This window comes from Algoriphagus sp. (assembly GCF_029254265.1).
In the GTDB taxonomy this organism is placed as follows: domain Bacteria; phylum Bacteroidota; class Bacteroidia; order Cytophagales; family Cyclobacteriaceae; genus Algoriphagus.
Window position 1 is genome coordinate 1 of the sequence record NZ_JAQWXX010000109.1, and the last position, 57,671, is coordinate 57,671.

The 57,671-nt window shown below is 40.2% G+C and carries 45 protein-coding genes and 1 pseudogene (1 of these 46 running past the window's edge); 29 read left to right on the forward strand and 17 right to left on the reverse strand.

Annotated elements, in window-relative coordinates:
* From P8O16_RS16425 to P8O16_RS16505, 17 genes and pseudogenes are all read left to right on the forward strand, one after another.
* A pseudogene (locus tag P8O16_RS16425) lies at window positions 1-97 on the forward strand (IS1595 family transposase); the annotation flags it as partial.
* A 99-nt stretch (window positions 98-196) separates the two neighbouring features.
* Window positions 197-1,567 (forward strand): ATP-binding protein, encoded by a 1,371-nt coding sequence (locus P8O16_RS16430; RefSeq protein WP_300316522.1) that lies wholly within the window; start codon window positions 197-199, stop codon window positions 1,565-1,567.
* Window positions 1,568-1,584: 17 nt separating this feature from the next.
* On the forward strand, window positions 1,585-5,283 hold the full coding sequence (locus tag P8O16_RS16435) for an ATP-binding protein (protein ID WP_300316523.1): 3,699 nt from the start codon (window positions 1,585-1,587) through the stop codon (window positions 5,281-5,283).
* Between the two features lie 6 nt (window positions 5,284-5,289).
* The gene (locus P8O16_RS16440; protein WP_300316524.1) at window positions 5,290-5,673 is read left to right on the forward strand and encodes a response regulator; all 384 of its coding nucleotides are present in this window, start codon (window positions 5,290-5,292) and stop codon (window positions 5,671-5,673) included.
* An 11-nt stretch (window positions 5,674-5,684) separates the two neighbouring features.
* Window positions 5,685-6,719: an adenylate/guanylate cyclase domain-containing protein gene (locus P8O16_RS16445; RefSeq protein WP_300316525.1), complete on the forward strand. Its 1,035-nt coding sequence runs from the start codon at window positions 5,685-5,687 to the stop codon at window positions 6,717-6,719.
* Window positions 6,720-6,810: 91 nt separating this feature from the next.
* Complete coding sequence (locus P8O16_RS16450; RefSeq protein ID WP_300316526.1) at window positions 6,811-10,440, forward strand: amidohydrolase family protein; 3,630 nt, start codon at window positions 6,811-6,813, stop codon at window positions 10,438-10,440.
* A 130-nt stretch (window positions 10,441-10,570) separates the two neighbouring features.
* Window positions 10,571-11,575: a radical SAM/SPASM domain-containing protein gene (locus tag P8O16_RS16455; protein WP_300316527.1), complete on the forward strand. Its 1,005-nt coding sequence runs from the start codon at window positions 10,571-10,573 to the stop codon at window positions 11,573-11,575.
* A gap of 127 nt (window positions 11,576-11,702) precedes the next feature.
* Window positions 11,703-14,276, forward strand: coding sequence for an SLBB domain-containing protein (locus P8O16_RS16460; protein ID WP_367182828.1), 2,574 nt, complete (start codon window positions 11,703-11,705; stop codon window positions 14,274-14,276).
* Window positions 14,276-15,334, forward strand: a complete 1,059-nt coding sequence (locus tag P8O16_RS16465; RefSeq protein WP_300316529.1) for an exopolysaccharide biosynthesis protein — start codon at window positions 14,276-14,278, stop codon at window positions 15,332-15,334. The genes P8O16_RS16460 and P8O16_RS16465 overlap by 1 nt, the downstream gene beginning before the upstream one ends.
* A gap of 14 nt (window positions 15,335-15,348) precedes the next feature.
* Window positions 15,349-16,638 carry an oligosaccharide flippase family protein gene (locus P8O16_RS16470; protein WP_300316530.1) on the forward strand — a complete coding sequence of 430 codons (1,290 nt, stop codon included), beginning with the start codon at window positions 15,349-15,351 and terminating at the stop codon, window positions 16,636-16,638.
* Window positions 16,622-17,557, forward strand: coding sequence for a glycosyltransferase family 2 protein (locus P8O16_RS16475; protein WP_300316531.1), 936 nt, complete (start codon window positions 16,622-16,624; stop codon window positions 17,555-17,557). The genes P8O16_RS16470 and P8O16_RS16475 overlap by 17 nt, the downstream gene beginning before the upstream one ends.
* Window positions 17,548-18,939 carry an O-antigen ligase domain-containing protein gene (locus tag P8O16_RS16480; RefSeq protein ID WP_300316532.1) on the forward strand — a complete coding sequence of 464 codons (1,392 nt, stop codon included), beginning with the start codon at window positions 17,548-17,550 and terminating at the stop codon, window positions 18,937-18,939. Before P8O16_RS16475 ends, P8O16_RS16480 begins: the two co-directional genes overlap by 10 nt.
* A 37-nt stretch (window positions 18,940-18,976) precedes the next feature.
* Window positions 18,977-20,101 carry a glycosyltransferase family 1 protein gene (locus P8O16_RS16485; RefSeq protein ID WP_300316533.1) on the forward strand — a complete coding sequence of 375 codons (1,125 nt, stop codon included), beginning with the start codon at window positions 18,977-18,979 and terminating at the stop codon, window positions 20,099-20,101.
* A 3-nt stretch (window positions 20,102-20,104) separates the two neighbouring features.
* Window positions 20,105-21,001: a class I SAM-dependent methyltransferase gene (locus P8O16_RS16490; RefSeq protein ID WP_300316534.1), complete on the forward strand. Its 897-nt coding sequence runs from the start codon at window positions 20,105-20,107 to the stop codon at window positions 20,999-21,001.
* A complete protein-coding gene (locus P8O16_RS16495; RefSeq protein ID WP_300316535.1) occupies window positions 20,994-22,154 on the forward strand; it encodes a glycosyltransferase family 4 protein in 1,161 nt (386 codons plus the stop codon). Before P8O16_RS16490 ends, P8O16_RS16495 begins: the two co-directional genes overlap by 8 nt.
* Entirely contained in the window at window positions 22,130-23,329 is a 1,200-nt protein-coding gene (locus P8O16_RS16500; RefSeq protein ID WP_300316536.1) for a glycosyltransferase, read from the forward strand. Before P8O16_RS16495 ends, P8O16_RS16500 begins: the two co-directional genes overlap by 25 nt.
* A gap of 148 nt (window positions 23,330-23,477) precedes the next feature.
* Window positions 23,478-23,891: an OsmC family protein gene (locus P8O16_RS16505; RefSeq protein WP_300316537.1), complete on the forward strand. Its 414-nt coding sequence runs from the start codon at window positions 23,478-23,480 to the stop codon at window positions 23,889-23,891.
* A 47-nt stretch (window positions 23,892-23,938) separates the two neighbouring features.
* Here P8O16_RS16505 and rlmF read toward each other — a convergent pair whose 3' ends face one another.
* The 4 genes from rlmF to P8O16_RS16525 all read right to left on the reverse strand — a co-directional run bounded on the left by rlmF (window position 23,939) and on the right by P8O16_RS16525 (window position 27,790).
* Window positions 23,939-24,889: a 23S rRNA (adenine(1618)-N(6))-methyltransferase RlmF gene (gene rlmF, locus P8O16_RS16510; protein ID WP_300316538.1), complete on the reverse strand. Its 951-nt coding sequence runs from the start codon at window positions 24,887-24,889 to the stop codon at window positions 23,939-23,941.
* Between the two features lie 16 nt (window positions 24,890-24,905).
* Complete coding sequence (locus tag P8O16_RS16515; RefSeq protein ID WP_300316539.1) at window positions 24,906-25,424, reverse strand: CIA30 family protein; 519 nt, start codon at window positions 25,422-25,424, stop codon at window positions 24,906-24,908.
* Window positions 25,425-25,589: 165 nt separating this feature from the next.
* Complete coding sequence (locus P8O16_RS16520; RefSeq protein ID WP_300316540.1) at window positions 25,590-26,321, reverse strand: SIMPL domain-containing protein; 732 nt, start codon at window positions 26,319-26,321, stop codon at window positions 25,590-25,592.
* A gap of 98 nt (window positions 26,322-26,419) precedes the next feature.
* The gene (locus tag P8O16_RS16525) at window positions 26,420-27,790 is read right to left on the reverse strand and encodes a M14 family zinc carboxypeptidase (protein WP_300316541.1); all 1,371 of its coding nucleotides are present in this window, start codon (window positions 27,788-27,790) and stop codon (window positions 26,420-26,422) included.
* 203 nt (window positions 27,791-27,993) lie between these two features.
* On the opposite strand from P8O16_RS16525, the gene P8O16_RS16530 reads away from it, so the two are divergent.
* Window positions 27,994-29,025: a dipeptide epimerase gene (locus tag P8O16_RS16530; RefSeq protein ID WP_300316565.1), complete on the forward strand. Its 1,032-nt coding sequence runs from the start codon at window positions 27,994-27,996 to the stop codon at window positions 29,023-29,025.
* Window positions 29,026-29,062: 37 nt separating this feature from the next.
* Here P8O16_RS16530 and P8O16_RS16535 read toward each other — a convergent pair whose 3' ends face one another.
* Together P8O16_RS16535 and P8O16_RS16540 are read right to left on the reverse strand one after the other, a co-directional pair.
* Window positions 29,063-29,758: a response regulator transcription factor gene (locus P8O16_RS16535; RefSeq protein ID WP_300316542.1), complete on the reverse strand. Its 696-nt coding sequence runs from the start codon at window positions 29,756-29,758 to the stop codon at window positions 29,063-29,065.
* Window positions 29,755-31,473 carry a HAMP domain-containing sensor histidine kinase gene (locus tag P8O16_RS16540; protein WP_300316543.1) on the reverse strand — a complete coding sequence of 573 codons (1,719 nt, stop codon included), beginning with the start codon at window positions 31,471-31,473 and terminating at the stop codon, window positions 29,755-29,757. Before P8O16_RS16540 ends, P8O16_RS16535 begins: the two co-directional genes overlap by 4 nt.
* Window positions 31,474-31,684: 211 nt before the next feature.
* On the opposite strand from P8O16_RS16540, the gene lysA reads away from it, so the two are divergent.
* The 3 genes from lysA (at window position 31,685) to P8O16_RS16555 (ending at window position 35,897) form a co-directional block, all read left to right on the forward strand.
* Entirely contained in the window at window positions 31,685-32,917 is a 1,233-nt protein-coding gene (gene lysA / locus P8O16_RS16545) for a diaminopimelate decarboxylase (protein ID WP_300316544.1), read from the forward strand.
* Window positions 32,918-33,137: 220 nt separating this feature from the next.
* On the forward strand, window positions 33,138-34,181 hold the full coding sequence (locus P8O16_RS16550) for a type IX secretion system membrane protein PorP/SprF (RefSeq protein WP_300316566.1): 1,044 nt from the start codon (window positions 33,138-33,140) through the stop codon (window positions 34,179-34,181).
* Window positions 34,182-34,367: 186 nt separating this feature from the next.
* Entirely contained in the window at window positions 34,368-35,897 is a 1,530-nt protein-coding gene (locus P8O16_RS16555) for a cryptochrome/photolyase family protein (protein WP_300316545.1), read from the forward strand.
* A gap of 27 nt (window positions 35,898-35,924) precedes the next feature.
* Here P8O16_RS16555 and P8O16_RS16560 read toward each other — a convergent pair whose 3' ends face one another.
* From P8O16_RS16560 to P8O16_RS16590, 7 genes are all read right to left on the reverse strand, one after another.
* Complete coding sequence (locus P8O16_RS16560; RefSeq protein WP_300316546.1) at window positions 35,925-36,575, reverse strand: hypothetical protein; 651 nt, start codon at window positions 36,573-36,575, stop codon at window positions 35,925-35,927.
* Window position 36,576: 1 nt separating this feature from the next.
* Window positions 36,577-37,092: a sigma-70 family RNA polymerase sigma factor gene (locus tag P8O16_RS16565; RefSeq protein WP_300316547.1), complete on the reverse strand. Its 516-nt coding sequence runs from the start codon at window positions 37,090-37,092 to the stop codon at window positions 36,577-36,579.
* A 92-nt stretch (window positions 37,093-37,184) separates the two neighbouring features.
* On the reverse strand, window positions 37,185-37,571 hold the full coding sequence (locus P8O16_RS16570; RefSeq protein ID WP_300316548.1) for a DUF2306 domain-containing protein: 387 nt from the start codon (window positions 37,569-37,571) through the stop codon (window positions 37,185-37,187).
* Window positions 37,572-37,606: 35 nt separating this feature from the next.
* Window positions 37,607-38,650, reverse strand: coding sequence for a porin (locus P8O16_RS16575; RefSeq protein WP_300316549.1), 1,044 nt, complete (start codon window positions 38,648-38,650; stop codon window positions 37,607-37,609).
* 105 nt (window positions 38,651-38,755) lie between these two features.
* Window positions 38,756-39,100 (reverse strand): DUF5655 domain-containing protein, encoded by a 345-nt coding sequence (locus P8O16_RS16580; RefSeq protein ID WP_300316550.1) that lies wholly within the window; start codon window positions 39,098-39,100, stop codon window positions 38,756-38,758.
* Window positions 39,101-39,208: 108 nt separating this feature from the next.
* On the reverse strand, window positions 39,209-40,240 hold the full coding sequence (locus P8O16_RS16585; protein WP_300316551.1) for a hypothetical protein: 1,032 nt from the start codon (window positions 40,238-40,240) through the stop codon (window positions 39,209-39,211).
* Window positions 40,241-40,248: 8 nt separating this feature from the next.
* Window positions 40,249-41,943, reverse strand: coding sequence for a ferritin-like domain-containing protein (locus tag P8O16_RS16590; RefSeq protein WP_300316552.1), 1,695 nt, complete (start codon window positions 41,941-41,943; stop codon window positions 40,249-40,251).
* Window positions 41,944-42,079: 136 nt separating this feature from the next.
* Here P8O16_RS16590 and P8O16_RS16595 point away from each other — a divergent pair, with 136 nt between their 5' ends.
* The 3 genes from P8O16_RS16595 to P8O16_RS16605 are packed head-to-tail and all read left to right on the forward strand — an operon-like array spanning window position 42,080 to window position 45,281.
* Complete coding sequence (locus tag P8O16_RS16595; protein ID WP_300316553.1) at window positions 42,080-42,646, forward strand: OsmC family protein; 567 nt, start codon at window positions 42,080-42,082, stop codon at window positions 42,644-42,646.
* 2 nt (window positions 42,647-42,648) lie between these two features.
* Window positions 42,649-43,884 carry an FIST N-terminal domain-containing protein gene (locus tag P8O16_RS16600; RefSeq protein WP_300316554.1) on the forward strand — a complete coding sequence of 412 codons (1,236 nt, stop codon included), beginning with the start codon at window positions 42,649-42,651 and terminating at the stop codon, window positions 43,882-43,884.
* A gap of 5 nt (window positions 43,885-43,889) precedes the next feature.
* Complete coding sequence (locus tag P8O16_RS16605; protein ID WP_300316555.1) at window positions 43,890-45,281, forward strand: adenylate/guanylate cyclase domain-containing protein; 1,392 nt, start codon at window positions 43,890-43,892, stop codon at window positions 45,279-45,281.
* A 62-nt stretch (window positions 45,282-45,343) separates the two neighbouring features.
* On the opposite strand, the gene P8O16_RS16610 is transcribed toward P8O16_RS16605, so the two are convergent.
* Entirely contained in the window at window positions 45,344-46,267 is a 924-nt protein-coding gene (locus P8O16_RS16610) for a mechanosensitive ion channel family protein (RefSeq protein WP_300316556.1), read from the reverse strand.
* Window positions 46,268-46,512: 245 nt separating this feature from the next.
* Between P8O16_RS16610 and P8O16_RS16615 the strand changes: the two genes are divergently transcribed.
* Window positions 46,513-47,880 (forward strand): transglutaminase-like domain-containing protein, encoded by a 1,368-nt coding sequence (locus P8O16_RS16615; protein WP_300316557.1) that lies wholly within the window; start codon window positions 46,513-46,515, stop codon window positions 47,878-47,880.
* Between the two features lie 36 nt (window positions 47,881-47,916).
* On the opposite strand, the gene P8O16_RS16620 is transcribed toward P8O16_RS16615, so the two are convergent.
* The gene (locus P8O16_RS16620) at window positions 47,917-48,138 is read right to left on the reverse strand and encodes a hypothetical protein (RefSeq protein ID WP_300316558.1); all 222 of its coding nucleotides are present in this window, start codon (window positions 48,136-48,138) and stop codon (window positions 47,917-47,919) included.
* Between the two features lie 86 nt (window positions 48,139-48,224).
* Window positions 48,225-49,334 (reverse strand): hypothetical protein, encoded by a 1,110-nt coding sequence (locus P8O16_RS16625; RefSeq protein ID WP_300316559.1) that lies wholly within the window; start codon window positions 49,332-49,334, stop codon window positions 48,225-48,227.
* A gap of 74 nt (window positions 49,335-49,408) precedes the next feature.
* On the opposite strand from P8O16_RS16625, the gene P8O16_RS16630 reads away from it, so the two are divergent.
* Window positions 49,409-50,653: a M28 family peptidase gene (locus P8O16_RS16630; protein WP_300316560.1), complete on the forward strand. Its 1,245-nt coding sequence runs from the start codon at window positions 49,409-49,411 to the stop codon at window positions 50,651-50,653.
* 83 nt (window positions 50,654-50,736) lie between these two features.
* On the opposite strand, the gene P8O16_RS16635 is transcribed toward P8O16_RS16630, so the two are convergent.
* A complete protein-coding gene (locus P8O16_RS16635) occupies window positions 50,737-51,960 on the reverse strand; it encodes an NADH:flavin oxidoreductase/NADH oxidase family protein (RefSeq protein WP_300316561.1) in 1,224 nt (407 codons plus the stop codon).
* Window positions 51,961-52,367: 407 nt separating this feature from the next.
* On the opposite strand from P8O16_RS16635, the gene ileS reads away from it, so the two are divergent.
* From ileS to P8O16_RS16650, 3 genes are all read left to right on the forward strand, one after another.
* Window positions 52,368-55,742 carry an isoleucine--tRNA ligase gene (gene ileS, locus P8O16_RS16640; protein ID WP_300316562.1) on the forward strand — a complete coding sequence of 1,125 codons (3,375 nt, stop codon included), beginning with the start codon at window positions 52,368-52,370 and terminating at the stop codon, window positions 55,740-55,742.
* A 16-nt stretch (window positions 55,743-55,758) separates the two neighbouring features.
* A complete protein-coding gene (locus tag P8O16_RS16645; RefSeq protein WP_300316563.1) occupies window positions 55,759-56,391 on the forward strand; it encodes a lipoprotein signal peptidase in 633 nt (210 codons plus the stop codon).
* A 217-nt stretch (window positions 56,392-56,608) separates the two neighbouring features.
* Window positions 56,609-57,671, forward strand: the beginning of a protein-coding gene (locus tag P8O16_RS16650) for a DEAD/DEAH box helicase (RefSeq protein ID WP_300316564.1). 1,877 nt of this gene lie beyond the right edge of the window; only the first 1,063 of its 2,940 coding nucleotides appear in the window; its start codon is at window positions 56,609-56,611; its stop codon lies beyond the right edge, outside the window.

Genomic DNA, 57,671 nt, shown 5'->3' on the forward strand with positions numbered 1-57,671 from the left:
CCGAATTAATCGCTCCCAGAACAAAGACACCATCTTCAATAATCTAATCATCAGAATGGTAAAAGCAGATAAAATGTATATCTCAAATATGATATGATGTTAAGCGGACACCTCTATCTTCTTTTTAATAAAGCGAATAAATAGTTTAACTTAACTTTAAACAAACTATTGCCAGCAAAAAAGTATCTTACAAAGCATGAGCGAGATAAATTTCATCACCATCATTATTGCTTTTTATTTAAGAAAGCCGCTTGGGTTAGAAAAAAGTCCTAACAGGTGGAGGTCTCTATTTACTTCTATAATGTTCGCCGCAGGTACACTCATAGTCATGAAAGCGGTAAGTGATGGTTTTACTTTAATCCTGATGGCAGGTACTTTTTCCTTAATTAGTACTTTGATTTTTATGGTATTCAAGTACCCGGAGTTTCATTTTCGGAAAAATTTAGTTTTTGCTTTGTTACCGCTAATAATTACGAATGCCCTTTCCCAAATAGCAGAACTAATCAATGAAAGCTGGTATGCGAAATGGTCCGCATATTTCGAAACGGCGGGAATTTTTGCCTTTCTGTGGGCAATTGCCATGTGGATTATCAATAGAAGGCAAGCAAAAGCTCTTGAGAAAGAGCAACAAAAAGCGATAATCCGAGAAAGAGAATATCTGATAGCCGCAAAGGTCAAGGATGAATTGGAAATTCAAGTAGCTGAACGAACCAAAGAAATAACTAAGCAAAAAGAAGAATTGGAAGCGGCTTTGGAAGTATTAAGGTCTACCCAGGATCAGTTAATTCAATCTGAAAAAATGGCTTCTTTAGGAGAACTTACTGCAGGAATTGCACATGAGATTCAAAACCCACTAAACTTCGTGAATAACTTCTCTGAAGTCAGTAATGAATTAATCCAGGAGATTAAGGAAGAGCTTTCCAAAGCTCCAGCTGAAAGAGACCAGGAATTGATAGAAGAGATCTTTAGTGATGTGGCGGATAATCTTTCTAAAATTACCTATCATGGAAAACGAGCTGATGCAATTGTGAAAGGAATGCTTCAGCACTCACGTACGAGCAGTGGGGTCAAAGAACTGACAGATATTAATGAATTGGCTGATGAATATTTAAGATTGGCTTATCATGGCTTGAGGGCTAAGGATAAAACTTTCAATGCTGATTTTCAAACTGATTTTGATGATTTACTCCCTAAAGTAGAGGTGATTTCACAAGATTTTGGTCGAGTATTGCTCAATCTTGTTAATAATGCTTTTTATGCCGTCAATGAAAAAAAGCTTAAAATCAAGGCTGATAACCTTGGAGAAGAATACAAACCTTTTGTTAAAATCACTACCAGAAGAAATCGGAATAAAATCCAAATAAAAGTGGAAGACAATGGGATGGGAATGCCTGATGCAGTAAAACAAAAAATTTTCCAACCCTTCTTTACCACTAAGCCAACTGGCCAAGGCACGGGTCTTGGAATGTCACTGAGCTATGACATCATCAAAAGTCATGGAGGTGATATCCAAGTACAGTCGGAAGATGGAAAAGGCACTCAAATCCTAATAGAACTTCCAACTTAAAATAATTACATTTATACATGGTGAAAGGCGATCAATTGTTTAATTCAAAGTTACTTTTTATACTTTTTCTAGTTTTGGCTTTCTCCTGTCAGTCAGATAAGGATATCCCCTATCCGGAAAACCCATCAGGATTTGAAATTCCAAAGGCTATTCCTTTTAAAATTACAGATGGAAAACCGATCTCTTGGAAAGAAATCCCAAAAGACAGTGTACCCATAGGCAGGGTCATGCGTTTTGATCTGGATCGTTTACCTTCCAAACCATTCATCCTTGAAGAAGAAACTCCACTCAAAAAGCCGGTTGAAAAAATTACTTTCGATTGGGACGAATTGGAGGAATTCCCCTTCAATTTAGTAATGGAGAATGATTCTTTGGAAAGTTCAATAACTAGACTTCCTGAACCTATTATTACTCCGGTCATTACCCCGCTGAAATTAGAAAATGTCAATGCCGGAATTTTAAGCCTTTCCAACGGACAGGGCTTGCCGGGAAATATCATTTACGCACAGATTATTAGTCCTGATGGAATTCATTGGATAGCCACAGAAAAGGGGTTGGTTAAATTTACCGGATCTGAGTTTCACCTCTATCCAATCGTAAAGAGTGACTTTTCCGGAGCTGTGAACACGATATCGGATTTGGATTTTGCTCCCGATGGTAAACTGATAGTGTCAAGTTTCCAAAAAGGAATAGTTATAGTTGATTTAGAAAAAGAATTAGTAGAAACTATTGAGCTGCCTTATGGATTTTCAAGGGGAAATGTAGACCTGAATGGTAATTACTGGGGTGGAAGAGTCTTGGACGAGCACAAGTTTATCGACTTGAAAAATCGTACGATATTCAATCTTGATCTTAAAAGCCTGAATTTAGGAATCAATAATTCGCTCGGATCTTTCATTGATTCAAAAAATAATCTTTGGTTAGGCCTTAGTATTGGAGTTGGAGTTATTGATGCTGATCGAAAGAAGATTAAGCTTTTAAATCAGGCGGCCGGGTTGGAAACTTTTGCTAACTATGATTTCACAGAAACTTCCTCTGGAGAAATTCTTATCTCCTCCTTCTCGCCAGGACTTTCTAGTATTTCATTGGAAAATTCCACTATCACTAGATTAGCAGCAGCCCAAGGATTTGAAGGGGCTCCCATCTCGATCACTTTGGACAAAGAAGAGAATATTTGGATCGGTTCTAATCAGTTTTTTAGTATTTACAACCCAAAAAAGGGGACCATAAAAACCATTGATACCAAATCAAATCTCACTGGTCAGGGACCTCCTGCGGTCAATATATTTGATCAGGAGGGGATGTACTGGTCCGGATCATGGCTGCAAGGCCTTGCACTCTACGATCCTTTTGGAATGGATTCAAGACATTTTACAACGGATGATGGGCTAATCAGCAATGATACTTGGGGCATCTCTGAGGATAGCAAGGGCCGTGTTTGGTTTGGGACTTATCGCGGATTGATGATTTTTGATCCAAAAGAGCATACACTTAAAGAGTTGGTTGTACCTGAAAATATAGGATCGAATGAACACCGAGGAGTTACAAAAATCGATGATGATTTGTTTTTTGTAGGGTCTTTTGGTGGATTTAGTATTCTGGATTTAAATACAAATACTATTACAGGATATCGAAGTAATTCCGAAACAGCGATGGCTATTTGGAGGGCCATAAAAAGGAGTGATGGGTCTATTTGGATTGCTACGAATAATGGTTTGATTGTTTTTGACCGTTCGAAAGGAACTATGAAAAAACTGGATGCATTTTCAGGCTTAGCCAGTAATACCATTTGGGGGCTAAAAGAAGATTCAGCGCAGAAAATATGGCTCGTCAGTGATTCTGGAATAAATGTTATAGACCCAGAAAAAAACACAATAGGCTATTTTGGCATTCTGGAGGGATTACCAACAAATGATCAATCAGCTCTTCTGCTAACCGCTGATCAGCGATTAGTGATCGGAGGGGCTAAAGGAATTTCTATTATCAATAAAAACCAGGACTCCATCACCAATATCGGTAAAGAACATGGTTTGATTCCGGAGGGATTATATGACATGGTGGAGTCAAAAGGCAGGCTCCATCTTGGGACAGAAAATGGAATCGTAGTGATTGATGAGCCTCAAAAAGGTGATTCAAATCAAGCCTGGAGGTTTTCAAATTTTGGAAGAGCGGAGGGTTTTCCGTTTACTGATTACAATCAATCTACAGCCTTTGTCACCTCAGAAGGAAAGGTTTGGTGGGGAGCATCGCCTATTTTGACGGTAAACCTTCAGGATCCAATTACAAATTCCAGCACTGATGCGAAAGTGGAAATGACAGGAATCAAGGTAATGGATGAATCTCCCTCATTTTTCAATAGGTATCAGAGAGTTGGAGACTTAGCAATTCCGGATAGTCTTGACTTGGATGAAAGTGAATTATCAGATTATCTCAATGAAAATAATATTCGCTGGGATAGCTTAGATAATAAAACTAAAATGCCGATTGGTCTGGTTTTGCCACATCATCAAAATTCCCTCACTTTTCTTTATTCCAATCCTACTATCAAAAGTAGAGATGAGATAGAATTCCGATATGTGCTTGAAGGATCCGATGAGGATTGGTCCGAAATCACCAAAAACTCTACATCTAAAACTTATTTCAACTTATTGCCGGGAGAATACACTTTTAAAGTAATCACTAAAGGATTTAATGGAGTTTGGAGTCAACCGGCTTCATTCTCATTTACCATCAAATCTCCTTGGTGGCTTACTTGGTGGGCATTTTTGATCTACGTGTTTTTACTTGGTCTGTTGATCTATACTATTGTTCAGGTCAGGTCTTTTTATCTTAAAAAAGAAAATCGATTATTGGAAGAACGGGTCCAACACCGTACCGCTCAGTTGAATAAATCTATCGAAGAATTGAAATCCACTCAGGAGCAATTGATCCAGTCAGAAAAGATGGCCTCCTTGGGCGAACTTACGGCAGGTATTGCTCATGAAATTCAAAACCCCCTCAATTTTGTGAATAATTTCTCCGAGGTGAGTAATGAATTGATCCAGGAAATTAAGGAAGAGCGGGTAAAGCCAAAGGAAGATCAGGATCAGGGATTGATTGATGAGATATTAAATGACATAGCCGATAACCTTGAAAAGATCAATACCCATGGTAAACGTGCAGATTCTATCGTGAAGGGAATGCTGCAGCACAGTAGAAATAATTCTGGACAAAAAGAATTGACTGATATCAATGCTTTGGCAGATGAATATTTACGACTAAGCTACCATGGCCTACGTGCAAAGGACAAGTCATTTAATGCTGACTTTAAGTTGGACTTGGATCCGACCCTTCCAAAAATGGAAGTTGTGCCTCAGGATATTGGTCGTGTAGTGTTAAACTTAATCAACAATGGATTCTATGCAGTAACTGAAAGGCGACAAGAACTGGCTATCCAAGGTAATAGTGAGCATGTTTCTTATAAGCCAACAGTTTGGGTAAGTACCAAAAAGCTTGATAAAGGCATAGAGATTCGCATCCGGGATAATGGAAAAGGAATACCAGAAGAGATTAAGGCAAAGATTTTCCAACCATTCTTTACTACCAAACCGGCAGGAAAAGGGACTGGTCTAGGTCTATCAATGAGCTATGAGATTATCACCAAAGGTCACAATGGGCAGCTTTCAGTTCAAAGTGTTCCTGGTGAGTTTACTGAATTTATTATTATTTTAACTTAAGAAAAGATGACAAAGATTTTAATAGTTGATGATGAGAGAGATGTTGAAACACTCTTTCGACAAAAGTTTAGAAGAGAAGTTCGATCAGGGGATTTGGAATTGGCTTTTGCTTTTTCAGGTGATGAGGCATTACGTATCTTAAGTGAGGATGAACCTCCAGAAGTAGTGTATGTATTTTCTGATATAAATATGCCGGGGATGACCGGTTTGGAATTATTGAAAAAAGTAAAGGATAAGTTTCCAACAATTAATGTCAGTATGATTTCTGCCTACGGAGATACTGAAAATTATCAAAAGGCCATGAGTTCGGGAGCGAAAGAATTTTTCACCAAACCAATTGATTTTGATTCGCTTAAGCGGGAAATTGTAGGGCTGATAACAAAGAAATAAAGAGATTAAGGATGATTAAGATATTGGTAGTCGATGACGAGGCGGATTTGGAGATCCTAATCAAGCAAAAATTCCGAAAACGAATTCGTGAAGGAGAGCTGGAGTTTTTGTTTGCGCTGAATGGCCGGATAGCACTAGAGGTTCTGGATGCAAATAAGGACGTGGACATGATACTTAGCGATATCAATATGCCCGAGATGGATGGTTTGACATTGCTTTCTAAAGTCAAGGAAAAGCATTCTCTACTGAAAACTGTAATCATTTCGGCCTATGGTGATATGGAGAATATCCGTACAGCCATGAATCTTGGTGCTTTTGATTTTATCACCAAGCCGGTTGATTTTCAGGATTTGGAAATCACTATCGAAAAGACAAGCCAGTACATCCACCAAGTCAAATCGACCCTTAAAGCCCTAAAAGAAAACAACATTCTCAAGATGTATGTGGATGAGACAGTTTTGAATTTCATGGGTAACCGTGAGATTGAATCCGGAATCTGGGAAAATGAAACGATGGAAGCAGCAGTTGCTTTTATTGATGTTTGCGGTTTTACAGCTATTTCTGAAAATGAGGAACCAAACCTCGTGGTAGGTTTGCTCAATGAGTATTTTGACCTGATGGTTCGTGAAATAATGAATGAGGGAGGAATCATTGATAAGTTTATCGGTGATGCAATCATGGCAGTATTTAAAGGTGAAGACTATCAGGCAAGAGCACTTCGAGCTTGTATCGCTATCCGGAATAAGATGAAGACGCTCCCTGTCTTTTCTGAAAAATCAGGGTTCAAACCAAATGTCTCCATCGGGTTAAACAGTGGCGAAATGGTCTCGGGAAACATTGGTTCTATTTCCCTAAAAAAGCTTGATTTTACTGTAATCGGAGATACCGTGAATGTCGCTTCCAGATTACAATCGAAGGCTAATCCTGGTCAAATCCTGATTTTGGATAAGTATGCAAACGCAGTTCCTGACTTTAAATGCAATAGTATTGGACAGATGGAGCTGAAGAATAAAGCTCTGCCAGTGAATGTTTGGGAAGTCGAATAGACTATACAAAAACTCATTTTACACATCTGAAAACCAGGTAATTGGCAATAATCTCTATTTCCCAGAATAAATAAACCACCAATCATAATTTATGAAAAAAATCATCCAACCTGCTTTGCTAGTAGCGTTAGGAGTATCTGTGAGCTTTGCGGCTTTAGTGCCAAAAAATGACTCGGTTTTGGCGCCGATGAGAGAAGGTTTCACTACTCAGCTTGATAGCACAAAAAAGGATTCTCTTGATTTTCCAAAATTTAAAAACCTTCCCCTCAAACCTGAGCGTGAAGTTAAATTCAACACCAAAGAAGGAACTTGGATTAGTGTAGATGTCAGCCCAGACGGAAACACCCTTGCTTTTGACCTTTTGGGAGATATCTATACTATTCCGATTTCTGGGGGAAAAGCCACTCCAATTACCACTGGCATAGCTTACGAAACACACCCTCGATTTTCTCCGGATGGAGAAAAAATACTTTTCACTTCCGATCGTGCGGGTTCTGACAACCTTTGGTACATCGATATGGTGAAGAAAGATACAGTCCAAATCACCAAGGATAAAAACGGAGACGTGCCGGGAGCGGCATGGACACCGGATGGAGAATACATTGTAGTCAGTAAAGGAAGAAGAATAGCTAAACTCTGGATGTACCACAAAGATGGTGGTGGAGGAATTCAGCTTAATGAAGACCCATCTTCTATGAAGACTATTGACCCAGTGGTAAGTCCTGATGGCAAAAAAGTTTATTTTTCACACCGTACAGGAGCATGGAATTACAACGCGCTTTTGCCGCAATATCAACTCGGGACTTATGATTTGGAAGAAGGAAAAATAACCAATATTTCTTCCCGCTACGGTTCAGCATTCACTCCTACACTTAGTAAGGATGGGAAATGGATGGTTTATGGAACACGCTGGGAGGATAAGACGGGATTAGTTCTTCGTAATCTTGAATCGGGCGACGAGCGCTGGCTAGCCTATCCGGTGCAGCGGGACGAGCAAGAATCAATCGCTCCTCAGGGGGTATTACCTGCAATGGCTTTCACTCCGGATTCCAAAAATGTTATTGCCTCCTATGGAGGAAAAATCTGGAGTATTCCAGTAATGGATGGAGCGCCTATAGAAATTCCTTTCGAAGTGGATGTGAAATTGGCCATGGGTCCAAGACTTTACTTCGATTATGAAATCAAGGATACCACTGCCAAACTTGCCACTCAAATTCGTGATGGTGTACCTTCTCCAGATGGCAAAAAGTTGGCTTTTACAGTTCTGAACAGATTGTACGTAATGGACTATCCAAATGGAGAGCCGAAGCGAATCACGACCAATAACTTTACCGAAGCTATGCCTTCCTGGAGTCCTGATGGAACACAGTTGGTATTTACAACTTGGTCAGAAACTGAAGGAGGACATCTCTATAAAGCGGCTTTAGCTGGTAAGGGTAATGTCACAAAGCTTACTAAAGAAGCAGCGCTTTATGTTGGTCCAGTTTGGTCTCCTGACAATAAAATTGTGGTATTCAAAGGCCCAAGAAGAGAATTGCAAGATTCAGAAGGTCCTGGTTTTTCGGGTTCTGAGGCAGAATTGGTTTGGATTCCGGCCGCTGGCGGCGAGCTCACCAAAATCATGGATGCCCCAAATTACGGAAATGCTCACTTCACCAAAGATCCAACTCGTATTTTCTTAAATGGTCCTGGAGGCTCTCTGCTTTCAGTAAATTGGGAAGGAAAAGACGAAAAGGTTTATGCGAAGATTACGGGAATTACCCCTTTTGGATCTGCCGCAGGAGATCATGACTCTCACGACCATGCCAGTTTGGAGGATATTTCCACCGTCCGATATGTCATGGGGATGCCTCGATCCAATGCAGATGCGGTGAATTATTGCATGCTGCCGGAAGGTTCGAATGCACAAGAACCAACGATGCGGCCAGCTAGCGCAAGTACGATTTTGATGGCGCCGGAAGGTAATTTGGCTTTGGCACAGGTAAATAATAACGTTTATGTAGTCACTATTCCGAAGGTAGGAAAAACCCCAACCATCAATGTGGCAGATCCTTCATCCAGCAGTTTTCCTTCGCGTCAATTAACTGAAATTGGTGGAGAATGGCCAGCTTGGGAAGCTGATGGAAAAAAGGTGCATTGGTCACTTGGAAATGGGCATTGGGTCTATGATGTAGGGCAAGCAGAAGTGTTGGAAGATTCCGTTAAGGCAGCAAAGAAAGCAAAACTGATGGCAGAGGCAGATAGCGTTTCTGCCTTGAAAGCCTTGGGTCCGGACGCTGTGAAAGTGGCTGATTCATTGGCAAAAGCTGAGAAAGATCGAATCAAGGAACTTTTCAAAACCGATAAGGAAAAAGCGAAAGCTGACAGTATCCACAAAGCAACGCAGAAAGAGAAAGAAAGCTATAAGCCAGCGGAAACGCAGGTGAAAGTTTACTTTGCAAAAGATACTCCAAAAGGAAGCATCTTACTGAAAAATGCCCGAATCGTGACAATGAAGGGAAATGAGGTCATCGAAAACGGCGACATTCTTATTGAGAATAACCGTATCAAAGCTGTTGGAAAGACTGGAACCCTGGATGCAGGCAGCGCCAAAGTGGTGGATGCCACAGGTAAAACGATCACACCGGGATTTATCGATACGCATGCACACATGTGGCCTACTTGGGGATTACATAAGAATTCGGTTTGGATCTATGCCGCTAATCTAGCCTATGGCGTAACTACCACTCGTGATCCTCAAACTGCAACAACAGACGTCTTGACCTACAGTGATATGGTGGAGGCGGGAATGGTCCCTGGTCCTCGGGTGTATTCTACCGGTCCAGGCGTTGGCTATTGGATGTATAATCTGAAGTCGCTCGAGCAGACCAAAGATGTCCTCAAGCAATACAGCAAATATTACAATACCCAGTACATAAAGATGTACTTGGTCGGAAACAGACAGCATCGCCAGTGGGTGATCATGGCTGCCAAAGAGCAGAAGTTAATGCCGACAACTGAAGGTGGTTTGGACTTTAAATTGAATATGACTCAGCTGTTTGATGGCTATCCAGGACATGAGCATGCGATTCCTATCTATCCTTTGTACAAGGATGTGACTAAGACCATTGCAGAAAGTAAAATGGCTGTCACTCCAACTTTGCTGGTAGCTTACGGCGGTCCTTGGGCTGAGAACTATTATTACACCACTGAGAGTCCTTTGCACGATCCAAAGCTCAATCGATTTACCCCATATGAGGAGTTGAATTCTAAAGCACGTCGTAGAGTAGGTGGATTGGGTGGTTGGTTTGCTCCGGAAGATCATGTATTCGAAGATCATGCAGTAGGTATCAAATCCATCGTAGATCAGGGCGGATTAGCTGGCGTGGGTTCTCACGGTCAACTGCAGGGTTTAGGTTACCATTGGGAACTTTGGTCTGTAGCAAGTGGAGGAATGTCCGGCATGGATGCTTTGAAGACTGCTACGATCTTGGGTGCGGAAGCATTAGGATTAGATAAGGAACTCGGAAGTATCGAAGCTGGCAAATTAGCCGACTTGGTCATTATGGAAGCCAATCCATTGGAAAACATTCGCAATACCAACACCATCACCCATGTGGTGAAAAATGGTCGCGTGTATGATGGAAACACTTTGGATGAAATCTTACCAACACCAAGAAAACTGGATGTGACTCCTTGGACGAAGCCAGTTCCGGCGATGAATACAAGTTTGAAAAAATAAGATAGTTTAAAAATATACTTATGAAACCGGCCACATTGAAGTGGTCGGTTTTTTTCTTTTAATTGGATTTTCCCTCAAGCTCAAAATCGTAAAGGTTGCATTCTCCCCTTGCTCTTACGTATTTGCACCTGTGAACAACCAATGGCTCTCAGCAAAGGCTTTTCTTCGATTCCTGACTTTAAGCAAAGTCTGGAATTATGCGCTTTTGTGGAGTTCATTTCATATTTCTAGAATTGCTGGAAGGCCAATTCTTTGGGGAAATCCCACGACGCTTTCAATCGAGCCGACTACCAGTTGTAATCTTCGTTGCCCTGAATGCCCCTCTGGTCTTCGGTCATTTACCCGACCAACTGGAATGCTCCAGGACCAGCTATTTGAAAAAGTCATAGATCAAGTCAAAGGTCACCTGACTTGGCTTCATCTTTATTTTCAGGGTGAGCCTTTTCTCAATCCTAGATTTCTCGACATGGTGCGGTATGCCGATCAACAGCGGATCTTTACTTCGACTTCTACCAACGCTCATTACCTTGGTGAAAAGCAGGTAGCAGAAATCCTACAAAGCGGACTTAAGCAACTCATCGTTTCTATGGATGGTATCACGCAGGAAGTCTACCAAGATTACCGAATTGGAGGTTCCTTGGAGAAAGTCCAAAATGGCTTGAGTTTACTTTTAGCGGAGCGGAAAAAAGCGAAGCAGGATTTCCCCAGAGTTATTCTCCAATTCTTGGTGACTGGAAAAAATGAACATCAACTCCCCGCTTTGAAAACTTGGGCCGAGGAAATCGGAGTAGATGAACTTCAGCTTAAAACTACTCAGATCTATGATTTTGAAAATGGATCTGATTTGATTCCCTCCGATCTAGGCTATTCTCGCTATATCCCTGTAGGAAATGGAAAATGGAAAATCAAGAAAAAAATCGAAAATAAGTGCTGGCGCATGTGGCAAGGTGCTGTCGTCACCTGGGATGGAAAAGTCGTTCCTTGTTGCTTTGACAAGGATGCAGCGCATGTGATGGGTGAGTTGAAATCGAATACCATGGAATCCATCTGGAAATCTGTTCCCTATTTTAATTTCCGAAAACAACTTTTAGCAGATCGGACCCAGATTGAGATTTGTAAAAATTGTACCGAGTAAGGGCAATCTTGAAAGACTTGAAAAGCACCTTTTTGGAACTATATTTGGTAGAAATAAGAAATTCACGGATTTTTAGTCCTTAATATGTTCTAGATTGACCCGGAACTGCCCATATAACATGATTCTAATGAAACGATTCTGGTATTTTTTCATTGTAGTTGCAGCTTTAGTATTTGTATCTCCTAGTTCTTTTGCGCAGCAAACGACCGATTTGACTCAGCTCAAAGTAGATGAATTGTCTGATCAGCAAATTGAAGAATTAATTTCCAGAGCAGCAGAAGCAGGACTTTCCCCTGAAGAATTCCTTCAGATGGCCCAGTTGAGAGGGATGCCTTCCGCTGAGGTGGCTAAACTTAAAAACCGAATTGAAGAATTGAATCGTACTGGCGCAAATCCCCGCTCAACCAATGCCTCCAAAAGACAGCCTCGGCAGCAAGTGGACTTCAATACGATTACCCAAGGATTGTATGAGCCGCAAGATTTCGTAGAATCTGAAAACAAGGGACCCCAGATCTTCGGGGAATCGCTTTTTTACAATAAAAATAGAAAACTAAGCTTTGAGCCAAGTTTGAATCAGGCTACTCCGAAAAGCTACATCTTGGGCCCGGGCGACATGATATATGTCGATATCTATGGGCAATCCGAGCAGTATTATGAAGCGACGGTCAATCCTGACGGTTTTGTACTCTTGGATAATATCGGTCCGGTTTCTGTCTCTGGAAAGTCTATTGAGGAAGCCCAAGGAATCATTAAAAATAGAGTTGCCCGCTACTATCCCGGCCTTTCCGGAGCTAATCCAAGTACATTTCTTCAAGTAACTTTGGGTAATGTCCGTACGATCAAAGTCAATATTCTTGGCGAGGTGCGATTACCAGGCACTTTCACTCTCAGTGCATTTTCTACCGTTTTCAATGCCCTTTATGCAGCAGGTGGCCCGAATGAAAATGGTTCTTTCCGTGCGATCCGGCTGATTCGGAATAATAAGTTGATCGCAGAGATTGATGTCTATGAAATGCTGACCAAAGGTATGGCTGATTTGAATTTGCAACTGAAAGACCAAGATGTAATCATGGTGCCAGCCTTTCTCGCTAGAGCTAAAGTAAACGGGGAAGTTAAGCGTCCTATTACATTTGAAATAGCTCCAGAAGATACCTTTGAAGATCTTTTAAATTATGCAGGTGGCTTTACAGATGAGGCTTTTAAAGACCGAGTAGCCATTTCTCGAATCACTGGCAATCAGCGTTCGGTTTCGGATGTCTATCAAAATCAGTTTGGGATGTTTATCCTCAAAGGGGGAGATGAGATTACTGTTCAGCGAATTCTGAACCGCTATTCCAACAGAGTTCAAATCAAAGGTGCAGTATATCGAGAAGGAGCTTTTGCATTGTCTGAAGGGCTGACGCTTTCACAGCTGGTGAAAAATGCAGAAGGTCTTCGTGGTGATGCATATACTGAGCAAGCGAGCATTTTGCGAACAAAGACTGATCTAAGCACCGAAATGATACAGGTGAATCTTAAATCAGTTTTGGATGGAACTTCTCCAGATATCCCATTGCAACGAGAAGATGTCGTTCGAATCGCAAGTATTTATGATATTCAAAATGAGCAATACGTGCAGATTTTAGGTGAGGTGAAGCGACCTGGGGTTTATCCTTTCTCCAAATCTATGAGGCTGGAAGAGTTGATTGTACTGGCAGGAGGACTTCAGGAATCTGCAAATTCCCAAGACATCGAAATCGCAAGAAGATTAGAGGATACAGACCTTGGAACTTTGTCAGATATTATTCCGGCTCAGGTTGCTGCCAATCTGTCCATCACTAGCGAATCGCCAGAACTGATGCCTTTTGATCAGGTCATTGTTAGAAAGCGTTCCACCTTCACCATGCAAAGATTAGTGGCTGTAGAAGGTCAAGTGAATTCCCCGGGGATTTTTGCAATTCAGACTAGCGGTGAGCGAATCTCCGATCTAGTTAATCGAGCTGGAGGATTAAACCAGTTTGCCTATTCCAAAGGGGCAACCTTGATTCGTCGAACTGAGTTTTTCAATACCGAATCTGAGGAAATTCGAAGAAGAAGAAATTTGGAAGCTTTGCGATTGAAACTTGAAGCCGATCCTTCCAATTCAGAGGCACAAGAAGAATTATTGCAGCGCTTATTTAGAGATTTGCCAGGAGCAGCTAATCCTGTCGACACCCAATTGGCGCAAAACAAAAAGGAATCCTTGGATCAAATCGCTGAAGGGACACCTGGATTTGAAGTAAAACTAAAGCAGACCGAGGCGGTGGCAATTAATTTGGAAACGATCATAAATAACCCTGGTTCTGAGGATGATTTGCTTTTGGAGGAGGGTGATATTTTATCTGTTCCAAAATTGCTTCAGACCGTCAGGATGCGTGGAGATCTAGTCTATCCAACTACGCTTCGACATGAGTCCGGTAAAAGTTTAAAGTACTATATCAATAACGCAGGGGGATTTGACAGAAGAGCCAATCGAAAGCAAACCTATGTAGTTTATGCAAATGGTGCAGTAAAGCGTACCAAAGGGTTTTTTGGAATCAGAAATTATCCCTCAGTGGAGCCGGGAGCGGAAGTCATCGTGCCTACCAAAGGACCTAGAGTTCCGCTTCGTTTGGGTGAAGTCGTTGGTATTACGACCGGATTGGCAACATTAGGATTAGTCATTTCTCAAATCAACTGGTAATGGCAGGATCTCAACATTTTTCGGATAATCAATTTACAATCAAAGAAGTCTTTCAAAATGTGAAGGATTGGCTAAGCTTTTTTCTTTCAAAGTGGAAAGTCCTCTTGATGGCAGGAATCATTGGTTTGGGAGTTGGAGCAATGGTTTCAATTTTCAAAAAGCCGGTTTTTCACGGAGAAACATCCTTTGTACTTGAAGAAGGAGATGCCGCAGGTATGGGACAAATGTCTGGTTTAGCTTCCTTGGTTGGAGTTAATTTAGGTTCCTTAGGTGGCACTAGCGGACTTTTTCAGGGCGATAATATTATGGAGCTTTATCGCTCGGACCGAATGCTCGGAGAGACTTTATTAAGTCCATTTGACGAGAATCACTTATTGATTGATCGGTTTATTTCCTTTGAAGAGTTGGATAAAAAATGGGCTTCCAAAGTAAATTTTGAAGGTATGGATTTTTCTATCCCAAGAGACAGCTTCACTGTTTCCCAGGATTCTGTGGTAAAAGAAGTTTCAAAGTTGATCCGGGAAAATCAACTGGCGGTTGTAAAACCTGATCGAAAACTCACGATTATCCAAGTATCTATTTCTTCCAAAGATGAGCTTTTTGCAAAAGTGTTTAATGAGCGATTGGTAGAAAAAGTGAATGCCTTCTACTTTGAAACCAAGACGAAAAAGACGGGAGAAAATCTTTCGATTCTTCAAACTCAGGCAGACAGTGTTCGAGCGATTTTGGATGAAAGCATCGGGGCTTATGCCGCAGCATCAGATCGGGTTCCAAACGCGAATCCATTGCTGAGTTCCGCTACGGTAGAAAGCCGTAAAAGACAAATTGATGTGCAGGCAACTGGAGCGGTATATCAGGAGATTGTAAAAAACTTAGAAATCGCGAAAGTAAACCACCGCAATAATTCTCCACTGATTCAAATCATCGATCAGCCTCGACTTCCTTTAAAGCGGACAGAAATCCGCTTAGTCAAAGGAATGGTCCTAGGCGCTTTTGGAATCGGGTTTTTGACTTTGTTAATGCTTTATTTCCGCCGATTGTACCAAAAGCATGCCTAGCATAGCTAACTGCCATGTTTGAAAAACTTTCATTACTTCCCCTAGGACATATCATCAGGAATAAATCTATCCAGAATTTCCTTTTTTTGGCGGTAATTCAGTCTTCAAACATCCTCATTTCAATAATTACCATGCCCCTTTTGATCCAGAGTATTGGGCTGGATCAATTTGGATTGGTGAACCTTTCCCTTTCGGTAATTATTCTACTGAATATTATGGTCGGGTTTGGCTATAATCTCAGCGCGCCAAAAGATGTAGCAGTCAACCAACAGGACAAAGTTGCACTTTCACACTTGGTTTCGAATGTCTTTTCCGGCAAGATTTTGCTTGCATTCTTAGCAACGCTTTTTATTATTATTGGGGTCTATGGACTGAATTTATTCAAAGAATACCAAGTCATCCTGCTGTTTTCTTGTTTGCTGCTTTTTTCTGAGGCGACATTACCACTTTGGTTTTTTCAGGGAATGGAAAAAATGAAGCTGATCAGTATCACTAATATTTTCAGCAAACTACTCTTTCTACTCGGGATTGTACTTTTTATTCATAGCCCTGAACAAAGCCCTTGGGTAAATTTCATGATGGGTTTTTTCGGGTTGACGATAAATATCTTTCTACTTTTTTACATTCATACTTTTCTGGAAATTCGATTTTACAGACCTGAATTTTCAGCGATATGGAAGAGTTTAAAAAATAATATTCTTTTCTTTTTCAGTAATCTGGCGAGTCATATTTCTATTAATGGAGGGCTGATCATTTTGAGTTTCTTCTCTGTTGCAGAGACACTTGGAATGTATAGTTTAGCAGAGCGTATAGTCATGGTTTTGCGACTTTTCCCTGCTTTGATCATTCAGGCAATTTACCCGAATGCAGCAAAAATTTACCAAAACGATGAATTTGCATTCTTTCGATTCTTGAAAAATGTCTATGTCAGAGTTTTATTTGTGGGATTATTGATTACTGCAGGAACCTACTTCACAGCTCCTTGGATCATTCAGACCTTGGCTAGAAAGCCATTGGATGAATCTGTGGATTACTTGAGAATCTTGGCGGCAGTGCCATTTTTGGCTTGCCTCAATGTAGGAAATGTGACGTTAATGTTAGTTGCAGATTTGAAAAACTTACTTTTCAAGGCTTCTTGGATGATGTGCGTGTATATGATTATCACCGCCTCTCTGCTTACGTCTCAATTTGGGGGAATTGGTCTTTGCTATGCGATTCTCTCCACGGAGATTATTGTATTCCTGATTTGTATGGTTTTGCTCTTTAGAAATAACCGAAAACTCTTCCTTGGATTCTACAGCTAAAAGTCGCGTCGCAATAATTTTGGTCAACTGGAATGGGTTTGACTTCACTGTGGCCTGTCTCAACTCACTTCGAAATCTGGATTATCCTGATTTTGGGATTATTTTAGTTGATAATGCTTCGGATAATCAGGAGGGAGCAATTCTTCAAAAACAATTTCCGGAAATTGAATTGGTACAAAGTCAAAGCAATTTGGGCTTTGCTGGTGGGAATAATCTAGGAATTCGAAGCGCATTGAAACAGGGATTTTCTCATGTCATGCTATTGAATAATGATACTGTGGTTGTCTCAGATTTTTTGGATGAGATGCTTCTTGTTTTTGAAAAGTATCCATCTGTCGGTGTAGTTCAACCACTTATTTATTGGATGAAGGATCGAAATCAGATCTGGAGCGCTGGAGGAAAATGGAATGCCTGGCTTGGTCGGGCGATTACTCGTTTAGAGCTAAAAAAGATAAAGTATGCAAAGATTGGTTTTCATAAACTTGACTGGGCAACTGGTTGCTGTATGCTTATTTCCAAGGAAGCCATATTGCAAGCAGGATTGTTGAATGAGCAGTACTTCGCCTATTTCGAGGATGTAGAATGGAGTTTGAGATTTATAGAAAAAGGTTTTGAAATCGCTTTGTCACCACAAGCCATTATCTACCATGAGGCAGGAGCTTCATCAAAGAAGAGCCATAGCGAAGGCACGCTCAGTCCTAGGGTGTTTTATTATCATGTTCGAAATCAGTTTTTTTTAATCCGTACAGCCGTCAGTTTAATCCATAAGCCATTTGCTTTTGGATACCATTTAATTCGGTTTGGGTTTTGGGCAGCTTATTTTGCGGTCCGAGGAAGATTTAAGAAATTAAAATCTGTGGCCAAGGGAATCTGGGATGGATTCACCTTGCCTGTTCAATCTCCTGAAAAATGGCTTTAATCTTCTTTCTTCTAATTGCGATTGGTGTTGGTGGAGGCTTTCTCTGGACTGTTCAGGAGATGGTGTTCAAGGGGAAGTGGTCCTACTTTATTTATTTTCTGGCGGCTTTTTTGCCCTTTTACATTACGAGCCTCAGTGTCATTTATCTAGCTACAACTTCCACGCTTATCATTGCTGTTTTTCAGGCTTTGAAGGAATTGATCGTGCTGATCGCGATCCTAGTTTTTATTTTTTACAATAGAAAAATTTTCGAATATCCATTTCGGCTTCAAGCTACGGATTGGATGATGCTGGGGTTTTTAGGTTTAGCATTTTTGTATTTGCTGCTTCCAATTGGGCAAGCTTCATTTGTGAATAAAGCCTTGTATTTCAAAAGTATGCTGATTCCAGGCTTTGTATATTTTTTAGGTCGGAATACGCGGTTTTCGGACTTGGAGATCAAACGTTTATTTGGAATTATTTTCATCATTGCGATTGGGGCTTTTCTGGTGAATTTGATTGAAAATTTTGTACTAAATGCCCATTTGCAGCAGTATACTGGTTATGCACTTTATAATGAGGCAATAAACGATATCGAACCTACCGGAAATTTTGGATTGACTTGGACGTTTGAAACGCAGGCCGTAACCAAGCGCTTGGCGAGTTTTTTCTCCGATCCTTTGGAGATGGCTAGTTCAGTCCTAATGGGATTTGCGACCGGATTGATTTGGTTTTTGACTACCAAAAAAGAGCAAAACTGGTTTTATATTCTGATTATGCTGGTGTCTTTAGGCAGCTTATTCTTTTCTGCTTCTCGAGCAGCATTTGGAGCATTTTTCGTGATGATCTTTTTTGTGGCTTTGGTTTTTGGGCTTTATAAATTAATAGCTGGAGGATTTCTGGCCTTAATTGGATTCGGAGTTTATGTAATATTCTTTGCTTCAGAGGACTTTTATTTTTTTGTGTTGGACACCTTGACTTTTGAAAATACTTCCAGTATTGGTCACGTTGTGGAATGGTTGCTTTCATTGGATTCTATGGTGTCCAGCCCATTGGGAATAGGCCTGGCGATGAGTGGGAATGCTGGAAGTGTTACGGATGAGCTTCGAGTCGGAGGAGAGAATCAATTTTTGATCTACGGAGTGCAATTGGGATGGATTGGTATGCTTCTTTATATTTTCGCACTTGCTTCAGGAGTAGTTTTAAGCTTGCGTGTTTTTTATCAAACAGAAGATAAGATGATTGCTAGGCTAGCTTTTGTAGCTGCCTCTGTAAAGGTTGGTTTGTTATTACCCTTATTTACGGCAAATGCAGAAATGTATACATACGTCGCTTGGATTTCTTGGTGGATGATCGGTTATAGTGTTAATAGCTATAGTAGAATAAGATTATATTTGAAGTAGAACCTTTCTACAAAGCCACTTTTTACAGATATATAACTTGAAAGTCCTACTTGATCTTCAATATCTTAATGCCGCTACCACCGGGATTAAAACCTATATGCTGGAGCTCGCCAAAGCTGCTAGAGATTATCCACATCCAGATATTGAGTGGGTTTTTACACATGATCCTGAAAAGCAATCGGAAGACAAGACTTTCAAAAATCTGAATTCTAAAATTCAGCGATTGAATTACCATCTTGATTATTTTCGTTGGAAGGAATTTCAGCTGCCGGATTTGGTCAAGAAGTATAAGCCAGATGTATTAATTTGTCTGGACTTTGTGTCGCCCGCTACTACTCTCCCCTGCCGCCGGATTACTGTTTTTCATGACGCGTTTTTTTGGCAAATGCCGAAAAACTACCCTGTCTGGTGGAGAAAGTATTTTTTGAGTTTAATCAAAAAAGGCATTAAAGAAACAACCAGTATCATCACCACTACGAATCATTCAAAAGTCGCATTGGAAAAGCACCTAGCACTTCCGAATAAAATTGAAGTGGTGTACCAAGTTCCTAAAACGCTAAATCAAAAGGTTAAAAAAGGCTTTTTAAAAGAGTCAAATTTGGAACAAGGCAAATATTTTCTTCACATAGGAACTTTCGATAAGCGAAAAAATTTAGCACTTCTGGTAGATGCTTTTGATCAATTTTTGAAGAAAACTAATTCAGAATTTAAATTGGTCCTTGCAGGAGGATCTGGTCAAAGTGTGCAAATGAATTCCTTGCCAATAGTGAAAAACTTAGTAAAAAAATTAGGTTTGGAAGATAAGGTAGTCCTCCCTGGATATGTTAGCGATTTGGAGGTCAATACGCTTTACCTCGGAGCCTTCGCCTATGTATTTCCTTCCGAAAATGAAGGGTTTGGAATCCCGATTGTAGAGGCCATGCGTGCAGGTATCCCAGTAATCCATTCGGATCAGCCTGCTTTGGTAGAAGTCAGTGGAGGAGCAGGAATAGTTTGTAAAACCGGAGATTCGGGCGATTTGGCAGAAAAAATGGTACTTTTGAGCAGAGAAAATACACTTCGTGAACTTTTGATCCAAAAAGGATTGCAGCGGGCTGAGGATTTTTCTCCAAAGAAATTTATTGAAGCTTTTCACCAGATTATTCTGGATCTGCAAAACTAGTCCATGCGGCAAATCATCTGTCCAGTTTGTAATTCGATTCCAACTGACCCTTTAGAGGACTTCGAAATCTGTACTTGTAGCAATTGTAAGGTTGATTGGACTTATCTGCCCAATTCGATAGAATCTGAAGAGTTATACCAAGACGAAGTTTATAGGGTGGTGGATAATCGGAAGTCGATTTTTGAGCGAATCATTTTTTCAGAAGCTCGAAAAATTCTCTCAAAAGCAAAACAACTTCTTCCCCAAGCTAAAACGCTTCTGGACTTTGGCTCAGGCAAAGGGCAATTCTTGTGGGTTGCTAAAGAAAGTGTATGGAAAGGAACAGGTATTGAAACTGCAGCGGAAAGAGCTGATTTTGCGAGCGAGTTTTATCAAGTTAAGGTCATTCGTGATTTTTACTCCAAAGGAAAAGTTGAAGCAGCACCATTTGATTTTATCACACTGAATCACGTATTAGAGCATCTGCCTCAGCCAATATTACTTCTAAATGAGTTGCTTGATTCGAATCTTGCGAAAGATGGTTTGGTCTACATTGAGGTGCCTCGCGCAAATTCATGGCAGGCAAAAATTGCCGCAAAAAATTGGATGCATTGGGATATCCCAAAGCATTTGACTCATTGGACAGAGCCAGTACTTTTAAACGAAATGTCAAAAATTGGATTTTCAAAAAAGGCAGATCGTCGGTTTTCGATTCATCTGGGATTGATGGGAATGGTACAATCGATTATGAGTATTTTTGGGTTTCGTGACAATCTTGTATTGCGATTGAAACGAAAAAAAACTTTTGGATTACTTTTAGGAATAGGACTGGTCTTGCCAATAGCATTCTTGATAGAATTATTGGCGGTTATTTTTAAGCGATCCGGAATAATCGGAGTATACTTCAAGTCAAATGATTGAACCTAGACATGTATTGGTATTGCAGTCTTCATCTGAACTCTATGGCTCGGGGAAGATCATCCATCAAGTTCTTCAGGTGTATCGATCAGAAGGCTTAATCCCAGTCATTTTGCTTACTGGTCCAGGTCCTCTTGCAGACCTTCTAATTCAAGAAGGGTTTATTGTCCGTGTCAAAAATTTGGGCATTCTGCGGAGAAAATATGTCAAACCAAGTGGGCTGATCAATCGGCTTAGCAAAAACATTCAAGCTTACAGCTATTTGAATCAGCTTCACCGCGAGTTTAATTTCCAGCTTGTTTATTCCAATACCCTTGCAGTTGTGGTCGGTGCATGGTGGGCAAGAAGAAGGAATCTTCCTCACATTTGGCATATTCATGAGATCTTGCTTGGCCCTTCACCTTTGGTGAGTATGTTGGCAAAAATGCTTGATGGTAGTACTACTGAACCTATCGTAGTTTCTCAAGCGGTGGGAGATCATTTGAAAAATAAACTAAAGAAAGCTAGACCTGAGGTCATTTATAACGGAATTCCTTATGAACCCTATTTGGCTGAATTTCCGGATGCGAAAAAGAATCTGGGAATCGATGAAGAAAAGCTAGTCATTACCATGGTAGGTCGAATAAACCCCGGAAAGGGACAACTTTTCTTTTTGGAAATGGCTGAAATTTTGGTTAATAGATTTCCCCAGCTTCACTTTCTGTTAGTAGGGGATCCTTTTCCTGGCTATGAGGGGATAGAACAGGAAATCATTCAAAAGATAGAAAAATCTCAATTTCAGAAATCAGTAAGCTATTTGGGTTTCAGGAAAGATATTCCAGAGATTCTAGCTGCAACAGATGTTTTTGTTTTGCCATCAATTCTTCCTGATTCATTTCCTACGGTAATTTTGGAGGCAATGGCTTCTGGGAAACCAGTAGTTGCCACACGCTCAGGAGGAGCTTCAGAAATGGTCATTCATGAGAAGACTGGCTTGTTAGTTTCGATCGGAGATGTGAAAAAGGGAGCAGAAGCTTTAGACAAACTAATTAAAAATGTAGCTTTGCGGATTGAAATGGGAAACGCAGCTCGCAACAGGGTACTTCATGAATATAGCTTGGAAGCTTTCGAAGAAAAAATCAAAAATCACTTATGGCGACAAATGAGAAAAAACTAAAAGTCGCTATTATGGGAGCCAAAGGCTATCCGTATGTGTACGGAGGCTATGATACCTTGATCCGAGAACTTGGAGAGCGGCTAGTTACACGTGGGGTTTCGGTGAGAGTATACAATCATCGGGCACTTTTTAAAGATAAACCACGCTATGTAAAAGGTATAGAATGCATCTATACGCCTGCGATTGAAAAGAAAAGCCTGACTCAATTGACTCACAGTTTTTTTTCTATGGTTCATGCCTGCTTTTCGGATGTGGATGTGATTTTCGTGGTCAATAGTGGAAATGGTCCTTTCGGACTAATTTCAAGACTTTTTGGTAAGCCTACAGTTATAAATGTAGACGGATTAGAGTGGCTTCGTCCAAAATGGAAAGGTGCTGGTTCCAAGTATTTTCTTTGGGCTTCAAGAATGGCCACTAAGCTATATGACCAAGTCATCAATGACTCAGAAGAGATGCGTCGTGTATACTTGGAATTGTTTAATGCAGATTCTAAGGTAATTGCTTACGGTGCGAATCCACGTGAAACCGCGGAGAGTAAATTTATCGAAAAGTGGGGATTGACCACGGAATCATACTTTTTGATCGTAGGGAGACTAGTTCCCGATAATAATGCCGATTTGATCATAGACGGATTTTTGAAGTCTAACTCAAGTCGTAAATTGGTAATTGTTGGAGACCAGCCCTTTGAAGATGATTGGGCTGATGAGTTGAAGAAAATTCGGGATCCGAGAATTTTATTTACCGGATATGTTAAGGATCCTGATGAGTTGGCTTCGTTCTATATCCATTCTTATGCATATTTCCATGGCCATGAATATGGGGGCACTAATCCAGCCATGCTCAAAGCGATGGGTTACGGTTGTGCAATTTTGGCATTGGATACGCCTTTTAATCAGGAGATGTTACAAAATGGTAAGCACGGCTGGTATTTTGACAAGAAAGTAAAGGCGGTTGCAGAGATTGTAGGGAAAGCTGAGAAAAATCCAATTCAAATGAATGAACTTCGAAAAGAAGCTCGCTCGGGTCTAACTCAAAAATATAATTGGGATTATGTGACTGAGCAGTATCTGGAAGTTTTTCAGGAATTGTCCGGAAAAAGAGTCCCTTCCTCATTGCCAGTCAACAATCAGGAAAGTTTAGAAGAGGTAACAGAATCACAGAGATCTGATTTTTGACTTACTGAATGCTCAGAAAGATCTGCCTTGCGAGAGGCAAGTCTTTGTAAAAATCAGTGAAGATCTATTGGGAAATATTATTTCCTGGAACTTTAAGCTCATTTTGAGACTTAAAAAAACATAACTTTTAACCCTAAATTTTAATCTTATGATCAGAAAAGCAACAGCCGTTTGGAATGGCACTGGAAAAGAAGGAAAAGGTCATCTGACCACGGCGAGCAATGTGCTCAATAAAACTCAATATTCTTTCAATACGAGATTTGAAGATGGTGTTGGTACCAATCCTGAAGAATTAATCGCTGCAGCTCATGCGGGTTGTTTTGCGATGAAATTGAGCTTTAATCTTAGTGCTGAGGGCTTAAGTCCGGAAGAATTGGATGTAACCTCTAATATTACTTTTGAAGAGGGTACATTGAAAAAGTCACACCTCGTATTAAAAGCCAAAGTAGCGGGAGTTTCTGAAGAAAAATTTGCCGAACTAGTTAAAGATGCGGAGCTTAACTGCCCAATTTCTCAAGCTTTAAATATGGAAATCAGCGTAGAATACACGCTTAATTCCTAATTGGAATTCACTTAATAAAAAAAAGCAGGCCTAATAGCCTGCTTTTTTTATGCCCATCTGAATTTTTGCCAGGCCTCTTGTTGCTTTGGGCTGAGGAAAGTCCATGCTACAATCCTACTTTTCTTATTGCCTTGAGCCATTGGGATTATTTTGAAATCCACCACTCCAACTTTACGTAGCGATACTTCAATAGCTTTAAGATTCTCAGATTTCGAAACTAATGAAGTAAACCAAAATACTTGATTCCGAAAGCTGATACTTTCCAAAATCATCTTTCGAATAAACTCCAATTCCCCACCTGGACACCAAAGTTCTGAGGCTTGTCCACCAAAGTTTAGATCCACTTTTTCAATGGGTTTTTGTCTTAGATTTTTGAGTTTCCGCATGCTTCCCTCAGACGCAGATTGGGCGGAATCATGAAAAGGAGGGTTACAAATCGTTAGATCAAAAAAGACTTCATTTTGAATGATGTTTTGGAAGATATGATTTGAATCGGATTGAGCAATTACCTCGATTTTTCCATGTAAATGAGGATTTCCTTCAATTATTTTCCTCCCGGATTCGATGGCTTTTGGATTCAATTCAGATCCGACAGCTTTCCAACCGTATATTGCATTTGCTAAAATAGGATAGATCAAATTCGCTCCACAACCAATATCCAAAATCTGTATTTTGGAGCCCCTTATGGGTTTTCCTGAATTACTTTCTGCTAATAAATCAGCAGCATAATGAATGTAGTCTGCGCGGCCCGGTATTGGGGGACAAAGAAACCCATCTGGAATATCCCAAAATTTGACTCCATAAAAATGGATTAACAGCGCCCGATTAAGTAGTCTAACCGCCGAAGAATCTGCAAAATCCAAACTCAAATTTCCATGTTCATTTTGAAAAATATGAGGAGCCAACTCTGGCGAAGATTTAGAAAGAGAATCTAGATCGTAGCGCCCTTTGTGAAGATTGTTGGGGTGGAGACTTATGGTTTGTTTGGAGCTTTTCATGGTAGAAAACCTTTCCCTAAATCAATTCTATTTTGGAGATTTCCAATCGGAAGGTTTCAGGTTTTTTGTTGCCGATCAGAAAGGCAAGTTCGCTGATTTGATCAGAATTGAAATTTGGAATCGCCAATTTCCTCCCTCGGAAAGCAGGATACATAGCTGAAAGTGGAATCACAATTTCTTGCCAATTGCCAGTTGTCTGGAATTCTGAAATGTAAGAATGTCTATCGTATGGGCTTGATTTGATTCTAAACTGATAACTTTTACCATCTCCTTTCAAGGTGATTTTTACTTTGGAATTAGTTCCCACCTTTGCATCAATGGAGTGGCGCATTGAGGAAAATCCCCCATTGTTTTCTAAGGATACCTTGCCTTGGAAGATGCCATTACCTTGCTCATTTATGTAAAAACTACCATCAGATCTTCCTCCCATCACCACATCGTCCACCACTTGCCAGTCTGATTTTGAGGAGTTTTGATTGAAATTATAAAGCATAATAGCAGTAATTAGTATGGGGAATAAGAGTAGTTCTTTCACTCTAATAAAAGCCGGATTTATATATTTTGTTCAACATCCAACGACCCACTGTAGGAGATTACTATTGCGCACGTCTACTGCATTATTAAGATCTTCGATGTAAGCTAAAGGCTTCAAAGGTTAATACTGCCTACTGCTCCCTGCTTACTGCCCACTGCAATCTGATCAGTCCACTTCAAAGATCAACTTCATAGTGATTGAAGCAGTTTTATTTTTATCAGCGGTATTGAAAGTACCTCCCCAAGAGTAATCTTCACCGGAATTTTGACCTGTGATCTGGAAGATTCCCATATTCGCTGAAATCAAATCTCCTAGACTTCCTTTGGAATTTTCGGCTATTCGCTCAGCTCGGATGGTAGCATCTTCTGTAGCTTTTGCAATCATTTCCAATTTGAGAGATTCAAGTTCGGTATAATAATAGCGAGGATTTTGAGAATAAAAGGTAATTCCCTGATTGAGAAGTTCTGTGATTTCCCTCGAGATTTTCTCGACTTTTTCAACCTCTTTGGATTCGATTTTCAGTGATTGATTAAGTTGATATCCGGTGAAAGTCTGTCCAAGATACCTTCCGTCATTGGAATAGTTTTGCTGATATTGGGGATTGGTGGAAACAGCATTGAAGATCAATTGATCCTCAGGGATTCCTTTAGATTTTAGATAAGCCATTACCGCATTTTTATCCGACTCCAAGTCTGCATATGCTATTTTAAGATCTCTGCTTTCTCGGCTAAAATTTCCTTCCCATACGATCAGATCGGATGTGAAATTGCTTTCGCCCAATCCAGTCACATTGATTGTACCCTGAGGGCGATTTCGATTGATGACTGCATTTCCTAAAATAAAAGATGCAATAACGATCGCTAGTGCAAAGAGGATGGCTGAAAGGCTTTGTTTCATAATAAGCTGGATTGGATAATTGAAAATAAGAATTCAATTTATCTTGAACAAAAAACCCGCCGAAAAGCGGGTTTTAAGAAGTCTTAACCAATACTTATTCAGAGTACGCGTTGCTTAAATTCTTGAGATTTTGGATTATCCAGATCAATCAGGTAGCCATTGACAACTGCATACTTCAATTTATCTTCTTTTGTTAGAAAGAAATTAGGAGTAGCGCCTGTCATCCAGCCGGATGGGTATTCCTTGATAGTATTCAAAATAAGAATAGGAAGTCCATGCAAATCGTTTTTCGTGGCATTTTTTACTTTTACAGCTAAGTACCCTTCTTTCAGTAAGTCGATAGCCTTTTCCCCATTAAGGGCATCTAAGTTCTCAAATTCTGTTTCATACACTTTGCCTTCAGTATATTTCAAGCCGGTAGCATCAAGGGTTTCTATTCCAAAGTATACTTGCATATCGCCCAAGTCCTCCACGGATGAAGTCATGTAATAGCTCTCGCCAGCAGTGACATCTCGCCTTCTAATAGCAAGATCAACTGGGTATAGCTTTTCTCCTACAGGAACCAAAACCTCATTTAAGATCAAATCCATCAGTTGAAGATCATTATCCCCAATTGCAAAATATTGCTCGGTAGAGTATTGCTCATAGCCTTTAGTAGCAATCTGATGAAGTGCATTAAGAATAATCATGAAATTCAATTTTCGGATGTACTGCTTTTCAGGATCGTTGGTGTATCCTCCAGACTCGATCAGAATGGTACTCGTTCCCCATTTTTGAATATTGTCTCCAAATGCTCTCGGCTCAAATTCGTCATCGTATTTGCCTACTTGTCCAGGGATGACCTGTTGTAGTACTTCATTCATTCCTGCTATCGTCTGCATGGCTTTTTTTCGAACGTCATTGATTTCCGTTGCTTCGTTATAGGCAGGAGCCAAAACAGAAATAGTGGCTTGTTTTGGAGTGTTGTGAACATTGTAATAGATCTGCTGATCATGAAGATTAAATCCAAACTCAGGTTCGAATTTATCTCTGGTATTTTTTAGAATTTGAGCCTCCGGAGAAATCTGTGAGATCGCATCTCGATTGAGGTCTATATCCAGTGCATTTCTTCGTTTGAAAGCTTCTGCACCATCCGGGTTGATCATTGGAATGAATTTGATTTGAAGTTGATTCTTCAAAAGAGCTCGTAAATCATCATATTCATCTCCATTTGCTTTCAGGAAATTGAACAAATCAAATAGAGACATGGTGGCCGTGCTTTCGTTGCCATGCATTTGGGACCAAAGCATCACTTTGGTTGGACCATTTCCCCAGTCCAAAGAGGAAATGCTTCTACCTTCAATCGATTCGCCAAGCTTTTCTATTTGAAAGACATCAGCATGTTTTTGGATCAAAGGCTGTAGATCGGCATGCTTGAATCTCCTATTCGTGATAGCCGTTTCGAGATATTGTTCTTGCGCTTCACTCAAGGATTTAATTGATAGGGGCTCAAAGTCTTCTCGGATTGCTGTTTTGCACCCGGAAATTTGAAGTAAAAACAGCAAAAAAATGCTAAATAGAGTTCTGTTAGTAGATTTCATAAATCTTTATTATTTCAATCAATTATTTGTAAATCTAGGCAACTTAGAATAAAAAACCCCTTAATTTTGATCAAAAATCAGTATTTATGGCTATCAAGTTATCTTATTTTGTAAAAGATCTTCCGCTGAAACACACCTTCACTATTGCCCATCAAAGTCGTGATGTGCAGGATACCTTGATCGTGAAACTAGAAGATGCAAGTTTTTACGGCTTGGGAGAATCTACGACCAACCCTTTTTATGGGATGACGATAGCAAATATGATTGAATGTCTGGAAGAAATCAGGCCAATTGTGGAGAAAGGAAATTGGAATACTCCAGAAAGGCTATGGGAACTTGGAAAAGAGGTTTTTAAAAATAATCCATTTGCACAGTGTGCTTTAGATATGGCAGCTTGGGATCTTTTTGCGAAGCAAAAGGGAAAGAAACTTTATGAGCTTCTTGAGCTGGATCCGGCAAATATTCCTTTGACTAATTTCACCATAGGTATAGATACCATTGAAAAAATGGTGTTAAAAATGAAGGAAGTGGACTGGCCCATTTACAAAATCAAACTTGGTACTGAAAATGATCTGGAAATAATAAGGGAACTTCGGAAGCATACCGATGCGGTTTTTAGAATTGATGCTAACTGTGCTTGGACTGCAGATCAAGCAATCGCATATTCCGCAGAACTCAGTAAGCTTGGAGTAGAATTTATGGAGCAGCCGCTTGGAAAAGATGATCTGGAGGGAATGCGGAGAGTCTACGCAGAAAGTAAGCTTCCGGTCATGGCAGATGAAAGTTGTATTGTTGAATCAGATGTCAAAAAATGTCATGGGCTTTTCCACGCTGTCAATGTAAAATTGGTCAAAGCGGGTGGAATTACTCCGGGACTTCGGATGATCAAAGAAGCAAAATCGCTTGGTATGAAAACGATGGTAGGTTGTATGACAGAATCTTCTGTTGGTATTACAGCGATTGCCCATATTGCCGCACTTCTGGATTATGTCGATATGGATGGTGCTATGCTACTATCGCATGACCCTGCAAAAGGAGTGACAATAACTCCTGAAAAAGTAACCTTCCCCGAGGGAAATGGAATTGGAGCCGAACTGATCGAAGAACCTATCGAATCGAATTGAAAACATTAAAGGGCGGTTTTGAAACCGCCCTTTCTTATTACTCTTCACTTACAATTAATTTGAACCCTTCACCGTGAACGGTGATAATCTGGACTTTTGGATCGTCTTTCAGCAGCTTTCTGATTTTACTCAAATAGACATCCATACTCCGAGCATTGAAATAGCTGTCGTCTCCCCATATCTGCTTGAGTGCGTGACTTCTGTTTACAAGTTTATTGATCTCTGCTGCTAGAATCCTGATGAGCTCATTTTCCTTTGAAGTCAATTTGTGCTTGCCTTTCGGACCTTCGAGCATTTGTTCATCGTAGTGGAGGACAAAATCTCCAAAACTGTAAACTTTAAGTGGAGAAATATCATCACTTTTTTTAGTCCGCTTCAAAATCGCATTCAACCTGAGAAGTAATTCCTCCATACTGAATGGTTTGGTGATGTAGTCATCTGCTCCGATTTTCAACCCTTCGATGATATCATCTTTTTGATTTTTGGCAGACAAGAATAGAATAGGAAGGTTTTCCTGCACTTTTTTAATTTCTTTGGCAAGGGTAAATCCGTCTTTCTTTGGCATCATAATATCCAATAGACAAAGATCGAATTTATCTTTTTTAAACTTGTTCCAGCCTTCTTCTCCATCTCTACAAAGGGTGGGTTCATATCCTTTCATTTCAAGATATTCCTTCAGGATATCTCCTAAGTTTGGGTCGTCTTCTACGACCAATAGTTTGGCTTTACTCATTGTTTTTTAGGTAAGTGAATGGTAAATGTGCTTCCTTTTCCGAGCTCACTGGAGACAGAAATAGTGCCTCTATGAGCTTCTAACATTGTTTTGACATAGGATAATCCCAGCCCAAAACCTTTAACATCGTGAATGTTGCCCGTGGGTACACGATAGAATTTATCAAAAATTTTCCGTTGAGAATCCTTACTCATTCCGATTCCTCGGTCCTGAATTTTGATGATAAATTCATCCGTCGAATCTTCTGCCAAAATATCAATAACAGGATTTTCTGGAGAATATTTATTGGCGTTATCCAAAAGATTATTGAATATATGACTTAGATGAAATGCATCGCCTTCAATGATCGGATTACTGAGCTGATTGTCAAAGGTTATTTTTCCGCCTCGTTTTTCAATTAATAGTCCAAAATGATCCACCGTTGATTCCAGTATCTCCGATAGATTTAAGGTTTCGATTTTCAGTTTGAAATCTTTTTTATCCAACGCAGCTGCCTGTAGAACGTTTTCTACCTGAGCTACAAGCCTCTTGTTTTCATCCTTAATGATACCCAAATACCTTGAACGGAACTTGTCCTGAGACGAGAGTTCGGGATCTTGAAGTGCCTCTACAGCTAGACTCACAGTAGCAAGAGGTGTTTTGAACTCGTGGGTCATGTTATTAATAAAATCATTTTTCGTATCAGAAAGAGCTTTCTGACGAATAATAACTTTGATTGCATAAATGAAACAAAAGATAATCACTGCGATAAAAACCAAGGAACTGGAGAGAGGTAACCAAACTTGCCGGATAACATACCGTCCCTTTTCTGGGAAATAGATATAGAGGTAGTTGTTTTTGCCAACTATGTCATTTGGAAAAAGCTTTGCCTGAATCCCTTGCTGAACCAAGGTGAATTGCTGATCTACAGGCCCAATTGGCAGAAATAACCCATCGTCTTTCAATAAACCAATCTCAAAACTTTCTAAGATTCCTTTTTCCAATAAATGACCTCTGATTATTTTTCTCACCTCAGTGGTGTCCAAACGATCGAGAATTGCCTTTTGCCCAGCCATTATTTCATCAAATGTTTGATTTGCAATATCAATTTTGAGATTTGCTTTTCGGATTTTGTCAAAAGCATCTTCAGAAATATCGATTTCTGCTATCACCTGAGGGAAACTTGCGCGCTTGGAATTTAGAAGTTCGTTTTGACTTTTTTCCAATTCAGATAGGTACTTGTATTGACGTTCTTTCTCCTGCAAAAGAATCTGCATTTCATCGGGAGTGAAAAGTTTGGAAGCTTGCTCAGGTGTCATGTAAGCAAAAAACCGCTCTAATTCTTCAAGAATATTGATGTTTACACCTTGTGATTCCAGAATTCTCCGAAAAGTAGGGCTGACTTCCGGGGCAGTGCCTTTGAAAATAGTATCAATCAATGAGGGACGCCCTCTATTTACCGGTCTCCGGCTGATTTGATATTCGATAGGTTCGATTTTTTGAAAGACTGATTCCTGAAATACAGAATCTTGCATGATGGTACTCAGAATTGTATTTCTCGTCTGTGCTTTTTCCAAATCCTCGACAGTACTGGTAAGAGCCTGTAGTACATTTTGATCAAATCGTTCACGATTGATACTAATCGCATTGGTCACCCAATAGTATTGAAACCCAATCAGCCCAAAGCTGGAAAGGGACATGAGTACTATGATTAAGATGATATTACGCTTAGACATCAAACAAATTTAATTTTATATAAAGGCAGCTACAGATGCTTAACAATATTTAACTGCCATTCTTAGAGTATTTTCTTAGTATGGATTGACTTCTGGGAATGAATATTCTTATTTACGTCAGGTTTCTTAATTACATTTTAAAATTCTAAAAAAGGGGGGTAATGCCTCCTTTTTTTTGGTTTTGAGTATCTTTGCACGCAAATTTCAAACCATGTCAACTCCTCAAGAACCTACTGAAATTCAAGGTGTCTCTCTTCAATCAATTGCAGACCAGTTCGGAACCCCCGTATATGTATATGATGGGAATAAGATTACAAGACAAATTCAAGCTTTGCAGGATGCTTTTTCAGGAGTTGCGCTGAAGATTAAATATGCCACTAAAGCCCTTTCGAATATATCTATTTTAAAGGTTGTCAAGTCTGCCGGAGCAGGAGTAGATGCAGTTTCAATTGAAGAAGTACGCTTAGGTTTGTTGGCAGGATTTCTTCCTGCTGAGATCATGTATACGCCTAACTGTGTGAGTTTTGAAGAAGTTCAGGAAGCAGTGGATTTAGGGGTGACGATCAATCTGGACAACCTCCCTATTTTGGCCCAATTTGGCCAAACATATGGGAATTCAGTCCCGGTTTGCATCAGAATCAATCCTCATATTATGGCAGGTGGAAACGCCAAAATCTCTGTAGGACATATCCATAGTAAGTTTGGAATATCCATCCATCAGCTTGATGAAATTTTGAATATTGTCTCCCAATATGGAATGCTGATCACTGGTTTGCATGTCCATACAGGTTCAGATATTCTGGATGCAGAAGTTTTTCTCCGTGGTGGCAACGTACTTTTTGAGGCCGCGATGAAATTCCCTGATTTAAAATTTCTAGACTTCGGAGGGGGCTTCAAAGTAGGGTATAAGCCAGATGATATAGCAACAGACGTATTCCAAGTAGGTAGGAAAGTCACAGAAGCTTTTCAGGAATTTTGCAAAAAGTATGGAAGAGATTTAGAGCTTTGGTTGGAGCCGGGAAAGTTTCTGGTAAGTGAGGCTGGCTACTTTATAGTAAAAACCAATGTAGTAAAGCAGACTCCTCAGCTTACGTTTATTGGAGTAGATTCAGGCTTGAATCACTTAATTCGTCCAATGCTATACGATGCTTACCATGGGGTTTATAATTTAAGTAATCCTGAAGGTAAGCTAAAGCCTTATAATGTAGTGGGATATATATGTGAGACAGACACCTTGGCTGCTGATCGACTTATTAGTGAAGTGAAAACTGGGGATTTGATTGTCATCAAAAATGCAGGGGCATACGGGTTTAGCATGGCCTCGAATTACAATTCAAGACTAAGGCCTGCAGAGGTTTTGGTTTGGAAAGGAAAAGCTCACTTGATTAGAAAAAAAGAAGAATTTAGAGATTTGATAAATAATCAGATCGTTTTGGAGCTTTAATTATATTAAATCCTTCCCAATCATTCCTTTGGTATTATTATTGATTCTTAATTATCCTGTTACCGACTGAAGATTTTTTTCAAACGGGACAGGATTAAAACGAATTTGATCGTCTCTGATCATAAGCCCTAGTAGTTTCTTAGTCCACATTATTAGATTTAATTTCCTGATTGCTAGCTCTAAATGAGTAATTTTGCGTTCGGGGAAGGAGCGATACCTTATGTTGAGGAAGTTATTAGGCGTTTTCATTTTTTTGATTGTACTATCAGGTGCAATACAAGATTCCTACGCTCAAGATGTCCAATATTCCCAATTTTACGCTGCTCCTCTCTATCTTAATCCAGCACTTACTGGTGCAAGTGAGCTAACGAGAATCGGTGTCAACTATCGAAATCAATGGCCTGGACTGGATCAGAATTTTAATTCTTATTCAGCTTATATTGACCATTATCTATTTGACTATAATAGTGGGATAGGCTTGATCTTTAATGGAAGCCAGGAGAGTATGGCAAATCTTTCTACAAACGAAATCGGGCTTTCATACGCCTATAGATTAAAGTTAGGAGAAGATCTTTATTTCAGGATTGGGGGAATGGCCAGCTACATGCAGCGAGATGCTTTCTTCAATGATCTAGTCTTTGGGACTCAGATTGATATTATTAATGGTACGGTAGGTGGAATTACAGATGAATTGAATGGAATCCCAATAGATAGTAGGTATAGCTTTTTCGATTACAGCTTTGGAGGAATGTTTTATTCCAATAAAATTTGGTTGGGAGCCTCAGCACACCATATTTCAGAGCCAAATGTTTCATTTGTGGACGGACAAATTTCTAAACTCCCAATGAAATTATCAGCTCAAGGCGGAATCCGGTTTGATCTTCAGGGCGGGAGAAGAAATTACTTCACACATGCTTTTGCCGAGCGATCAGTGTCATTTGCATTTAATTACAAGCAGCAGGATCCTTTTAACCAGTTAGACGTAGGAGTTCAACTTTTTGTGGAGCCACTGGTTCTCGGGGTTTGGTATAGGGGATTGCCTACCAAAAATGGTTTACCCAATAATGAAGCAATTATTGGATTAGTGGGAGTATCATTAGAAAATGGATTGGATATTGGCTACTCCTATGACGTAACTGTATCTAAGCTTGGACTTCGTAATTCAGGTGGGGCACATGAGGTGTCGCTCACTTATTCCTTCCTTTGGGGAGATCCAAAAAGTAGAAATCAAAGATCCAGAACAATTCCTTGTTTTAAATACTAAAGTTTTTGGAAATTTTATAAAATTTCAGTCAACAATGTTCCAACCCTTTTTTATTTGATCATCTCAAAAAAAACTTGCGATTACCTTATTTTTTAGATTTAATAATGACGTGATTATTCATTGTCCTAAATATTGATTTCATAAACAATCCGAATTCGAAAGGGCTTTAGAGATAAAATCTTTTTTATGACAAAAACGCTACGATTGATTCTGGGTGATCAACTTAATCTTTCCCACTCTTGGTTTGATAAAACAGATTCGAAGTTCACTTATCTAATGCTTGAGATGCGTCAGGAAACAGATTACGTGACTCATCATATTCAAAAAGCGGTAGCTTTTTTCTTGTCCATGCGAAATTTTGCCGATCAACTCAGGGATGCTGGTCATGAAGTATTGTACTTCAAATTAGATCAGGAAGACAATGAGCAAGATTTGAGTAAGATGATTTCCAAACTTGTAAAGGAGGGTAATTTTAAAAGTTTTGAATATCAACTTCCGGACGAATACCGTCTGGATCAACAGCTCAAAACTATTTCAAACTCATTGGATATTCCTGCTAGAGCGGTTGGAACAGAACATTTCCTGACTGAAAGAGAATTCTTGGCTGATTTTTTTAAAGGGAAAAAGACCTATTTGATGGAGACTTTCTACCGACAGATGCGAAAGGATTATGATATCTTGATGGAGGGAAAAGAACCGATAGATGGTAAGTGGAATTTTGACGCAGAAAACCGTTCAGCACTGAAAGACAAACGTCTTTTGCGCAAGCCAAAACTCCATCCTAAAGCGGTGAATGAATTGGTGGAGATGGTCCATAGAGCAGGGGTAAAAACCATTGGGGAAATTGATACAGGAGCATTCAACTGGCCAACTAGCAGAGTCGAATGCCTGGAAATTTTGGATTATTTCTGCGAGAATCTCTTGATCCATTTTGGAGACTATCAAGATGCCCTGACTACTTGGGATCCATTTCTTTTCCATTCCAGGCTCAGCTTTGCTATGAACTCCAAAATGCTCTCTCCCTTGGAAGTCGTGAAAAGAGTGGAGGAATCTTGGAAAGCGAATCAATCTCAAATCAGCATTTCCCAAGTGGAGGGATTTATTCGTCAGATTATCGGATGGCGGGAATACATGAGAGGAATCTACTGGGCAAAAATGCCGCACTTTGCTGAGCTAAATTTCTTTGGCCATGATCGGAAATTACCGGATTGGTTTTGGACCGGAAAGACCAAAATGAAATGCCTAAGTCATACCATTACTCAGTCTTTGGAACAAGCCTATGCACATCATATTCAGCGATTGATGGTGACGGGTAATTTTATGCTACTCGCCGGAATCCATCCCGATGAAGTGGATCAATGGTATCTCGGAATCTACATCGATGCGATCGAATGGGTAGAAATCACCAACACCCGCGGGATGAGCCAATTTGCAGATGGGGGAATAGTCGGAACCAAGCCCTATGTCTCTTCGGCCAATTACATCAAAAAGCAAGGAAATTATTGTGGACACTGCGCCTATGATCCTAACAAAAAAACAGGCGATGGAGCCTGTCCTTTCAATAGTTTGTATTGGCATTTTTATGATCGTAATCGTGATAAACTCGAAAAAAATCCAAGAATTGGAATGGCTTACCGCACCTTGGATAAGATGAAGGATAAAGCAGAAATATTGAAGCAGGCTGATGATTACCTTCAAAAACTAGCCGAACTCTGATTTTGCTCCGCTAGTTTTTAAAGGTTTTTAGTAATTCTTTAACTCTTCTAATTGCTGCATGGATTGATCAATTTCTTTTATTCCAGCGATGAAAAAGAGTTTTTTTACAATTTTGTGATTTGAATTTTCAGGTTTGAAATTCATAAATATCCAGATTGCCGCGAAAGTAAATATCCCTGTGATTAGAACCTGAATAATGATTCCAACCGCGTTGGCCTGTGAAGGAAACCAAGAACTATCCAAATGAAGTGTACTGTAAAACGGAAGTTGAAACCCGATATACCTTACACTTCGAATCAGCGAAAATCGAAGCTCAATCAACTTCTTTTGAATATCAGCAACGGCTCCTGAGAAATCAATCTGATAACTCAGAACTAAATGCCGGACATAATCTGCGAAGATTTTCAAATTGATCAGGAAAATCATTCCGATTGAGATCAAAAAGTAATTTCCAGACAGGCTGCTTACCTGCAATCCTATGCCTAGAATAGCTCCAAGAATGATCAAATAGGGTAGTCCGAAGATTATCCCGGTAATTTTTTCAGATTTAAATCCAAGAAGTGCTTTTTTCGATTTCTGACTGATTTGTTCTTTTAGAATCTTGGAGTTTATCGCCATGACTTTTTCAATCTTGCTTTCTTGGGTTTTCCAGAGTGCTAAAATTTCTTGATCGTTCATTTTATAGTTGGTTTTGTTTTAAGAATTCGTTTTTGATGGTCTTCTTCAATCGGCTGAGTTTAGTTGCCACATTTGTTTCTGTGATACCCATGATTTCCGATATTTCTGCGTAGGTTTTTTCTTCTAAATATAGAAGTATCAATGCGCGGTCAAGTGATTTCATTGTCCCAATTATTTGATAAAGTAATTTTAAGGATTGATCAGATTCCTGATCCTCTTCCGGGATTTTGAGGATCATTTGTTCATCATATCCTCGATGAATTTCTTTCCGTTTGGATTCCATTCTGAGGTTTGATATAGCCACATTTAAAGCTATTCGATAAAGCCAAGTAGAAAATTTGAAATCTGGATTGAACCTAGGGAAAGCCTTCCAGACCTGAATTGAAATTTCCTGAATCAAATCCTTTACTTCCTCTTCCCCGCTGGCATAGGTCCGCGCAACCTTAAATAGGATTCCCTTATTTTCTTCAAGGAGCTTTACAAACTGTTCAGAAATAACTGTGGGTGAGGGACTCATTTGAATATCTTTTCCCAATGATTCGCAGGCAAGCTTAAAAAATCACAGCATTATTCAAATTATTTCAAAAAAGGCAGGAAAGCCGATTTTGATTAACCGAAAAAGATCTCATATAAATACCTTCCCGGAGTCAAGGTAAATCCTCCTGCGATAATAATTCCACTTACATAGAGAATTATCATTTTACGTTGATGCTCCTTGATTTTGCCCTTCTTTATTGCAAAAAAAGCAGTTGGGACTGTCCAGAGCACTATGATGCTTAACAAATGGAGGTAGCCAAAGTGATTTAAAAATTGAGGACCTACGCCTGCGGGGATTATCAAAGCAATCAATGCTGTTAACATCATGAGAATCATGTAAATCCCCCCAAGTTTACGATGGATTGGTCCTCCCTTTCGAGCAGCAAGTAAGTAACCTCCTAAAAAAATACATGGGACTACAGTAAGTAGATGAAAATACATTAAGGATTCGTAGCTCATAGTTTTTATTTTCTTGAAACTAATAAATCTATGTTTTAATTCAAGTGAAATGCTACCGATACAAGCACAAATAAATTAGAAGAACTTGGGCTTGAGTCTTTCAAAAATTGCTCGTTTGGACTGATTAGATATCTGGACTCTATTCTGAAAATTAAATTTTCACCAATATTTCGATCTAAATTCAAGCTAAAACCGCTGGTTTGTAGACCTTCCATATTTTGATTGAGCGCAATGACTTCTTGAGGGTCACTGTAAAACTCTCCTCGAAAGGAGGTTTTCAAATTTGGATTGAAGTCATAGGTTACAATCATGGCTCCACCAGCCCAAAAATTCAAAGTTGTAGAATTTTTATTTTTCTGCTCCCATCCTATATCTATCCCGGCAATTATTTTCCAATCTCCAGTAGGGTCCCAAATCGCATAATGATTACTGAAATAGCGCATTCTCCGATTTGCGTCATTGTAATTATTCCCAATAAAAGTGCTCCAGTTTAAAGTCAACTCTTCAGACTTTTTAAAATTCATCTGAGTGCCAAAGGATGGCATGGAATTTCCCTCAATCCCTTGGATTACTTGCCAGCCATTTGTCACCCAAATTGAAAAATACCATTGATGATTCGCCTGCCAGCCAAGCTTCCCTCCGGTCAGAAAATAGGGACTGTTCTCGGCAATGATAGACCTGGAAAGGGTGTTATTTTCTGAAGAAATAGCACTTTCAAATCCTATATGGGAAGGCATTAATCCAGCATCTAGCCACAGACTTTTCCTTTTATTCAGGGCAAAACCAATATTGGCTTGATTAAACCAGCGAAGAATTTTTGGTTCTGCGCTATAATTATCTTGTGCGTACGTTCCTTGTTGGATTCCCAAGTTGCTCCTGAAGCGACCTATTTCAAAATTCCCCGTGATTAAGGCTAGATTGATTGCAAATTGATCGGAACGAGTATGATTGAATAGAAAGGGGAGACGTTTTTTCTCGGTTGGGTTATTAAAATCATAGCCGTAATACCCATCCAAAAAGGCAGAATAGTTGAAATTTGATTTTGGCTCTGGCTTATCTTGCGCAAACGTCGAAAACAATATGCAGGAGCTAAGAAATGAAAGTAACAAGATCCGCGGAAAGGATATTTTAAAAAAGACCATCATTCAAATTACCAAAATGCTTCTTCCAAGTAAAGCAATGACCTAAAGTAATTCGTAAGATTGCCGGATAAATTTTTTCAAAGTGGGGGTTAGTTCTTCCAATGTGGAGATACGGATCCGATTTTCAAACTTTTTTGACGCCTGGGTGGACTTGAAGAATGGCGGACAAAGTTGCTGCTCCTTTGAATAAAATTTCAAATCCAGAAATTTGCTCATAGGTCTAATGATCAAAAAAGTCTGTTTGTGAACAAACATGATTGCATTTTTGGTATTACTTACAATCACCCCATCCCAATCATAGACCTCTGCTAAGATTTTATCAAAGACAAACTCCAATTCTTTTGGCTTACCATCAAAAAGCGTGTTTAAATCCGCTTTGATGCACATGTGCCATTGGTTTTCGCGTTTTAGATCACGCTCGCAAATTGGGCAGGTCCACATAAAATTTGAAAGGATTCAGTTTTTAAGCTGAATCCTTTTATAATAGATAGAGTTTTATTTCAAAGGAATGTCTAAGGTGCCACTGCACCAACCGGCCATTAGATCTCCATCGTATTGACCTAGGTAGTAAAGAATTTGCCATTCTTTCTCAGTATCAATTTGATAAGGGCCGAAAAACTCCTGATCAGCCATTGGAACTGGTATCATACTCGAATTCCCTCGTATGCTATGGCGATACAGTTGGCGAAGTGGAATTCTACTCAACAATCTGTTTGCTAATACGGTAGGTCCTGTGGCTTGGGTGAAGAAGTTTACCGCATACAATCTGGATCGATAGGCCTCTGCCAAAGCAGGTTTATTTACAGCTTCAGCTTCTACAATTTTACCTTTTAGCCAATTCATACGATTTTCGAAATAGGTATTTAAATCATCAGAAGTCAAGCCGATTTGGGCTAAACCTTTATCCGAAAGAGCAAATCTTTGATATGGTAATCTCCTATCTACTTTCTCATTTGGGAAAACTTGATAAAGTTGCTTGTCTGGAAATTCGAAATCTAAGGGATCAAATCGACTTAGTATGGTCTTTGCGTCATCAGGAGTGGAAATGGTAAATAGAAAAGGATTCACTGTAAATCGATCAGGGTCACCGTCAGAAGTGATTTGATTTCTCCCTTCGAAAATAGGTCCTTTATAAGGACCATTTGAAGCAGGCCGATTGGCAAAGCGGCAAAGTGCTCCTTTCATTTTCTGGTTCAAATCAGGGACTATTTCGCCATCTACTTCGACTTTGTTGACTAGGATTCCAATTCCCCGTGAATTATAAACGGTACAATCAGGAGATGCTTCTCGGATATTTTTGATATCAAATTGAGGATTTGATGCAAGTGGATCCAGAAAGGCAGGGTCCTTCTTTTTATATGCAGCTTCGATATCCTTTGCCTGAGACCAGATTGATGGGTCAAGTAGGGTTTCTCCGGCTACTGAATAAGTGAATCCTGAAATACCACGCTGCTCATTGGAAGGATCAGGGTCTGTCGCTAGTCTGCACTGAAAATATCCGTCAAAAGAAATGCTTAATGTTGACATAAAAAGTATTAATTAAAGTTAGTAGAATAGTTTTGAAAGTCTTTTGAAGAGATTGGGGCAACCATTTCGCCTTTCCAATAGGCTTTAAAATTTTTTCCAATTCGTTCAAAATTTTCGGCTAAGTAGGCAAATGCAATTGGGAAATCACGCGCATCTTCCTGTAAATAGAATGCCATATGGTAGCCTCTTTGCTCACAAAGTCCTTTTATTTTAAGTGCGCTTTGTTGCATGGATTCAAAGTGCTCTAAATATTTATCGACATCATCGTATGGAAGAATGGCGTCATCGATGGCACAAGTATCAAACTGGGAAATATCAAATAGAAAATCAGGCCCAGCACATCGATCCGGAACTTTACCCTTATCAGGCACAAAACTCTCATCGGCGGGGAGTCGGCAAATCATTTCTCCGAGAGGCCGAATGACATTCGTCATGAAAGGGTAAAAAGCAGTTTGGAAATATGCATTAACCACTGGAGGTCTTATTCCAGTGGTTTGGTCGATTTCATAATGTCCGAAAAATCCACTTAGCATTTTGATCATAGTATTATAAGCCTCATTGAAAAGCTTCATCGCCTCGATAGCTACCACATTCGTCACCTGATAGGTAGCGTTAGAAGGCATATTTGGCATTGAATTAATCAAATGTCTATCCTTCAAAGTGGCACAAGTCGGATTCCAAACTACAGGAAGTGCTGGTTCAAAAGGCAATTGGGAATCTTTCTTTTCTTGATTCATTGCATCAATCACCGTTTGAAACACCCAAAAATGACTTCCTAAGGCTGGAGGAATCCCCCAGACACCTTCACCTTCTTCAATGATTTGCTCGATTGCCTCTTCTACATAAGCTTCAAATTGACCAAGTACCAAAGGGTTTAAGGAAATATTAAACCCATAATGTTCATCAACAATTCGCTCCATGTTTTGGCCTTCAAATACTTTGTATTTTAACCCGATTAATAGAAAAGCACGAATAAATGTATATAGTTGCTCTATACTGTCGAAATGAGTTCCCGCGGTCAGAGGATCATGGATCTTTGCGATTGTATTTTGATCTAATGACTTAGATAAGAATTGCTTCAGAAAATCCATCGCCTCTTGATGGGTCTCTGGGTGGTTAAATTGGTCTGGATCTTTGTGGGGAATAGTGAATAGATCTTTCAATCCTTCAGGAATTCCATCTGCCAAAAGTGGATCCATTACGGGCAGATGATCAGGCTTTTCCCAATAGCGAAAAATTTCTAAGGCCACAGGGCTAAATGGCATTAAATTCACAGGTTTACCTAGCGGAAAAGCAATTGCGGGTACAGGAAAGTTTGGCCGGTACATGTATGGGTCTTTTCCCAGAATGGCTAACAAGTTCATGTCATAACACAAGTGGGTCATTTCCTCCCGAGAGACCATCAGGATATTCGCCTCCCATCTTCGGATTTTTTCCACCTGTGCCAGTCGGATTTCATTTATTTGCTGCTGTACTGGATCAGTAGCACCTGGATGATAATCTGAAAATTCCTCTGGGTATTTCTTTAGACTAAAACTTGTAAATAAGTATTGCATCGCAAGAAGGTGCTCCGTTGTACTTGCCTGTTTGAGTAATGAAAAGATTAATTCGATAAACTCTTCTTTTTCTGTACCAGTAATAGATTGAAGCATTTGATGCAATTCTGCATCTGGTTGAATTTTTTGAAGATTTTTTTGTGACATGTTTGAGAAAAAATTGGTTATGTAAAAAACTAAACTTGAGAATATCAATACATTAAATATAAGAGTTAGTTTGGACTAGCTCCTATTTTTGGTATATTTCATTTATTCTTTATATCATTAAAAACTTTTTCTAAACATGCCAAACATTAAAAATGGAGTGAACCTAGATAATATCGAGGCACTCACAGGAGCAATCAAAAATGATCCTAAAGTAGCACTTGTCCAGTTTAAAGCTAAGTCCGAATGGAAAGGAGGAACCAAAGCATCAGTTACTGTTTCAGAGCTTTTTTCAAATGGAAATAATATTCGTAGTGAAGCGAGTAAATTTCACTTGATGGTAGATGAGCCGGCAGTCTTAGGTGGATCAGATGAGCATCCTAATCCTGTTGAATACTTAGCATCGGCACTTTGCGGCTGCCTTACGGCTGGAATTGCCACTAATGCTGCCCTATTCGGGACTGAGTTAGAGAAAATTAACGTAGAGGTTTCTGTGAATTTTGATATTCATGGAGTATTGGGCATGGATCGTACAAAGCCAAATGGCCCTCTGGATTTGCATTATAAAGTAACCTTAAAAGGAAAAAATGGAGCAACCCCAGAGCAGCTTCTTAAATCTAAAGAGACTTTAGACAAAAAGTCTCCAATTAAAAATACAATAGAGCTACCACTACGAGTAACTACAGAAGTTGTAATCGAAGAGTAAAAATGACTACCGGTTCTTCATTTGGCGTAGGATTTTCGGAGTCCTCGGATTCAAAAAAGGCCGGAATTCAGGCTTCTAAGGAAGCATTAGCTAAAGCTGAACTTTCTTCTGAGGAAGTTCAGCTTTGTTTTTTGTTTTGTACTTCAAGACATGATCCTCTTGCTTTCTTTGAAGGAGTGAAATCGTGTCTCGGTCCCCAAACACAGTTTTTTGGAGGATTTGCCAACGGCACCTGTACAAACGAGGAAGAAGGATATGATGGGTATCAGACTGTAATTGGCCTTTTGGGCAGATCAGAAATCAAGTTTGATCTCCTGATCGAAGAAGGAATCGGATTTCATGAATATGAAACTGGCAAAGCCTTAGGTGCAAAAATAGCATCTAAAGAATATGATACTGTTCCTCAGGTTGTATTGCTTTTTGATGCTGTCAATCGCCTGGAGGGCCGATTTAGGATGAATTACGGCACACCATTCATTCATGGGATGAATGAAAGCTTTGCCAGCTGGCCAAATGTGATTGGGGCGCGAATGCTTGGAGATATGAAATTCAAGCCTACCCGTCAGTGGTGCGGAACTGAAATGAGTCAAAATGCGGCAATGGCACTAATCCTTCATGGGAATATTCGAATAGATACCCAAATCATGCATGGATGTCAGCCGGCAAGCGCATATCATACGGTGACGGCAACCAAAGGAGCTAGTATTCTTGAGTTGAATCACAAGCCTGCCTTGGATGTGGTAGGAAGTATTTTGGGGGATGATTTATTAGCAAATCCCCAAGAACTGAAATTCTTTGTCACCTTGGGTAAAAATATGGGGGATAAATGGGAATCTTATAATCCAGGGAATTACATCAATCGGATGTGTGTCGGAGTTGATCCAGAGTCGAAAGGGTTATTTATGGCCGAGATGGATATTGAAGAAGGCACTGAAGTCCAACTGATGCGCCGCAGCTTCGAGATGGAGTATGTATCAAAGCGGACTAAAAAGCTGATTGACAAAATCAAAGCTGAAAATAGAAAGATCATTTTTGGTATGTACATCAATTGCTCGGGTCGTGCAGCGGCCTATTCAAACCATACCGATGAGGACGTTCGATACGTTCAAGAAGCAATAAATGGTGAATTTCCCTTGCTTGGAATCTATGAAGCGGGGGAACTTGCAGTGATAAAAAATGAGTTGCAGGTATTAGATTGGACTGGCTTATTTTGCCTTTTCAGTGAAGAAATGGTTTAATTCCAATGAGCGAAGAATCAAAAGATATTTTATTAGCTGAATTACAGCGTCAGGTTGACTATTACCGTCAACTCTCTGACGAAGTGGCGGGGCAAAATATCAGGAGTGATTCACAGATTTCACTCTTAAAGCGAAAACTCCTTCAAAAGGAAAATGGCTTTACCATCTTGTCTGCCTTGCATGATGCCTTTGGCCATCAGATATATGAAGAAAATTTTTTCACTAATACCCTAGAATTGATCAATACTACCCTCAAAATGGATAAAACGGTCGTTCTTTGGGAATTGAGTAGCCATTCAAGAGGTTTCAGCCCAAAGTTTCATATGGGATATGAGCGTGAAGAAGTGGATTTAATTCACAACAGACAGGTAGATTTTTTGATCGAAGAAAGCCCGATAACAAGACCATTTCTTGCCAACAAAAATACTCGCACCAATGCATTAATCGATCAGCTCCGTGAAAGGCTAATCTTACCTTTTTTTATAGCTGTTCCGATTCGAATGAGAAATAAAATTATTGCGTGGATGGTGACAGGGAGAGAAAAAGAAGCCTGGCCTTTTTACCCACCTTTGGATGAAGGTGACTTGGATACCATTGTTTCTATCTCCGGATTTTTGGAAGCAGGACTTTCCAATTCCAGCTTGTACGCCAGTTTGGAGCAGGCAAACAAGGAATTAGAAGCTTACAATCATGAATTGGAACAGCGAGTTGCAGAACGTACGAAAGATCTCCGAACAAAAAATCTGGAGTTGTTTGAAGAAAAGAAAAGATCAGAAGATCTTCTTTTAAATATTTTACCTAAAGAAACTGCCGACGAGCTGAAAAAGAATGGTTTTGCTAAAGCAAAACTACAGACTGAGGCAACGGTGATGTTTACAGATTTTGTGAATTTCACGAAATTTTCTTCTCAGATATCCTCTGAAGAATTGGTAGCCGAATTGGATCATTGTTTTCGGAATTTTGATATGATCACAACCAAATACGGTTTGGAAAAAATAAAAACTATAGGTGATGCCTACATGAGTGCCTGCGGGGTGACAGGTGAGACTGGATCAGCTTCGGATGTGATTCGGGCAGGAATCGAGATGCGAGATTTTATTGAGGAATATGGGAAAGAAAAACCCGAAGCTATCCGGGAATATTTTAAAATCCGAGTAGGAATAAATACCGGACCAGTAGTCGCAGGGGTAGTGGGGTTGAAAAAGTTTTCATTTGATATCTGGGGTGATACAGTGAATACTGCAGATAGGATCCAATCAGGGTCTATTGCAGGAAAGGTCAATGTGTCCCATACCACCTATTTGGCCTGTAAGGAGGATTTTGTATTTGAAAGCCGGGGGAAAATATCCGCTAAAAACAAGGGCGATATTTTAATGTATTTTGTTGAAAATAAATAAGACAAAAATCCAGTTGAATTGCTTTTAAAATGCTCTTTTGCAGGTTTTTCGAGTAATGGAATTTATTTGGAGGGCACCTCTTTTCCAAGAGAAACTCGAGTTTTTGGAAGACTATCAGGATAATTTTTCTGTACAAATTCAACCATCTTTTCACGGACATAGACTCGAAGGTCCCATGCTGTAGGGGAATTTCTTGCAGAGACCAAGATTCTTGATTCCACGGTAGATTCTTTTGCATCAGTAACTTGAAGCACCTTCACCTTCTTGTCCCAAAGGTCTGTTTCATCTAATATCCGATCTAGCTCCTTGCGTAACTCATCAAAGGGAATCGTGTAGTCCGTGTGAATAAAAACAGACCCGATAATGTCGGCAGAGGTTCGTGTCCAGTTTTGAAAAGGCTTTTCTAAGAAATAGGTGGATGGCAAAATCAATCGCCTTTGATCCCATATTCGTACCACAACGTAATTCAAATTAATCTCCTCAATCCAGCCCCATTCGCCTTCCACAACCACAGCATCTTCCAAACGAAAAGGCTGAGTAATTGCGATTTGAATTCCCGCAATCAAGGTGCCGATTGCCTTTTGGGCGGAAAATCCAATGATAATGCCCGCCACTCCTGCAGAAGCAAAAAGTCCAACTCCGATTTGACGAATCGATTCAAAAGAAATCAGAATCAATCCTATTCCAAGCAGTATGATCAGGAAGTTTGCGACTTTCTCAAGTACATTGATTTGAGTGTAAACTTTTCTAGCCTTGAGATTATTTTCCTGATTGATGTCGTATTGTTTAAGTAAAGAAATTTTACCGATTTTGATCAACACCAGCAAACACCAAGTGAATCCAGAGATAATAAGGACGGTGTTGACATGCGGTAGGTAGGAGAAAATACCTTCCCAGGATTTGGCAGCTTCTCCAACGTAGATTTTTGTGAACCCCAAAAAGAGCGTAATCACAAGCGGAAGAATTAATCTTTTGTAGATATTCATAGTTCTGAGTGGTATTTCTTTCAAAAAGCAAAAATCATTTCAGGAATCAAAGTTCGTCAAAGAAAGTGTTCCTGTAATTAAGCCTCTCAATGTTGTGTAGATTTTTGATTTAACCCTGATCAACTGATGAACTCAAAGCCAGCTTTTTTATTGGACAGGGTATTTATCTGGCCTTTAATTGGAGGATTAATGAGAAATTAATATTATTCATAAGGAGAACTCACAAACTGCTATTAAATTCAAGCATGAGAAAATTTAGGCTAAATCAATTCAAACTTTCATTGGCATTCATGGTACTTCTTGGTTCCTGTGCACAAGATAAGCCAGTCGAACATAATGAAGTAGCTCAATCAACGCAAGCTCCCAAAATAAGTATCTCTGAGATCGAAGAAGGTATCAAAGCTTATATCGCTGACCAAACCGAAAAAAACGGAGGGATTTTTCCAGTGAAAGATGAAAATCATGATCTGAAAATGAAGCTGGTTCGGGTTCACACAGAATATTTATCAAACCTTGGCCCCCAAAGCCATTTTGCCTGTGTGGATTTGGTTGATGAAAGTGGCGAAGTCTATGATGTGGATTTTTTTATGAAAGGAGAACCTGGAGGAATGGAGGTGACCTCAACAACGGTTCACAAGCTCAATGGAAAACCATTTTACTCCTGGAAGCAAAATAAAGAAGATAAAACCTGGTTTAGAGTACCTATGGATCAATCTAATACAAGCCTCCTTGGTGTCGTGGAAGGAAGAGACGAGTTTGAATTTTACTACACCGCACAAGTGCCTTCTTTAGAAGGGCCAGCAAAGATGTGGATTCCAATAGCGGAGTCGGATGCTTTTCAGGAGATCGAACTTATAGAGACTTCAGTCCCAAAAGGGGTAAAAAGAATAAAAGATGGTAGCTATGGAAATACACTCCTGTATTTTGAATTAGGAACTGAAAATTCAGGTGAGGAAATTAAGCTTACTTATTCCGTGAAGCGGAAGGAGAAAGGACCTTATGAAGCGCCTGAGCCTGATAAGACGCTTTACTTAGCTTCGACCAAACTGATGCCTACCGGTGGAAGATTTGAAGAGATCGCCAAAGAAGAGCTTGGAGATAAAATAAACGACTCACATCTTATCCAAGCTCGTGTTCTCTATGACTACATCATCGATAACATGCGTTACATGAAGTTTGGGGATTACGGTAGGGGAGATTCCAATTATGCCTGTGATTCAAAAACAGGTAACTGTACTGAATTTCATTCATTCTTTATTTCTTTAGCGAGATCGGTCGGGATTCCTGCACGGTTTGCGATTGGCGCTTCTATCCCTTCCGATCGAAATGAAGGTGGAATTGACGGTTACCATTGTTGGGCCGAGTTTTATGCAGATGGGAAATGGTGGCCCGTCGATATTAGTGAAGGAAATAAATACACTGCTTTAGCTACGTATTATTTTGGCCGACATCCTGCGAATCGGATTGAATTAAGCCGGGGAAGAGATTTGAAACTTACTCCCGGTCCTCAGGCTGGTCCGATAAACTTTCTTGCCTATCCCTACCTGGAAATTGACGGAAAAGAAGTAAAGGTAAACTCACGATTTTCGTTTCAAAGAAAAATTAAGACATAAAAAAAGGCCGTGAAAACGGCCTTTTTTATTCAATTCTTAATGTTCTGTACTATCAGCTGGGTGCTCGGTGCTGTCTCCTTCTGTAGGGTGCTCACCACCTGCTGGGTGTTCTCCTCCTTCAGGATGCTCACCACCTTCAGCTTGTTCTGTATCAGCTTCGTTGTTTGCTTCTTTTTTACCACCACATGAGGTAAAACTCATTGCAGAAATAAACAGCATCACAAACCCAATTGCAAAGATTGATTTTAATCGTTTCATAGTTTTTAGTTTTGGGTAATCAAAATTATATTCTAAAGTTTTTAAAATTAACGTTTTAACTTCTCAAAGTAAAGAAACTAAGAGATCTATTCCCCAATCCACTCTGCAACAAATAAGTTGGTGTCCCGAGTGCCACCGTTATTTCTATTGGAAGCAAAAACCAAGTATTTGCCATTGTTAGAGAAAACCGGAAAGGCATCAAAAGTGCCGTCATTGGTAATTTTGGTTAAGCCTGTTCCATCAAGATTGATCATAAAAAGGTTGAAAGGAAATCCTCTTTCAGTCTGATGGTTGGAAGCGAAAATGATTTTTTCACCCGATGGATGAAAGAATGGAGCCCAATTGGCCTTACCAAGATCAGTTAATTTCCGTACGTCTGTTCCATCTGCATTTGCAACGTAAAGCTCCATACTGGTAGGCATCACAAGTCCTTCAGCCAGCAAATCTTTGTATTCTTTAATATCAGCTTCGGTAGTTGGTCTAGAAGCTCTCCAGATTATTTTAGAACCATCAGGAGAGAAGAAGGCTCCACCATCATACCCTAAATCTGAGGTGATTTGTTTCACATCAGTCCCATCAATATTCATGGTATAAAGTTCCAAATCACCTGTTCTCAAAGAAGTAAAAACGATTTTATCTCCTTTTGGAGAGACGGTAGCTTCAGCATCATAGCCGGGCTCATTCGTCAGTTGATTCAAGAGATTGCCATTGAGGTCTGCAGTGAAAATATCAAAGGAATCATAGATTGGCCACACATATTTTCCATCTGTTCTAGGTTCTGGGACAGCAGGACAATTGTCACCTCCCAAGTGAGTAGAGGCGTAGACAATGGTCTTATTGTCTGGTAAAAAGTAGGAACAGGTGGTTCTGCCCAGTCCAGTACTTAGTCGCTGTGGTTGGTTGTTTTTCAGATCATCCGTCTGCCAATTTGTATAAAAAATCTGATCACATTCATTTCCCCAGCCTGAAAAATCAGATTGAAAGACCAACATTGAATCGTCAAATGACCAATAAGCTTCTGCATTATTTCCTCCAAAGGTAATCTGCTTGATATTTTTCAGATACTTCATTTCTTCAGGTTGAAGGAGTAAAGAGTCAGAAGCTGAATGAGCGGTGGATTCAGTAGATTCAACAGTTTCAGTTTTTGGGTTGCAGGCGAATGTCGCAAACAACACGAGGATGATAAGTGCTCTCATTTTTGTTTTTACAGCTGTTTAAATTGCAGCGCGAAGATACCAATTATTATCTTTGGGGTAAAATCAATATTCCGATGAATCAGAAATCAAAATATATCCTCCTTCTTCTAGCTGGCTCCCTTACGATGTGGGGTTGCGATACAGCTCCTACGGATCAAAGCCTACTTGAAGGTTTAAAGACAGATGTCACTTATCTAGCTGCTGATGACCTTGGTGGAAGAGCTATAGGTTCAGATGGTGAACAAAGAGCTGCAAAATACCTGGAAATAGAGTTTGAGAGGATAGGTTTGGAACCAAAAGGCACAGAATTATACTTTCAACCTTTTACTGTTTCCAAGCCTACTAATCCCCATGAAGAAGCTGTAATCGGCACAGATGGTGAGGGTGTTACCGGGACAAATGTAATTGGCTTCATCGATAATCAAGCAGACAAAACCATCGTGATAGGAGCTCATTTTGACCATTTGGGAATGGGTGCGCAAGGTTCGCTTCACCGCGGCGATTCAGCGATTCACAATGGTGCCGATGATAATGCTTCGGGAACAGCTGCACTAGTTGCATTGGCAAAGATTCTCAAGCATCAAAAACACAGTTCAAACTTTCTATTTATCGCATTTTCAGGTGAGGAAAATGGGCTTTGGGGTTCAAACTACTTCGTGAAAAACCCTACCATTGATCTTTCAACAGTGAACTATATGATCAATATGGATATGGTTGGCCGAATGAATGAGGAGAAGACCTTAGCAATTAATGGTGTGGGAACCAGCCCTTCTTTCCTGCCAATTTTAGAAACTGTAAATACAGATAGCTTGAAATTAGTGACTTCAGAGTCTGGGGTAGGACCTTCTGATCACACTTCTTTTTACCTTCAGGATTTGCCGGTCCTTCATTTTTTCACTGGTCAGCATGAAGACTATCACAAACCTTCGGATGATTCTAACTTGATCAATTACGATGGGTTATTACTTGTTGTGAAGTACATCGATCGTCTGGTGGGTCAATTGGATGCTGAGCCTAAATTAGCCTTTACCAAAACAAAAGATAGCAATGGAGACTCTCCTCGCTTCACGGTTTCGCTCGGAGTGGTTCCTGATTATTTATATGACGGCAAAGGCATGCGAATCGATGGAGTATCTGAAGATAAGCCAGCGCAGGCTGCTGGTCTGATGAAAGGAGACATCATTTTGCAAATGGGTGATTCCACCATAGTGGATATGATGAGCTATATGCGAGCGCTGAGTGCCTTTCAAAAAGGAGATTCTACTTCAGTAACTTATGAAAGAGCAGGAGCAAAATTGGAAGCGAAAGTGAAATTTTAGAATGATGGGTGTCTGATGACCGATGCCTATACAACAACAAACAATTCAATTATAGTTTTAAAAGAAAAACCGCTGAAAAGATCTCAGCGGTTTTTCTTTTGTTTAGCCTTTTTGAATTCGTGTGTCACAATAAACATAGAGCATGCTACAGGATTTAGATTTTTCTGTAGGCCTTTACATTCTGCTAGATTGATCAGTTGTCGAGCATAAAAACCTGCTTCTGCTGCATCTTCGAAAGCTTTGAAACCGGTTCGAATAGGTGGATTGTCTAAATAGGAAAAGTCACCTTTTAAAAAACTCGAAATCGAATCAATATGGGTGATGAAAGGTCTTCCCATTCCAATCAAATCACATTCTCCATTCGCAAGGACCTCGTTGCAGAAATCAAAAGATCGAAATCCGCCTGTTATCATCAAAGGAACTTGGCTGATTTGCCGAACTTGCTTCGCAAAATCTAAGAAATAGGCCTCCCGCTTTTGTGTACTTTCTTTTTTTGTTTTTTCCTCTTTCCCAAGGAAAAAGGTGACCCGCTCGTAAGTTCCTCCAGAAATTTCAATCAGATCTATTCCTGCATCACTTAGTTTTTTGACCACTTCAAGCGAATCAGATTCTGTGAATCCACCCCGTTGGAAATCAGAAGAATTTAGCTTGACAGAAATCGGAAAGGATTTGCCAACTTCCTCGCGACACTCGTTTACGATTTGCAACAAAAGGCGGCTTCTGTTCTCCAGACTTCCTCCCCATTGATCTGTTCTATGATTGGTTCTTGGAGAAAGAAATTGGCTCAGCAAATAGCCATGAGCCGCATGGATTTGGATTCCGGTAAAACCTGATGCTTTTGCGATTTTTGCGGCCAGTCGAAAACCAGAAATCACCTGTTGGATATCCTGTTCAGTCATTGCTTTTGGAGTGCCAAAAAGAAAAAGTTTATTCAACTTAACAGCGGAGGGTGCTTTGGGGTGGGGATTCACAAAGCGATTGGTTTGCCTTCCGGAATGTGAAATCTGCGCCCAAAGATGATTGCCATTGACTGTCCCCGCTGCGGTCCATTTTTTCAATTTTGGCATCATTGCTTCATCACCAAAGAAGACATTCCCGGCAGACTCCATGTGATTCCGATCTATCATCACATTACCAGTGATCAGCAATCCGGCGCCAGTTTGTGACCAAAGCGCATAGAGATGTTCATGCTCTGGAGTGGGTTCGTAGGCTGAATCACTCATCCGCTCGGTCATAGGAGCTTTGGCTAATCTATTTTTAATAATTGCGCCGCAAGGAAGCGTGATGGAAGATTGGAGGTGATTCATGTTGTTTTTTAAAACGTCAATAATTTTATGCTAATCTGTCTGTAAAGATGCTGTTTTTCAAAAATAATGAGCTTTTGAACTTAAGATTTACAAGTAAAAATTGAAGGGATGGCTGAGCATGAGCCGAATAACTCTATTAATCGGCTCATAAATAGCTAAAATATGAGCCGAATATTCAAAACGCCATTTTTTGGAATTCTAGCCCACCCAAAAGGGTTTTTCTTCTATCTTTGTGCCTGCTTTTGAGGAGGATGTTTCCTTGATTGCGTGAGGGATAGAAGCGGTATCGGCGCACCCCGATAGTTATCGGGGGAGTCGATAAGAGCGGATAGCCCGACCCCGCTTTTTCTGCGGGGGCACGCCCAAAAGAAAAATTTATCACCTACTTGCCTACAAGAAAGGATATTGTGAAGACATACAAAGAATACAAACAGGTCGATTATCCGCAGATCGGAGAGTCGGTTTTAGCATATTGGAAAGCCAATCAGATTTTTGAAAAGTCGGTCACTAACCGTGATGGCGCAGAGACTTTCACGTTTTTTGAAGGACCGCCTTCAGCAAATGGTACGCCGGGGATTCACCACGTGATGGCCCGTACGCTAAAGGATATTTTCTGCCGATACAAGACGCTGAAGGGCTTTCAAGTGAAGCGTAAAGGCGGATGGGATACGCATGGACTTCCTGTGGAGCTTCAGGTGGAGAAGGAACTTGGAATCACCAAAGAGGATATCGGAAAGAAAATCTCTGTGGAAGAATACAATCGCAAATGCCGCGAGACGGTGATGCGATTCAAAAATGAGTGGGATGAGCTGACCGAAAAAATTGGCTATTGGGTCGATTTAGATGATCCTTACATCACTTTTGAACCGAACTATATCGAGTCGCTTTGGAGCTTACTCAAGCGTCTTTATGACAAAGGTTTGCTCTACAAAGGCTATACCATTCAGCCGTATTCTCCTGCTGCGGGAACTGGTTTGTCCTCGCATGAACTCAATCAGCCAGGCACTTACAAAGACGTCAAAGACACCTCGATCACTGCGCAGTTTAAACTGAAAGGTGAGGAAAATACTTACATCCTTGCCTGGACTACCACGCCTTGGACTTTGCCTTCCAATTCTGCCTTGGCAATTGGAGAGAACTTGGATTATGTGAAAGTGAAGACTTTCAACCCCTATACTTTTGAGGCTTGTACCGTGATTTTGGCAAAAGCGAGAATGAACGCTTACTTAAATCCGAAGGCTGCTGAATTGAAATTAGAAGACTATAACCCTGGAGATAAACTGATTCCTTTTGAGGTAGTTAGTGAGTTTAAGGGAAAGGATATGCTAGGCTGGGAGTATGAGCAGCTTTTCCCGATTGAGGAATTGGCTCTGCCAAATCCTGCCTTTACAGTGGTGTCTGGAGATTATGTGACCACCGAAGACGGTACCGGAATCGTGCATCTTGCAAAAGCATTTGGTGCGGATGACTTCCGGACTTTGGTACAGAATAATGTGCCAGGTGTATTTGTGAAAGATGAAAAAGGCAATGATTTGCCATTGGTGGATAGGCAGGGGAAATTCCTTCCAGTAGTGGGTGAATATCTTGCTGCAAAAATGGCGGAGCATTCCATCTCAGCTCACAAGGAGTATGGGCCTGCGGACTTCTATGTGAAAAACTATCTGGAAGAAGACGAAAGCCTGCCCGAGTACAAAAACACGGATGTGATCATCTCGATCATCCTTAAGAATGAAAATAAGGCCTTTAAGGTCGAAAAATACGAGCACACCTATCCACACTGCTGGAGAACTGACAAGCCGGTATTGTATTATCCAATGGATAGTTGGTTTATCAAAACCACAGCCTACAAAGACCGATTGGTTGAGCTCAATAAAACGATCAATTGGAAGCCTGAAGCGACTGGAACGGGTCGATTTGGCAACTGGCTGGAGAACTTGGTGGATTGGAACTTGTCACGATCTAGATTCTGGGGTACGCCACTTCCAATCTGGAGGACAGAAGACGGATCTGAGGAAAAATGCATTGGCTCCATTGCTGATCTTCAAGCTGAGATTGAAAACTCGATCGCTAAAGGGGTGATGGAAAAGTCTCCTTACGAAGGGAAAGAACTTGATCTGCACCGTCCTTTTGTCGATGATGTGATCTTGGTTTCTTCCAAAGGGGAAAAGATGTTCCGTGAGCCGGATTTGATCGATGTGTGGTTTGATTCTGGTGCTATGCCTTATGCGCAGTGGCATTATCCATTCGAAAATGAAGACATTTTCAAAGCGAATTATCCTGCAGATTACATCGCCGAGGGAGTGGATCAAACGCGAGGCTGGTTCTTTACCCTTCATGCAATTGCGGTGATGCTTTTTGACAGTGTGGCTTTCAAAAATGTAATTGCCAATGGGCTTGTATTGGATAAAAACGGTAATAAAATGTCCAAGCGATTGGGTAATGCCGTGGATCCATTCAAAACCATCAAGGAGTACGGTCCGGATGCGGTTCGCTGGTATATGCTGAGCAATGCCAATCCTTGGGATAACTTGAAATTCAACTTAGATGGGGTAACCGAAGTGCAGCGACGCTTCTTTGGCACCCTTCAGAATACCTATAATTTCTTTGCGCTTTATGCCAATCTAGATGCATTCATTTATGATGCAACCAAGGCAGTTCCGGTAAAAGAGCGTGCCGAACTCGATCAATGGATTATCTCTAAGCTTCAAACACTTATCACAGAAGTGGAGGCTGCCATGGATAACTACGACGCTACAAAAGCGACTCGGGCGATCATGGACTTCACTGTGGATCAGCTTTCCAACTGGTACGTGCGACTGGCACGGAAGCGATTCTGGAGAGGCGATATGAATGCAGATAAGCAAGCAGCATACGAGACGTTATACGAATGTCTATTTAGCCTTTCGCAGTTGATGTCTTCTTTTGCGCCATTCTACTCGGATTGGTTATTCCAAAACTTGACAGAAGCTGGTGATTCCACGATTGAGTCGATTCACCTGACGAACTGGAAGAATGCAGATGTTGCCCTGATCAATAAAGATTTGGAGGAAAGTATGGACTTGGCTCAGACGATCTCTTCGCTCGTGCACTCGCTTCGTAAGAAAGAGAAAATGAAAGTTCGTCAGCCCCTTCAGCGAATCTTGATTCCGGTATTGAGTGCTAAAACCCAAGTGCAGATTCAGCATGTGGAAGAGCTCATCAAGTCCGAAGTGAATATCAAAACAATCGAATATATCGATGATGCTTCCGGGATTTTAGTGAAGAGCGTGAAACCTAACTTGCCACTTTTGGGTAAAAAGCTTGGGCCTAAGATGCGATTTGTCGTAGCGGCGATCAACACTTGGGGACAAGAAGAAATCGGACAAATCGAGCGAAACGGAAAGATCAACGTGGATATAGAAGGCGAAGGATTTGAGCTCCTTCTGGAAGAAGTATTGATCTCTTCTCAGGATATTCCGGGCTGGTCAGTGGCGTCTGATGCTGGAGTTACTGTGGCATTGGATGTGACTTTGACTGAGGAATTGAAGCAAGAAGGTGTCGCTAGAGACCTAGTCAACCGAATTCAGAATCTTCGAAAAGATATGGGATTGGAAGTGCAGGATAAGATTAAAATTAAATTGTCGGATGAGAATGAATTGGTAAATGCAGCCGTAGCTGGGTTTGGATCTTATATTGAAGCAGAGACCCAAGCGGTGAGTTTGAGCTTTGAATCTAATTTGGAAGATGCATCTTTGCTGGATATGGACGATTTTAACCTTTCGATAAAAGTAGAAAAGGCCTAAGGTCTAGGGATAAAGTATGAAGAACTACATCAAATATTTTGGAATTGCACTTTTCGTAATTCTTCTCGATCAAGCAGTGAAGATGCTGGTGCATTTCCAAATGGATTTCGGAAGTCCGGGTCAAATCCCAATTTTCGGTGATTGGTTTAAGCTTCATTATACTACCAATCCCGGAATGGCATTCGGAATGCAATTGGGTTCAGAGTATGGCAAATTGTTATTGACATCATTTCGTTTGGTAGCTATGGTCGGAATAGGATATTACCTCTACCACATCATCAGCAAGAAACAACACCCGGTTTACATTCTCTGTATCGCCCTGATTTTGGGTGGAGCAATAGGAAACTTGGTGGATTCTATTTTCTACGGAGTTTGGCTGAATAACGCTCCCTATGATGCCGCTTCACCTTGGTTTCACGGTCAAGTAGTTGACATGTTTTACTTCGATATTTGGGAAGGATATTTGCCGGAATGGATTCCGATTTGGGGGGGGAGTTATACTGCTCTTTGGCCGATTTTCAATATTGCCGATGCTTCAATCTTTATTGGAGTGGCGATTATTTTGATTTTTCAGGGTAGGTTTTTCCCTGAGGAAAAGGAGAAAACAGTAAATAATAAATTGGATACCGAGCCCACTTCGGAAGTCTGATTATAACCATCTTTTTTTATTCCCGAGTTATTCCGTTCAAAGAAAAACTCGGGAATTTTCATGTTTTGGGGTAAATAATCCTTAAAAAACGAGTTTTAGAGCTCTATTTTTCTTAATTTTCACTTTGCATTACGTCTGATTCTTGATGTAAGTGCACATTTCGAATGCTTTTTACCGATTCAAATCGAAAAGCATTGATTCTCAAGACCCAACACCTATGATCGTAGATTCTGACCAGCCCTTTCAGATCGTTTATTCTATTTATAGCCATGAGTACCTCGGACTTTTAATTGAGTCCTTTGTAGTCCAATTGGACGAGCAAGGAAGACTCTCCCTTGCCCATCAAAATATTAGTTCCGCCAATGCTTCTGAATTTGATTCCGGATTGGACAAGGCCGATTATGACTTGATCAAACTGATGGATTCGATGAATCCTGAAAAGCTGGCCAAACCTCACATCAAGCGTGGTAATATTCGCCCGAAGGATTACCTCCATAAAATCTTCGATCCCAAAACTGAGGATAAAAAAGTGCAGGTGATTCTTGAGGATGCTTTGGAAAAGAAACGTAGTCAGATCATGCCCTTGTTGATAGGAAAACGACTTTTTGAAATGAGCAGTGACGGTAATCCAGTTGGGAAAGAAATTGTTGTCAATGCGGAGCGGGCTACGGTTTTATTTCATTTTCATAAAAACGAAGAGAATACTCATTATTGGCCTTCGATCAAATTTAAAGGTGAAAAACTCGATTGGCAGTATAAAAATGGGTATTTGATCTGTAATGAACCTGCTTGGCTCATTGTAAATGGTCAATTGTTTCAGTTTGAAAAAGGAATCGACGGTAAAAAGTTAAAGCCCTTTTTGAATAAGAAATTTATTGTAATTGATAAGCGGATTGAGCCAGGATATTATCGTGGTTTCATGAGTAATCTGATTTCTCAGTTTGATGTCAATTCCATAGGGTTTGATATAAATATTGAGCGGGGCTCGCCTGAGGTTTTTTTGGCCATTAGCGAACTACCCGGAAATACCGGCAAAGATCTTTTTGGAGAGGAAGGTGAGCGCATTGACGAGGATAAGATTGTCTTTGAACTTCGATTCAAATATGGAGAATATGATTTCCCGGTGCAGACGCCTGATGGCGAAAAGCTCGGAAATTCTGTCCGAATGGATGAAAAAGATGGGGTTTACACTTTTTACAAGACGATCCGAAGTACCCAAAAGGAAAAAGCATTTCTAAAATTGCTTCGCGATAAAGGGATGGACTTCAAAATTGGAAAAG

Bases quoted from the DNA above. Each gene is read 5' to 3' on its own strand.
- P8O16_RS16625 (WP_300316559.1), bottom strand. From the start codon at position 49,334: ATGAGAGCACTTATCATCCTCGTGTTGTTTGCGACATTCGCCTGCAAC.
- P8O16_RS16580 (WP_300316550.1), bottom strand. From the start codon at position 39,100: ATGTGCATCAAAGCGGATTTAAACACGCTTTTTGATGGTAAGCCAAAA.
- lysA (WP_300316544.1), top strand. From the start codon at position 31,685: ATGTCAACTCCTCAAGAACCTACTGAAATTCAAGGTGTCTCTCTTCAA.
- P8O16_RS16445 (WP_300316525.1), top strand. From the start codon at position 5,685: ATGATTAAGATATTGGTAGTCGATGACGAGGCGGATTTGGAGATCCTA.
- P8O16_RS16595 (WP_300316553.1), top strand. From the start codon at position 42,080: ATGCCAAACATTAAAAATGGAGTGAACCTAGATAATATCGAGGCACTC.
- P8O16_RS16565 (WP_300316547.1), bottom strand. From the start codon at position 37,092: ATGAGTCCCTCACCCACAGTTATTTCTGAACAGTTTGTAAAGCTCCTT.
- P8O16_RS16430 (WP_300316522.1), top strand. From the start codon at position 197: ATGAGCGAGATAAATTTCATCACCATCATTATTGCTTTTTATTTAAGA.
- P8O16_RS16480 (WP_300316532.1), top strand. From the start codon at position 17,548: ATGGCTTTAATCTTCTTTCTTCTAATTGCGATTGGTGTTGGTGGAGGC.
- rlmF (WP_300316538.1), bottom strand. From the start codon at position 24,889: ATGAAAAGCTCCAAACAAACCATAAGTCTCCACCCCAACAATCTTCAC.
- P8O16_RS16550 (WP_300316566.1), top strand. From the start codon at position 33,138: ATGTTGAGGAAGTTATTAGGCGTTTTCATTTTTTTGATTGTACTATCA.
- P8O16_RS16630 (WP_300316560.1), top strand. From the start codon at position 49,409: ATGAATCAGAAATCAAAATATATCCTCCTTCTTCTAGCTGGCTCCCTT.
- P8O16_RS16610 (WP_300316556.1), bottom strand. From the start codon at position 46,267: ATGAATATCTACAAAAGATTAATTCTTCCGCTTGTGATTACGCTCTTT.
- P8O16_RS16585 (WP_300316551.1), bottom strand. From the start codon at position 40,240: ATGTCAACATTAAGCATTTCTTTTGACGGATATTTTCAGTGCAGACTA.
- P8O16_RS16605 (WP_300316555.1), top strand. From the start codon at position 43,890: ATGAGCGAAGAATCAAAAGATATTTTATTAGCTGAATTACAGCGTCAG.
- P8O16_RS16520 (WP_300316540.1), bottom strand. From the start codon at position 26,321: ATGAAACAAAGCCTTTCAGCCATCCTCTTTGCACTAGCGATCGTTATT.
- P8O16_RS16500 (WP_300316536.1), top strand. From the start codon at position 22,130: ATGGCGACAAATGAGAAAAAACTAAAAGTCGCTATTATGGGAGCCAAA.
- P8O16_RS16470 (WP_300316530.1), top strand. From the start codon at position 15,349: ATGTTTGAAAAACTTTCATTACTTCCCCTAGGACATATCATCAGGAAT.
- P8O16_RS16540 (WP_300316543.1), bottom strand. From the start codon at position 31,473: ATGTCTAAGCGTAATATCATCTTAATCATAGTACTCATGTCCCTTTCC.
- P8O16_RS16490 (WP_300316534.1), top strand. From the start codon at position 20,105: ATGCGGCAAATCATCTGTCCAGTTTGTAATTCGATTCCAACTGACCCT.
- P8O16_RS16495 (WP_300316535.1), top strand. From the start codon at position 20,994: ATGATTGAACCTAGACATGTATTGGTATTGCAGTCTTCATCTGAACTC.
- P8O16_RS16635 (WP_300316561.1), bottom strand. From the start codon at position 51,960: ATGAATCACCTCCAATCTTCCATCACGCTTCCTTGCGGCGCAATTATT.
- P8O16_RS16645 (WP_300316563.1), top strand. From the start codon at position 55,759: ATGAAGAACTACATCAAATATTTTGGAATTGCACTTTTCGTAATTCTT.
- P8O16_RS16570 (WP_300316548.1), bottom strand. From the start codon at position 37,571: ATGAGCTACGAATCCTTAATGTATTTTCATCTACTTACTGTAGTCCCA.
- P8O16_RS16460 (WP_367182828.1), top strand. From the start codon at position 11,703: ATGAAACGATTCTGGTATTTTTTCATTGTAGTTGCAGCTTTAGTATTT.
- P8O16_RS16465 (WP_300316529.1), top strand. From the start codon at position 14,276: ATGGCAGGATCTCAACATTTTTCGGATAATCAATTTACAATCAAAGAA.
- P8O16_RS16450 (WP_300316526.1), top strand. From the start codon at position 6,811: ATGAAAAAAATCATCCAACCTGCTTTGCTAGTAGCGTTAGGAGTATCT.
- P8O16_RS16505 (WP_300316537.1), top strand. From the start codon at position 23,478: ATGATCAGAAAAGCAACAGCCGTTTGGAATGGCACTGGAAAAGAAGGA.
- P8O16_RS16435 (WP_300316523.1), top strand. From the start codon at position 1,585: ATGGTGAAAGGCGATCAATTGTTTAATTCAAAGTTACTTTTTATACTT.
- P8O16_RS16440 (WP_300316524.1), top strand. From the start codon at position 5,290: ATGACAAAGATTTTAATAGTTGATGATGAGAGAGATGTTGAAACACTC.
- P8O16_RS16600 (WP_300316554.1), top strand. From the start codon at position 42,649: ATGACTACCGGTTCTTCATTTGGCGTAGGATTTTCGGAGTCCTCGGAT.
- P8O16_RS16535 (WP_300316542.1), bottom strand. From the start codon at position 29,758: ATGAGTAAAGCCAAACTATTGGTCGTAGAAGACGACCCAAACTTAGGA.
- P8O16_RS16555 (WP_300316545.1), top strand. From the start codon at position 34,368: ATGACAAAAACGCTACGATTGATTCTGGGTGATCAACTTAATCTTTCC.
- P8O16_RS16590 (WP_300316552.1), bottom strand. From the start codon at position 41,943: ATGTCACAAAAAAATCTTCAAAAAATTCAACCAGATGCAGAATTGCAT.
- P8O16_RS16560 (WP_300316546.1), bottom strand. From the start codon at position 36,575: ATGAACGATCAAGAAATTTTAGCACTCTGGAAAACCCAAGAAAGCAAG.
- P8O16_RS16615 (WP_300316557.1), top strand. From the start codon at position 46,513: ATGAGAAAATTTAGGCTAAATCAATTCAAACTTTCATTGGCATTCATG.
- P8O16_RS16620 (WP_300316558.1), bottom strand. From the start codon at position 48,138: ATGAAACGATTAAAATCAATCTTTGCAATTGGGTTTGTGATGCTGTTT.